The organism is Saliterribacillus persicus (assembly GCF_003337485.1).
Classification (GTDB): domain Bacteria; phylum Bacillota; class Bacilli; order Bacillales; family Amphibacillaceae; genus Saliterribacillus; species Saliterribacillus persicus.
Genome location: NZ_QPJJ01000004.1, coordinates 230,470 through 284,604, shown reverse-complemented (window position 1 = coordinate 284,604; position 54,135 = coordinate 230,470). Strand labels below are relative to the sequence as shown.

The window sequence follows — 54,135 nt, the reverse complement described above, 5'->3', positions numbered from 1 at the left end:
ATCCCTCAGAGACGATGAGGTAGATAGGTTCGAGGTGGAAGCGTGGTGACACGTGTAGCTGACGAATACTAATCGATCGAGGACTTAACTAAACACAAAATGTTTGATTGTCATACACCTTATCTAGTTTTGAAGGTATATTCCTTCAATATACATAGTCTGGTAGCAATAGCGAAGAGGTCACACCTGTTCCCATGCCGAACACAGTAGTTAAGCTCTTCAGCGCCCATGGTAGTTGGGGCTTGCGCCCCTGCGAGAGTAGGACGTTGCCAGGCAATATTTTTTCAACTAAAAAATAGACAAGCTCAATTAATAATTATTCCACAGTAGCTCAGTGGTAGAGCAATCGGCTGTTAACCGATCGGTCGTAGGTTCGAATCCTACCTGTGGAGCCATTTATTTGCTTCCATAGCTCAGTGGTAGAGCACTTCCATGGTAAGGAAGGGGTCGCCGGTTCAAGTCCGGCTGGAAGCTCTGTCTAGATTAATACTTTTGAAAATGGCCCGTTGGTCAAGTGGTTAAGACACCGCCCTTTCACGGCGGTATCACGGGTTCGAATCCCGTACGGGTCACCATTTGGAGGATTAGCTCAGCTGGGAGAGCACCTGCCTTACAAGCAGGGGGTCGCAGGTTCGAGCCCTGCATCCTCCACCATTTTCGCCGGTCTAGCTCAATTGGTAGAGCAACTGACTTGTAATCAGTAGGTTGGGGGTTCAAGTCCTCTGGCCGGCACCAGTTTTTGTTTTATATATATTTGGAGGGATAGCGAAGTTGGCCAAACGCGGCGGACTGTAAATCCGCTCCCATCGGGTTCGTAGGTTCGAGTCCTACTCCCTCCACCATGTATAATTTTTAACGAAGTGTATAGATTATAGAAGTACACTTATTTTTATTGGGCTATAGCCAAGCGGTAAGGCAACGGTTTTTGGTACCGTCATGCGCTGGTTCGAATCCAGCTAGCCCAGCCAATAAGTTGAGCCATTAGCTCAGTTGGTAGAGCATCTGACTTTTAATCAGAGGGTCGGAGGTTCGAATCCTCCATGGCTCATTTTTTAATTTATACATATTTTGGGGCCTTAGCTCAGCTGGGAGAGCGCCTGCTTTGCACGCAGGAGGTCAGCGGTTCGATCCCGCTAGGCTCCACCAATCGTATATAATAAAAACACCATTGAATAGGAAGCCTATTCAATTTTTTTGTGCACAAATAGTTTTATACTAGTGGGAAAATCATATAAAGAAGGGCTCAGCTACTGCTTTTATTAATATACGTTTGTGAATATTCATTAAGATATTCATCTAATTCAGCAGATAACCGAATCATCTCAGGTGAAGTTAGTGGTAACGAAAAGGACAATTGAACCATCTTTTCTCTATGCATTTCAATTTTTTCTAAAATATTCAAATCCATCATCCAAATCACCTCCTAAACTGCTATAATGATTAATGAATTATACCCATTTTAGTAAAGTATTAAACAAGTTTTTAAATAAATAATTAAAAAAATGAAACCTCATGTTGTCCTCATTCGTATTAGGAGTGACCGCATATGTAGCGGAGGTATTAGATGATGATGGAGACAAAAATAAAAGAATATATTAAATTAGTCAAAAAAGGCGATCAAGCTGCTTTTGAAGAAATTGTCCTTTTTTATCAAAGTAAAGTGTTTGCTATCTGTTTTCGGATGATTGGCAATAGACATGAAGCTGAAGATATTGCTCAGGAAGCATTTATTCGTGCTTATGTAAATATTCACTCCTTCGATAATAAGCGAAAATTTTCTACTTGGCTTTATCGAATTGCGACGAACCTAACCATCGATCGCATTCGGAAAAAGAAGCCCGATTTTTATTTGGATGCGCAGGTGCAAGGAACTGAAGGACTTGATTTATATGCGCAAATCCCAGCAGACCAAGCTTTACCGGAAGAAGAAGTAGAAAGTATTGAAATTCAGTCGTATATACAGCAAGAGATTATGAACCTGCCTGCAAAGTATCGTAGTGTAATTGCGCTTCGATTTGTAGACGAACTTTCCCTAATAGAGATAAGTGAGATTTTGGAAATTCCGGTTGGGACTGTTAAAACTAGAATTCATAGAGGGAGAGAAGCTTTACGTAAAAGGCTTCGTCATGTTTAAGGGGTGTGATGATAATGAAATGTGATAAGCAGATAACAGATTTAATGCATGAGTACCTTGATGGTCATATTACAAAAAAAGATGAGCAAACGTTAAGGTCACATCTTCAAACGTGTCCCGCATGTCAGGAACATTTTCATGAACTAAAACGCGCTATTTCTTTGGTTAAGGCAAATAGTGATTTACGGCCATCTTCTTCTTTCACATCGCAAGTAATGAATAACCTACCAAAAGAAAGAAAGCGAATTGGTGTACAAAGGTGGCTACGAATGCATCCACTTCTCACGGCAGCTGCTATTTTCTTTGTGATGATGTTCGGAGGAGTATATTCTGCTTGGGATCAAGACCATCAATTAAGCTATCCAAAAGGCAAAAATTTGGTTGTGGAAGATGACACTGTTATTGTACCTGAAGGGGTACGAGTAGACGGTGATTTGGTGGTTAAGAATGGGAACCTGAAGATTGATGGTGAAGTAGAAGGAAATGTTGTGATCATTAACGGGGATCATTTAATGGCCTCAACTGGGAATATTTCTGGAGAAATAAAGCAAGTGAATGAAATATTTGAATGGCTCTGGTACCATATAAAAGATATAAGTCGCAGTATATTTGATATGACGTCAAAATAAATCAGAAGGCTCTTCTAATAATAGAAGAGTCTTTTTTCTATTAATTGACTTAACCCTGCGCGGGAAACGACAGTAAATCCAAAAGTTCGATTTATTAGCCTAAGATTAAAAATCAATGTTAACATTTTGTTAAATATACATTTTCTTACTAGTGTAATCATAGGAGTGATTTAACAAATGGATAACCATAAAATTTTGCAAGTAATTAGAACACTTATTTTGATGATTTCTCTTTATTTTTTACTCATACAAAGAGACATTTCTTTTTTTATCTGAGGAATAATCTTTTTTATAATTTTTGAAATAGTTGTAGGGAAAAAAGCAAGAAATAGAAATTAGAGACAAGCAACTAAGCGAGATAGAAATAGAACCTTAAAGTTGTTTAAAAAGTTAAAACGACGGTGGAATTAAATTCTGTTAGGGAAAAAAGGTGTATTTTTTTATATTTAAAGAAATGCTGATGATGTAGGTAAACTAATTTCACCTCTACAAATGGGTGAAGTGAATACGTAATGATGCTAAATCCTAATACTTTTAAAAAATCGAAATAATAATAAGCAAATAACGAATACTAAAAGCTACCAGATCAGCCATAATTCTAATGGTAGTTTTTTTAAGTTTGAAAAAAGGGTATAGCTAAAACAAGCAAAAAGGAGGAAAAAAATGAGCAATAGAACCCAGGCAATATGGAAAGAAGATGTAAAGATAGACACATTCCCAGAGCTAACAGAGGATATAGAAACTGACATAGCAGTTATTGGTGCTGGCATTACCGGTATTACTACAGCTTATCTATTAGTGAAACAAGGCTATCGAGTTGCGCTATTAGAAGGAAAGAAAGTCATAGAAGGAACTACTGGTTATACTACAGCTAAAATCACTTCACAGCATGGATTAATTTACGCGCAGCTTATAGAAACTGTAGGTGAAAAGAAGGCGAAGGAATATTACCAGGCCAATCAAGAAGGACTAGCACTAATCGAACAAATAATTCAGGACGAGAATATATCTTGTGCCTTTAAAAAACAAGCAGCTTATGTATTTAGTGATACCAAAAAGGGTACGCAAAAAATTGAAGAAGAAGCGAAAGCCTATGAAAAACTTGCAATAAATGGAGGGTTAACCAAAGATATTGATTTACCCTTTTCAGTAAATACTGCGATCAAAATGGAAGGTCAAGCACAATTTAACCCTGTAAAATATTTAACCTCCTTGCTTAGCTATTTAAAAAGTAAGGGAACACCTATTTTTGAGAATTCCAGGGCAGTTGATATAAAAAAGGGAGACGTGTCGAAAGTTATTACGGAAAAAGGGCACACACTCTCAGCAAATTACGTAGTCTTAGCAACTCATTTTCCATTTAAGGATTTTGAAGGATTGTATTTTTCAAAGTTACATGCAGAGCGGTCGTATGTAGTTGCTGTGGAAGCGCCAGGAACTATATCAGATGGCATGTACATTAACGCAGAGGATCCAAAGCGATCCATTAGACATTATACGTTGGAAAATGGTGAGTCATTTCTCCTAATTGGAGGTGAAGGACATGAAAGTGGGAAAAAAGAAAAGACAGACGAAGCATATCAGAAACTTGAGGAATATGCCAAGACACATTTTAATAGCACGAACGTAAAATTTAAATGGTCGTCTCAAGATTTAATAACGTTAGATAGTATCCCGTACATTGGACCAATTACAAAAAAAAATAAAGAAATCTTTGTTGCGACGGGCTACCGAAAATGGGGAATGACAAATGGTACGATTGCAGCAAAATTAATCACAGATCAAATCATAGGTAACGAAAATTCATTCGAAGAGCTCTATTCTCCCTCACGTGAAATCGGGAAGACCCAGCTGAAAAGTTTTGCGAAAGAAAACTCAGAGGTTGCAAAGGAATTTGTAAAAGGAAAGCTCGAACAACCAAAGAAAGAAATAGATAGCTTAGTTGCAAATGAGGGTGCAGTGGTTCGAATGGAAGGGAAGAGAGCGGGAGTTTATAAAGATGATAAGGAAGTTGTTCATGTTGTTGATACAACCTGTACCCATATGGGATGTGAATTAAATTGGAATAATGCAGAACACACCTGGGATTGCCCGTGTCATGGATCACGTTTTGATTATGATGGGGAAGTAATCGAAGGGCCAGCGACTAAAGCATTGTCGAAAATAAATCCAGATAGTTAAGAGAGGGTATGGATACTCTCTCTTTTTACTAGGAAAAAAGACCTTCCATTCCTGCTTCCTTAAAATCTATGCTATAATATTAGAAATGACTACATAACTTATAGAAATAAGATTTTAATGAATAAAAGGTTGTGTTAAGATGTTCGAATGGGACTGGAATTTTCTAAGCATACTCAGAATAACCGTGGACATTGGGGTTGTCTGGTATGTATTATATAAATTATTAATGCTAATAAGAGGAACAAAAGCGATTCAACTATTAAAAGGGATTTTTGTAGTAATTGCGATATATTTACTGAGTGTGATTCTTGATTTAATGACTGTACGAATGTTGATTTGGCAAGTTATTATGTGGGGTCCACTTGGAATTATTATTTTGTTCCAACCTGAATTAAGAAGAGCGCTAGAACAATTAGGTAGAGGGAGTTTTTTCTCGAGAAATTCAACCTCTGAAGAAGATTCCTTAAATCAAGCAATTGAAGCAATTGTGAAATCTTGTAACTACATGGCTAAACGACGGATTGGTGCTTTAATTACAATAGAACGAGAATCTGCGTTAGGGGATTATGTGGCTACAGGGATTCCGGTGAATGGAAAGCTGACGAATGAATTACTTACCAATATTTTTATTCCAAATACACCCTTACACGATGGAGCAGTAATTATAAGTAGAGATGAAATCGTTGCTGCTGCATGTTATTTGCCATTATCAGAAAGTCCTTTTATTTCTAAAGAATTAGGGACAAGGCACCGTGCAGCAATGGGGATATCAGAAGCGACGGATTCTTTAACGATAACAGTATCAGAAGAAACGGGACAGATTTCTTGTGCAAAAAATGGTGAATTGCATCGTAATTTAACAATTGATAAACTTTCAGAAATGCTTGAAATAGAGTTAATTAGCAAGTTTAGAACCCCGACGAATAAAGCATGGAATTGGAGGGGGAAAAAGAAATGAATAAATGGCTAGAAAAACTATGGGTTATTCGTGTAGTATCATTGCTTCTTGCCGTGCTTATTTTTGTGATCATTGCTTTTGATGAAAAGGTAAATGAATCCTCTGATGATGGCTTTGATTCACCATTTGGTACATCAAATGAAACGCAAACGTTAGAGGATGTTCCTGTAAGTGTTCAAATGGACCAAGATAAATATGTGGTGAGTGGTGTGCCAGAAACCGTTACTGTTTCCTTACAAGGTTCAGTTAGTATGGTAACTTCCACTGCGCTTCAAAGAAATTTTGATATTTATGCCGATTTAGAAGGAAAAGAACCTGGTACATATGTTATTCCATTAGAACATTCAGGTATCTCCAATCGGATAAATGTCTATATTGAGCCTGTTGAAGTAGAAGTGACGATAGAAGAACGGTCAAGTAAAGATTTTCCAATTACAATAGACTTTACCAATCGAGAGCAAATCACACCAGGATATGAGCTTGGGGACGTAACTGCTGACCCTGAAATGGTTACGATAACGAGTTCGAAGAGTATTGTAGACCGTATTTCTATTGTAAAAGCATTTGTTGACGTGACTAATGTGAGTGAATCATTTACAGTAGATAACGTTCCAATAAAAGTGTATGATAATCAAGGGAATGAATTAAGTGTGCGTTTGGATCCACCAACTATCGATGTATCGGTAGACGTTAAGAATCCAAGCAAAACAGTCCCAATTGAGATTCAAACAGAAGGAGAACTCCCTGAAGGTTCACGAATTAATGAAATGAGCTTGGAAACAGAGCAAGTTGAGATATTCGCACCTGAAGAGTTTCTAGGATCTTTAGAACAAATCTTGACGCAACCAATCGATTTGAGTACACTTTCAGAGGATGGCACAATCGAGATTGACTTGGAAATTCCAACTGAAGTACGAACGTCAAATATTTCTCAGGTTACTGTCAATATAGACTTAGATCAAGAAATTGAGCGTGAAGTCGAAAATGTGGATATTCAAATGGATAATGTACAAGCTTCCCAGGAAATTACTTTTCTGGAACCAGCAGAGGGTACTATGAATATGACATTAAGAGGCTATGAATCTGAATTAGATGAGCTAGATTTGGAAACAATAGAATTACTAGTAGAAGTTGGAGAACGTGAAGCTGGAGAATATGAGTTGCCTGTGGAGGTTACTGCACCAGAAGGTATAGAAGTGGAGTTAGAATATCCAGAAGTAAATATACAAGTAGAAGAATAGGGTTGCATGAATATATAGATAGAAAAGCTTCATGTATGAAAAAAGGAGAGATTGTTGCATGGGTAAATACTTTGGCACAGACGGTGTCCGAGGAATAGCGAATAAAGATTTAACACCAGAGTTTGCTTTTAAATTAGGTCGTTTTGGTGGCTATGTGCTAACAAAAGAAGCAGAGCGTCCAAAAATATTAGTAGGTAGAGATACACGGATATCTGGTAACATGTTAGAAGGTGCGCTTGCAGCAGGATTACTCTCAATTGGTGCAGAAGTAATGCGCTTAGGCGTTATCTCTACACCAGGCGTTGCTTATTTATCAAAAGCAATGAGTGCTCAAGCAGGGGTTATGATTTCTGCCTCTCATAATCCAGTAGAAGATAATGGCATTAAATTTTTTGGTTCAGATGGTTTTAAACTATCGGATGCACAAGAAGCAGAAATAGAAGCATTAATTGACTCAGAGGAAGACGACCTACCGCGTCCAATTGGAGAAAACATCGGACAAATTACAGATTATTTTGAAGGTGGACAAAAGTATCTGCAATTCCTAAAACAATCTGTTGATAATGAATTTGATGGTATTCACGTGGCGTTAGATAGTGCGCATGGTTCTACTTCTGCACTGGCATCTCATTTGTTTGCGGACTTAGAAGCGGATATTTCAACGATTGGATCTTCACCAAACGGATTGAATATAAATGATGGTGTGGGTTCCACACACCCTGAGAAATTACAAGCCCTTGTCGTTGAAAAAGAAGCGGATCTTGGCTTAGCGTTTGACGGAGATGGAGACCGACTTATTGCTGTAGATGAAAATGGAAATATAGTGGATGGTGATCAAATTATGTTCATCATCGCTAAATATCTAAATGAGAAAGGAATGCTTCGCAAGTCTGAGGTTGTTTCTACCGTAATGAGTAATATCGGCTTTTACAAAGCATTAGAAGCTCATGGAATGAAAAGTAATAAAACAGCTGTCGGAGACCGTTACGTTATGGAAGAGATGCGTAGGGGTGGGTATAACCTTGGTGGTGAACAATCAGGTCACATCATTTTTCTAGACTATAATACTACTGGTGATGGCATGCTTTCAGCGCTACAACTGGTTAACGTTATGAAAGAAACTGGCCGACCATTATCCGAATTAGCAAGTGAAATGGAAAAGTTCCCACAAGTCTTGAAAAATGTTCGTGTAACCAACAAAAATGAAGCAATGGTTAACCCAGTGATTCAAGAGTCCATTGATAAAGTGGAAAAAGAAATGGGTACAGAAGGTCGTGTGTTAGTTCGACCATCCGGAACAGAGCCACTGGTTCGTGTAATGGTAGAAGCACCAACGTTAGAGGAATGTAATAAATATGTAGATGAAGTTGTCCAAGTAATTGAAAATGTACTGGGACTTGAATAAAATTTTTGAGGAGTAGCATTGATTTTTGATGCTGCTTCTATTTTTTTGTGATTTTTGTTTAATATAAAGATAAATGGGTAAAACAAACATGAAAGCTTTTTAAAACTTTAAAGGAGGCATTTTTTAAATGGCACACCAAAAGTATCAAAAAGCAATAGAGGCACTTCATGAATGTATGGAGGCGTGTAATCATTGTTATGATGCATGTTTACAAGAAGATGACGTAAAAATGATGGCACCTTGTATTAGGTTAGATAGAGAATGTGCAGATATTTGTGCATACTTAGAACAGGCATTGGTTCGAAATACACCATTTGCGAAAGAATTAGCAGGGGTTTGTGCTACGATTTGTGAAGCATGCGGAGAAGAATGCCGCAAGCATGATCATGACCATTGTCAAAAATGTGCGGATGCATGCTTTAATTGTGCAGAAGTATGTAAATCAATTGCCTAAGAATAGAAAATAACTTAAAAATTCAAATGAAAAGCGTAAGGGTTGTGAATTCTCCATTCCCTTTTACGCTTTTTATTTTTCTACAACTATTGAAAGAATAAACATCTTTCTTATTTTTTATAAAAAAACGGCGAAAAAGGAACAAATTAAAACGAATATGTATATCATGTAAGGAAAATTTTTATTTTAGGATTGCTTGCCTGCGGATTCTAAAGTAAAATAAGGGAAGTTATTATTTTTTGATAACTTACTCAAAAATGGAAAGGAGCTTAGCAAGAGAATTTAAAGTAACAAAAAGCGCCTGGGCTATTGAACCGACAAAACAATAGCTGACGAGGAGGAGGAGTATCGAGTTTGATCGGCGGATACCTCCCAGCTGAAACATCTCAGCTGTAGAGCCTTTACTCAAAACAAAGAGGCGACTCTTTGCACAAGATTAAAGGTAAGATGTAAAAATGATAAACGAGAAAGGGGCAAATAAACGCCCCATAGAAAAATAGCTATCGGAGTTTGTTTGCCCCTTACATTCTAAGGAGGAAACAACACAATGTGTGGAATAGTAGGATATATCGGACAAAAGGATTCAACGGAAGTATTATTAAAAGGTTTAGAAAAATTAGAGTATCGCGGTTATGATTCAGCAGGAATCGCAACGTTAAATACAGATGGCATGCATGTATATAAAGTAAAAGGACGTATCGCTGCACTTCGTGATAAGGTAGACCCAGCTGTTACTGGGGAGATTGGGATTGGACATACGCGCTGGGCAACTCATGGTGAACCTAGTGTGGAAAATGCGCACCCACATCAAAGTAACAATGCTCGCTTTACCTTAGTTCATAATGGTGTCATCGAAAACTTTTATGAGGTTCGTGATCAGTATTTAAACGGTGTTGCACTAAAAAGTGAAACGGACACTGAAATTATTGTGCAATTAATCGAAGTATTCTTTGAAGAAACTCAAGACGTTTTAGAAGCTTTCCGTAAAGCTATGCTTGCGTTAAAAGGTTCTTATGCGATTGCTTTAATTGACCAGGAAAACCCTGATGTTATTTATGTTTCAAAAAATAAAAGCCCACTTCTAGTAGGTTTAGGTGACGGCTTTAACCTAGTAGCAAGTGACGCAATGGCGACGTTAAGAGAAACAGATCGCTATCTTGAAATTGAGGATAAAGAAATTGTCCTTGTACGAAAAACACATGTAGAAATTCAAAAATTCGATGGAGAAGAAGTTGTTCGTGCTCCGTTTGTGGCTGAGATTGATGCTGCAGATACGGAAAAAGGAACATACCCACACTTCATGTTAAAAGAGATTGATGAACAACCATTCGTTATTCGTAAAATTATTCAAGAATATCAAGACGAAAATGATGCAATTAAGTTAGATGCAGATATTCGTAAGGCAATGAAGAAAGTAGATCGTATCTATATTATAGCTGCAGGAACCAGTTACCATGCCGGCTTAGTTGGGAAACAGTTCCTTGAAAAGCTAGCAAATATTCCTGTAGAAGTGCATATTGCAAGTGAGTTCTCTTATAATATGCCATTACTTTCTGAAAAACCATTATTTATTTTCATTTCTCAAAGCGGAGAGACTGCAGATAGCAGATCTGTGTTAGTGAAAATTAAAGAGCTTGGGCACACTGCCTTAACAGTAACCAACGTACCAGGTTCAACCCTTTCTCGTGAAGCGGATCATACGTTACACCTTCATGCAGGTCCTGAAATTGCTGTAGCATCTACAAAAGCTTATACTGCACAAATTGCAGTGCTTGCTATCCTAGCAGTAGATACAGCGAAAGCAAAAGGGATCGCATTAGACTTTGATCCATTACAAGAACTCGGTATCGTTGCAAGTGCGATGGAGTCCTTAACGGATCAAAAAGAAGAATTTGAAGCGATCGCAAAAGATATGTTTGCAACCACACCTAATGCATTCTATATCGGCCGTGGCATGGACTATTTCGTCGTGCAGGAAGCATCTTTGAAATTAAAAGAGATCTCTTATATCCAAGCTGAGGGATTTGCTGGTGGAGAGCTAAAACACGGAACAATTGCACTTATTGAAGATGGTACACCAGTCATTGCGATTTCCACCCAAGAGAATGTAAACTATTCTATTCGTGGAAACGTACAAGAAGTAGAAGCTCGTGGTGCAAAAGCATGTGTTATAAGCCTAAAAGGATTAGATCAAGATACAGATTCCTTTGTATTACCACATGTTCACGAACTATTAACACCACTAGTAAGTGTTATTCCAATGCAATTACTAGCATATTATGCAGCGCTACACCGCGATTGTGATGTAGATAAGCCACGTAATCTTGCTAAAAGTGTTACTGTGGAGTAGAGAAGATTTAGATGGAAAACGACTTGAAACCCTAATGGATTTTAGTAGAAAAACCATTGATATAACAACATTTATAATAGAAGGCTGGAAGATTAAAGAGTTTCTTTTTTCTTTCAGTCTTTTTTTCTGTTAGGGAAAACCATAATAACCGCTGGAGATATTTTTCGACAAATGTGGAAGAGCAAAATCGGGTGTTTTAGGGAAAAACATTAATTTAAGGGACAACAATGTGCACTAAAGATAATGTGATAAGTATATTAGTCTAGTAAATCTTTTTAAATACGTAAAATTTTTCCAAAAAGTTTCGCTATAATATATCATTTTCCGCAGAAAAGAGATATAATGTGGTTAATTGTGGGTTTGGAATAATAATCTGGAAAATAACGCTACAATACTATAAAGCTCTCTCTAGTTTAGATTACATAACATTATATTAGTTGTGTTTTAAATTCATATAAAGACTTTAATAACAAAGATTAACAAGGGGGAATAGTGAATGGCGAATAAAAAAGTAATCATGTCCGTTACTCTAGGTGCTGCAATCGCATCAGCTGTCGTTGGGGCTGAGGAAACTAATGCTGCGTCTCATAAAGTTCAAAGTGGGGACTCATTATGGAACATAGCTCAGAAATATAACACAAGTGTTCAGTCGCTAATTGATGTGAATAAACTTCGTTCAGATATTATTTTTCCTAATCAGGTTTTAAAAACAACAGCTACTTCTTCAAATAGTAATAGTAGCGGTAGTAATACAAATAAAAGCAATAATAACAAAAATGAAACGACTAGTAGTGTAAGTAAATATAAAGTAAAGAGTGGCGACACATTAAGTGGTATTGCTTCAAAACATAACATTTCTCTGAATAATTTGATGAAGTGGAATAACTTAAATACTACGTTGATCTATCCAGGAAATGTTTTGGTTGTTCAGAAACAAAATTCTAATAATAGTTCCAGTAGTAGTAACAGCTCATCTCCATCAAATTCATCTGATAAGAAAAAGAGCACTTCTTCTTCAACAATATATACAGTGAAGTCCGGAGACACACTTTCCCAAATTGGTGCTAATTACGGTGTAACGGTATCAAATCTAAAGAAATGGAATACGTTAAGCTCCGATAGAATTTATATCGGTCAAAAAATAAACATTGGAGCATCCAAAAAAACAACTTCTTCCAGTAATGAGACTCTTGAAAAAGAAAAACCGACTGGTGTGGACTATAATGTATCTAAACTAATCGAAAAAGCAACTAGTTTGGAAGGGGCCAGCTATGCATGGGGTGGCTCAACACCAAGTGGATTTGATTGCAGTGGATACATATATCATGTGTATAAGCAAGCAGACAAAGAAATGGTACGTCATTCCAGTCAAGGTTATTATGACCGCTCTTATTATGTGAACAATCCTAAAGTTGGGGATCTAGTATTTTTTGAAGGTACCTATAAGTCTGGAATTTCCCATATGGGAATATATCTGGGAGATAATCAATTTATTCATGCTGGCTCTAAAGGGGTCGAGATAGTCAGTTTAAATAATTCTTATTGGAAGAAACATTTTTCTAGTTATAAAAGATTCTATTAATAAATAGCAAAAGTCCTCTTTGGTTTCGAAGAGGGCTTTTACGCATTTAAAATGGATTTCTATTTATTTTCAATGTCATTTGTTGAGGAAGATGTCAGCCCTAATTAATTCTTTCCTTAAGTATTTATATTTTTCCCTAAAATGGGAGAAAGAAAAGTGATAGAGAAAAGATATTTCAGAAAAACAAATTGAAATTCAAACAAATTTAAACAGAGACACATTGAAATGTTGGAAATAGAAGGCTGGAAGAGAAAAGAGTTTCTTTTTTCTTTCAGTCTTTTTTTGTTAGGGAAAAACACAATAACCGCTGGAGATATTTTTAAAAAATGTGAAAGATCATAATCGGTTATTTTTAGGAAACAATATTAATTAAGAGGTAGAAAAAGGAAATCTATATCCCTCTCATTATGTGACATTTTTCACATCATATAGTGACACTTGTAACTTATCTAATTTTGTCATGTCTTTTATAATTACGATAGATTAAATATGAGTGAAAAGAGGAATGAATATGCGTACTCTGCTTTTTCAAGGATACATGTGGGGTTATATTTTAACTAAAGCAAATAAATCATTTACTATCAATAAGTTAAATAAGGCGGGTAAGAACAAAGAAAAAATAGAATTAATGAATAAGATTATTCAGAAATGCACAAACAATTTAATTAAAATTTCAGGTGCTGATCTTAAAATAACTGGCACAGAAAATATCCCTTTAAATGAACCTGTATTATATGTTGGCAACCATCAAGGAAATATGGATATTCCAATTTTATATTCAACAGCCCCTCAAACAATGGCTTTTGTTGCTAAAAAAGAAATGGAGAAAATTCCACTATTGGGTTATTGGATGAAAGAACGGGGATGCGTTTTTATAAACAGGGAAAACGTTCGTAGTTCTTTAAAGGCTATTAATCAGGCAATAGAGAGTTTAAAATCAGGTAATTCTTTAGCAATTTTCCCGGAAGGCACTAGAAGTAAGGGTCCTGAAATCGGAAATTTTAAATCGGGTAGTTTACGAATTGCGATTAAAGCAGGGGTTAAAGTTATTCCAGTCACCTTTAAAGATTCCTACAAATTGATAAATAAAAATGGCCGGAATACACCAGCAAAAGTTTCTGTCCATTACTCCGATCCCATCGATTCAAGAAGCTTTAAAGATACAAACAAATTAGCCTCAGCAGTTCTAGCACAAATTAAAAAACATTTGTAAGAGGAGGGACGGTTCTTTTGCTCCGCACGGTGTGGGTTAAAAGAACCCTCCCCTTTCATCCTCAAAAAAGTCCATTTTAATATTAATACTCTGTTAACTCAATAAATGTCTCATTATCATAAATGGAGGATAATAATGGATCATTATATGCTGTATCCTTTAATGTCTCATCTAATTCTATCGATCTAGCTAATCCTTCCAATCCGTGATCAATATCTCCTTGTTGCACAAGTGCCACACCTTTTCCATAATACCCTATGGCTTCATTTGGAAATTGCTCTAGAACAGTGTTATAGATTTCTTCAGCTTCTTTAAAATTACCTAAGCGGGTGAGCATCAAGCCTTTGTAATCTAAAGCATTTAATGATTGTTCTGAATCAAGCTCAATAATTTTATTTAAATAAGGAATCGTATCACTATATTGCTCTAATGCATCATGGATGTAGACAACATACCATAATCCGTCGATATCTTCGGGATATGCTTTTATGTATTGTTCTAAATAAGGGAGCCCTTTTTCATCTTCGTATAAGTAGTAATGCGAAACCCCTTTTCCATATAGCGCATACGGTGTGCTTTCATCAATCGCTAAAGCTTTATTATAATACTCTAATGCATTTTCATATCTTTCAAGTGACAAATGGGCATTTCCCATGTTGATAAATTGCTCTGGTTCTTTATCACTAATATCGATCGCTTTTTGTGCAGCAACAATCGCTTGTTCGTATTCACCTAGTGCATTTAATGATAAAGCCTTGTTATTGTAAGCACTATCCATTTGGCTCTCTAGTTCAATTGCTTTGTCTAGGGAAAGTAAAGCTTCTTCATATTGTTCCATAAAATTAAGAACATGCCCTTTCTCATTATGCAGTATTGGATCTTCGGGGTATTTTTCCAATTGTTGATTCACATCTTCTAAAACTAATTTATACTGTTCTTCTTCATACCATTTATCATATTTTTCCCTCGAAAAATCAGGATCTGTATTACTTAAAAGGTTACATCCTGAAAGAATAATAAATGAAAACACAAATAAAGCCCAAACTTTTTTATTCATTATGTCACTTCCCCTTTGTTATTGAAAAAACCTACCTTATATTACCATATCTAAAGAGGTAATGCATCGCATTTTTCAAAATCAACAGCTATAAATTTTGTTAAAAGGCGGACTTTTAGAGTAAGTGTGCTTTTTGGTTCGGACCGTTACAAGTCTCGTCGATAAAAACGACCACAGCCCTATAGAATATAGAGCTGAAGCCGCTTCGTTTAAGTTTATATTTCTCCAATTTCTACATAAGAGTGGGCAGTTCAACAGCCGCTGGTTTACTGTCCACCAAAAATTGATTTTCTAGTTCCAAACCAATATGCAATAAAGGTGAAAAGAAAACCTAGTATACCAGCTAGAAAAATAAAGGTATATTGACTGAAAGAAAAGCTACTTGCAAAGTTGTGCAGAACAGGATTAAACCATTCAAAAATAACGGAGAACACCCATATATCAGCTATTTCTCGTGCTAATGGCATCAGCATATTTACGCCCGCAAAACCACCGCCAATAATATACGTTCCAATACCGATTAAAATAACCAATGGTTGCAATACACGATACTGTTTAAAATATGCTCCTAATAAAAGGCCGATTCCTGCGCAACCAATTAATATAGGAATAATGGACAGATATACAAGCACTATATTATAAAGGTGAAATTCAAAATGTAAGAACAATATCGACAAGGTTAATGGAATCAATGAAAGGATCAAACTCACAAGAACCGATGTTATGATAATACCAAACCCTGCCATTATTGAACCAGTTGGTGTCAATATAATTTCTTTTGCGGTTCGATTTTCATATTCAAAAGCATGCAAATTAGCTGCAATGATCATGGAACCTAAAAATAGAGTTAACAAAACACTACTGCCTCCATAAAATGCTGCACGCCAAACATCATTAGGTTGAGCTGTTACTTGCTGGGATGTTACCTGTAATTCACCCTGTTGCTCCATATAATTGTTTAAGGTATGTTCAACTCTTAAACGAACGTTCTTCATAGCATCACTGTTTATATTATAGGTTTTCATTTCTATACTTTTACTTTCTACAAAATCATCAGGTATTTTAATGAAAAGGTGTAATCTTCCTTCAGAAACTTTCTTTTCAGCTTCCTCAGGGTTCATTTCAATCAAATCAAAATAAGGAGTGATATTGGATGCACTACTTTTAAATGCTTCCATAAGTTCTTGTGATTCTACACTATTTGAGTCATCAACGATTGCGACTGGCCAATCGTCGCCTCCACCACCAAATATAACCACCATTAAAAATAGTAATACAAGCGGAACAATAATGGGTTGGATTAACATTTGTTTTTGTCTCATTAAAATTTTCATATTGCGGTTGTGAATAGCTATTATTGCTTGCCACTTTTTCATATATATTCCTCCCTAACTTATTGTCCCTGTGTAAAGGAAAGTTGTTTGTTCAATTTAATTAATGCAAGGCTTAAAAGAAGTGCTATCCACAATGCCATATAGAAGAACGCTTCCCAATTTATTGCTATTTGCTCGAAGCCTTCAACGGTAAAGCGGATGGTATCAATTATTTCTGAACTTGGCCACCAACTACCTAATCGCCACACCCACTCTGTCATTCCACCATAAGCAAAACCTCTAATGTAAGATTCTAGACTACTTACTAAAAATTCACTCATTGCTATTACGACACTGATAGGTACGATAGGCAATGTCTTTTTAAACAAGACACCAAGTAATACACCAGCAGCACTTCCGTACAAAAAGAAAAGGAATAAGTAAAACCAAACTAAAGTACTTATTTGGCCAATAGGATAGCCTAGAAGTATATAAAGCAACGGAAGAATTAATACGGTACTTAAAGCAGTAACTAGGAATGCTGTCATCCATTTTCCAATAATCAAAGGTAAAAATCCTTTAGGAGTTAATACGATTGATTTAGCCGTTCGCTCTTCCCATTCTCTCGCCATTAATGTCCCTGTGCTTATCATGGAGGTTAGTAATACTGAGAAAATAAGCAAACCTGTGCTGACATAGCTTTTCATTGGAGTATCCTTACTAAAAGTCATCTCTTCATCAATGGTAATAAACGAGTTTTCATCTAAGTTCTTATGAAACTCATAAAGAGCATGGTCAATTCGTAATTGAAAGTTCTTCGTCCCATCTGAATTAATATTAAATACATTTAACTTTAACGCTGTTTGTTTTCCTGAACTAAGGTTTTCTTCAAACGATTCAGGAATTTCTAATAAGGCATCCACTTGTCCGCTGTTGTATTTTTCATAAGCTAATTCAGAATCTAATGTAATGATTTCTAAATAAGAGCCCTCTACTGATTTTATTTCTTGTAAAATATCAACAAAGCGGTCCGTGTAAGGTCCTTCTGAATGATTTGCAATTACAATAGGATTAGTGGATGAAGTATGAATCACTAACGCATAAAAAATAATAAATATTAAAGGAACTAATAGACTGATAATAGAAAACATTGGTTTCCGAATAACTAACAGTAGATCCTTACGTACGATTGCTAAAATAGCACTAAACATATGTGTTCACTCCTTTCTTTAATCTCTTAATGCCTTACCTGTAAAATGAAGGAAAACATCTTGCAGGTTTGGCTCACTGTATTCAATGTGATTCATATATTCCTCATACTTACTTAATTGCTCTAAAAGCTGGAATTGAACATTTAAAGCATTTGTATTCACATTAAGTTGGTTACGGGTGCATGTTACCTCGTAATCTTCAGCTATCTCGTCATAGACCTGTTTGGCATATTTTGTTTCATTAAAGTGAATGATCATCTGTTTTTGACCAATATGTCTCTTTAATTCATTTGGAGAGCCTGAGGCCACGGGCTTCCCTTTATCGATAATTAATACTTGCTCACCCAGTTCTTCCGCTTCTTCCATGTAATTGGTTGTTAAAATAACGGTTTTTCCAACGGATGCAAGTGTACGGATCTGTTCCCAAATGGCGTTTCTCGATTGCACATCAACGCCCAATGTTGGTTCATCTAGTAATAGTATTTCTGGTTCTGTTAATAATGCTCGTGCTAATGCCAATCTCCTTTGCATCCCTCCAGAAAAAGTTCCTACTCTATCATTTTGTCTATTTTCTAGTTGGACAATGCCTAATACGTTATCTATCCTTTTAGAAATAAATTTTCGATTAACACCGTAGTATCGTGCATGAAATAACAAGTTCTCTCTAGCAGTCAAATCATTATATAAAGCAGTTTCCTGTGGTACTAAGGAAATCTTTTGAAGGACGGTTTTTCTTGATTTACTAGGGTTCATTCCTAAGACTGTTATGTCTCCGCTGGTTGGCTCTAACAATCCATTAATAAGGTTTATTGTCGTTGTTTTTCCTGATCCATTAGGTCCTAACAGACAAAAAATTTGTCCGCTCTTTATTTTCATATCTAATGCTTCTAGTGCTTTAAATTCTTTTTTATTATTTTTATTAAAGATTAAGTCTGCCTTATTGATTTCAACGACAAACTCTTCTTGCGTTGGTTTGCTAATCATAATAAACACTCCTTTTTATAAAACTGTACAGTTTGGTTTGATTATAGATAAATGATAAACCCTTCTATATAAAGGGTTTGAAAGAAAATAGATTTCTTATTGGATTGATTTAATAAAATAGTGAATGATGGATGCTATCTTTTCACGACTAGGCACAGTCACTTGGTCTTTTGGTACCAATAACCCATCTAAAAGAATATAGGTTAGCAATGGACCGATTAACATTCGCGCAATCACATCCGTATCAGCTTCTTTGATGTTGATCACATCTTTTTTATTTGCATACGATAGAATGCCTCTGATTGTGCCTATAACCTGCGTAGGTACGGCCTCCTTAAATAATTCGCCAAGCTGTGGGAAATAAGATATTTCTGATAATATTATCCTTGCCATGCCCAAGTATTCAGGCTGCACTAAATTTTGGCTAATCTTTTCAGCAACCATTTCTAATAATCTTGTTAAGTCGTCAATATTGTTTATTTCGATTTTTTTTGTTAGCTGAAATTTACTTTCCATATCAATCTGGCCAATTAAATTTTGGAATACATCATAAAGTAGGTCTTCTTTACTTTCATAATAAACATAAACCGTTTGTTTTGATACCCCAGCCTCCTTTGTTATGGCATCCATACTAGTATTAGAAAATCCCTTTTCCAAAAACAATCGCTTTGCAGCTAATTGGATTTGTTCTTTTTTCTTTAATGCTCTAGAAGATAGCTTCTTCATATAATTTATAACCCCTTAAAACAAACTGTACTGTCTAGTTTGATTTTAGTATGAAATTATTTATATGTCAATATCTATTCTGATTATTAAAAGAGCTTTATGCGAAAAAATGTTTTTGAAGCTTTAAATAAAGAAAGATTGGTTCATTAGAGTTAAGTTTCTTCACCATCTCTAAGTATTTGATAATGGAGAATTTTAGTATAACTTTCTCAATCATGTGCGATATGGGAGCAATCCAAGTAGAAAATGATTAATCTTTTTCAGAATGAAATTTTTTAATTTATCGTAGTATATAGAGGTCTCAAGTATTTTAAAGCTACACTCACTTGTTATGTGAAAATAAAGTTTTTCTTAATGAATTGATACTTTTAATAAATAGCAGAAAGAAGGATGATTGAGAGAAAATCTCTAAGAAAACCGTATAAAATCCTAAGAGGGTTTTAATGCAAAACTATTGATATATTAAAATTTCAGACAGAAGCCCAAAGAGTCCTTATGTATATTGAAATTCTATATGAGTTCAACCATCAAAAATTTATAATTGTGATAAAAAGGAATAAAGCAGATTAAAAAAGTGTTAATAAATAACCCTATAGTTTTACTCAAAAATATGTAAATAACAAGCTTAGTAATATAATAAAAAATTTACAAAATTTTTATTGACTATCATTATAAGAAAGAGTATTGTTTATTTTATCAATTTCATAAAACCTTTTAAGCTTAATCATATAAATGAGCGGGGGAACCACTTTCGATAAACATTATTTATCTTGGGGTGAATCTTAACCAGTTAGGTTAAGAAGGGATACTCTTAGTTCCTAATCCGACAGCTAACCTCGTCAGCATCATAAGAGAGAAGGGTTGATGTTAACATTGACCATTCTTTTTGGGATGGTTTTTTTTGTGCTAAATTTTAATGGAAGAAGGATAGATATGAAGAAACACTATGCAATTTTTGGTTTGGGGCAATTTGGTGGAAGTTTAGTAGAATCCTTTTCAGATATGAATGTGGAAGTTCTCGCCGTAGATATTGATCCTACGAAAGTTAGTGAGTATAGTAAGCTTGCAACACATGCTGTTCAAGCTAATGGCATTGACGAAAATTCATTAAAAGAAATAGGAGTAAAAAATGTTGATCATGCGTTTGTTTCATTTGGTGAAAATATAGAAGCTAGTATATTGACCTCTTTACTTTTAAAAGAAATTGGCGTGCCTAAAGTTTGGGCTAAAGCTCAAAATTCTTATCATCATAAAGTCCTTACTAAGATAGGTGTAGATCGAGTCATGCATCCAGAGAGAGAAATGGCAAAACGTATCGCACAACATGTCACCAATGACAATATGGTTGATTTTATTGAGCTCTCGAAAAACCATAGTATTGTAGAAATTCTGGCTTTTGACAAACTTCATAATAAAACTTTAACAGACCTAGATATTCGCGATAAGTATGGCTGTAATATAATTGCTATTCAAAGAAATGAGGAAACCATTGTCTCACCCCCAGCTCACCAAATTATTAATAAGAACGATGTCCTAATTATCATTGGTCGAAATAAGGATATCGAACGTTTTGAAAAGCGTGGAGGAGACTGATGAAAAAACAATATGTCAATCTAAACCCTTCTCAATTACTTATTTTAATCTTTACTCTTTGCATTATTTCAGGAACCATTTTATTAAGACTTCCTATAGCCACAACAAACTCTATCACTTGGGTAGATTCTTTTTTTACAGCTACTTCGGCTATGACTGTAACAGGGTTAATAGTTGTAGACACACCGGTAGCATTTACTGTATTTGGAGAAGTGGTTATTGCGATATTGATCCAACTTGGTGGTTTGGGAATTATGTCTTTTGCAGTAATGATTTATATTATGTTGGGTAGAAGAATAGGAATCAAAGAAAGGCTAGTAATCAAACAGGCCTTAAATCAAACTTCAATTGGTGGGATAATTAAGTTAGTAAGAAATTTATTCTTCTTTTCACTTACAGTAGAATTAATTGCAATGTTATTTTTATCGATAAAATGGATACCTGATCTAGGTTGGATAAAAGGCTTATATTACAGCTTCTTTCATGCTATTTCCGCATTTAATAATGCAGGTTTTTCTTTGTGGTCAGATAGTCTAATGGGGTACGTAGGAGATCCTATAACCAACATTATTATTTCAGGACTTTTTATTATAGGAGGAATTGGTTTTACTGTTCTTTCAGATTTATGGCATAAGAAAAAATTCAGGAAATTATCTCTTCATTCAAAATTAATGATTGTAGCAACATTTGCAATAAATATTACAGCTATGTTTATAATTTTTGTTTTAGAATACAATAATTATAACACGTTAGGAAGTCTGTCAACCTTGTCCGATAAGTTGTGGGCTTCCTATTTTCAAGCTGTGACTCCGAGAACAGCAGGTTTTAACACATTAGATATTGGTAGTTTAGAAGAGCCTACCCTCTTTTTTATGCTTATATTAATGTTTATTGGTGCTGGCAGTGGATCCACAGGCGGTGGTATAAAGCTAACTACATTTATCATTATTGTATTAGCGGTTCTTACTTTTTTAAAAGGTAAAAGAGAAATAACAATTGCAGAGAGAACCATTAGTCAAACATATATATTACGTTCATTAGCTATCGCATCTATGGGAATGTTCTTTATTTTTACCGCTATCTTCATATTAAGCATTACTGAAAAAGCGCCTTTTTTAAATGTTTTGTTTGAGGTAATCTCTGCATTTGGAACCGTTGGGCTTTCTATGGGTTTAACAGCAGAACTGTCTATAATAGGTAAAATAATCATTACTCTCATCATGTTTATTGGGAAATTAGGACCTTTAACATTAGCCTTTTCATTGGCAAGTTCTAAAGATAAGAAAATTAAATACCCACAGGAAGAAATATTAACTGGCTAAACAATATAGAATGCCTTTTTTCCAATACTAACCACTTGCTTTTAAGTTTTAGACCGCTCGTGATAAATTCTAAGTCTGTTAGTATTCTGTCTATTTCAATACAGATCAATTATGATATTTGTGTAATTAAAGCAAAAGAACATACGTCTCTTCTACTGCTATTAAAAAACATTTGTAGACTAAAAAACCACTTTAATATAATCCTTTTAGATAGTAGGGAAGAAGGGAAAAGAATAATTTCTCCTTCTTCCCTTTTTGTTTCGCTTGAATTCACACTTCTACATATTACTATAATCTTAATCCTCTCTTTCTTTTTTTGAGGGATTTTTCAAGTTTAAATAGAATGTTTTGGGGAAAAATACTAATTGCGCATCCTATTTTTTAAAAAAGGGTGAAGAATAATTTTTCCAAAGATGAAGGAGATTTAGTGAAAATAAAAGATTAATTTTATATCTCCGTAGATAAGCAATTTTCATAACTTTTTAAACCATCATTTTCATAAATAGGCTCCAAATGATAAAATGCATGCATTATTTTCAACCCTTTTGAAGATAATATATATGAATTAAAATTATTATATGCTTATTGTAGAATCCATTTCGTTTAAGAATAGATTGCTTTTCTTGACAAAAAATTATTACTTTAGCATAATAACACATGTATATAATTATAATTATTATTTTCTGCGAATGTTTTTCAATGAAAATAATAATAGTAAAATATAATTTAGGAGGAATAAAATTATGTCAGTAATCGGTACAAAAGTGAAACCTTTCACAGCACAGGCTTATAATAATGGAGATTTTATAGAGGTGACAGAAGAAAATTTTCAAGGTCAATGGACAGTTCTTTGTTTTTATCCAGCAGACTTTACATTCGTTTGCCCAACAGAGCTTGAGGATCTTGAAAATGAATATGCTAATTTAAAAGAACTAGGAGCTGAAGTATATTCTTGCTCAACAGATACTCACTTCACTCACAAAGCTTGGCACGAATCGTCAGAAGCAATTGGAAAAGTAACGTATACAATGATTGGTGATCCTTCTTTAACTCTACCTACTAACTTTGAAGTGTTACGTGAGGAAGAAGGGCTAGCTGATCGCGGAACATTTATTATTGATCCAAATGGCGTTATCCAAGTTGCGGAAGTTCATGCAGAGGGTATCGGTCGTGACGCAAGTGGACTTATCGACAAGATTAAAGCAGCGCAATACGTGTATAACAACCCTGGAGAAGTTTGTCCAGCTAAATGGAAAGAAGGAAGCGAAACACTTAAGCCAAATATTGATCTTGTAGGTAAAATCTAAGGAGTGGAAACGGGAATGCTTGAAAAAGATATAAAAGCACAGCTAAACCAATACTTAGAACTATTAGAAAATGATATTGTTCTAAAGGTTAGTGCAGGGTCTGACAAGGTGTCAGAAGACATTTTAGACCTTGTTAATGAAATTGCCTCTATGTCATCAAAAATTTCAGTTGAGGAAACTAAATTAGAACGTACTCCTAGCTTTAGTGTAAATCGAGTTGGAGAAGATACAGGAATAGTTTTTGCTGGTATTCCTTTAGGTCATGAATTCACATCACTAGTATTAGCACTTTTACAAGTAAGCGGAAGAGCTCCAAAGGTTGATCAAAGTGTTATAGATCAAGCGAAGAATATCAGTGGGGAATATCACTTTGAGACGTTTGTCAGCTTAAGCTGTCATAACTGTCCTGATGTAGTGCAAGCACTGAACATCTTAAGTGTGTTAAACCCTAATATTACACATGTGATGATTGATGGTGCTGTAAATAAAGAAGAGGCAGAAAATAGAAATGTCCGAGCTGTTCCAGCTGTTTACCTAAATGGTGAGTTTTGGAATGGTGGACGTATTTCTATCCAAGAAATCCTTGCTAAATTGGGTGAGGGTCCAAGTGCTGAAGATTTCACAGATAAAGACCCTTATGATGTTCTTGTCGTTGGTGGTGGACCAGCTGGTGCAAGTGCAGCCATTTATGCAGCGCGTAAAGGTATCCGCACAGGAATTGTGGCGGAACGTTTTGGTGGTCAGGTTCTTGATACATTGAGCATTGAAAACTTTGTTAGTGTAAAAGCTACAGAAGGACCTAAACTTGCACAGGCTCTTGAAGAGCATGTAAAAGATTATAAGATTGACGTAATGGACTTACAGCGTGCGAAGCGTTTAGAAAAGAAAGATATGTTTGAACTTGAACTAGAAAATGGTGCTGTTCTAAAGAGTAAAACAGTCATTATTTCTACTGGTGCTCGTTGGCGAAATGTTAATGTTCCTGGTGAACAAGAACTTAAAAACAAAGGTGTAGCATATTGTCCTCACTGTGATGGACCATTATATGAAGGTAAAAATGTTGCAGTTATTGGAGGCGGTAACTCCGGTATCGAGGCTGCAATTGATCTTGCAGGAATCACCAAGCATGTTACCGTTCTTGAGTTTTTACCAGAACTTAAAGCTGACCAAGTCCTTCAAAATCGTCTAAATAGCTTACCAAATGTAACGGTTCTTAAAAATGTTGCCACAAAAGAAATAACGGGAACAGATGGTGTTACAGGGGTTATTTATACGGATCGTGAAACAGGCGAAGAACATAATGTTGAATTAGAAGGAGTATTTGTCCAAATCGGACTTGTGCCAAATACCGAATGGTTAGATGGGACACTTGATCGCAATCGAATGGGCGAAATCATCGTGGATAAGAGTGGTGCTACCTCTGTCCCTGGTTTATTTGCTGCAGGAGACTGTATTGATAGTGCCTATAACCAAATTATTATCTCAATGGGATCCGGAGCGACAGCTGCTCTTGGTGCATTCGATTATCTAATTCGCAACTAAAAACATTTTGTTACTCATATAATAACAAATAAAGTCGCTACTTTATCAGAGGATAAGGTAGCGGCTTTTTTATGTGCGCGATAAACCATAAGGTATAATAGAGTTTGACAATAACAATTATTAATCCATTTAAGGTAACAGAAATAAAAAACAATCACTTATTTTGTTAATTTTCGCAACAATAATTGGAGTTATATCTATCTTGTATTTTTTTATCGTGCCTGCAATACTTAATATAACCGTAATAATTTATTTGTGTTTCAAACTCCAATCTAAATAAAGGGATGGAAGTATTAAAGTAATTCTTTTTTCACTTAGGATAAATACTTTTTTTATCCAGATTAACTTGATCCATAGTGATAGCTTGTAAGGAGAATTATAGTGTGGTTTTGATCACTCGGAAAATTTCAGCTTAATAATTATAATTATTGGAGGAGGTTTCATATGAGCGATTTATCAAAGTTTTTAGAAGGTATTGATAACCTTTCACATCGAGAAAGAGTAGAAGAAGTATTTGATTGGATACATAATAAATATCCGAAGTTAGAAATAGAAATAAAATGGAATCAACCAATGTTTACGGATCATGGTACGTTTATTATTGGCTTTAGTGTGTCTAAAAAGCATTTAGCTGTTGCCCCTGAAAGTGTGACCATTACGCATGTAGAAGATGAGATTGTGAAAGCTGGATATGATTATACAAAGGAAATAATTAGAATGCCTTGGAAGAGTCCTATTGATTACGCATTACTTGAAAAAATGATTGAATTTAATATTAAGGATAAAGCTAATTGCTCTACGTTTTGGCGAAAATAATTACGACACCAACAGAAATTGTCGCGAAATTAACAACAACGATAATTAAAGCACCAATCAATTAAAAATATCGATAGAAAGTAGGTTGGTATAAATGAGTAAAGATTCTATCATACAAATGTGGGAGGATTTTCAAAAGATTAATCATCATTCTTCTAAAAGTTACGATGCATGGGCGTTTGGTGATTCGAAGGAAATGGCAGATGAACTTGCGGAATTAGTGCTTGCGGGGATAAAAACTGCAACGGCAGCCAATTATTCTTCCTATCAAGAAGATGACCCATTGCCGTATGTTGGTCTTCACAATATTATCCTTGATGGTGATGGAAAAGCAGTAGCAATTGTAGAGACGACCTCTGTTGAAATTATACCTTTTAATGAAGTTAGTGAAGAACATGCTTATTTAGAGGGGGAGGGGGACCGATCATTAAAATATTGGCGTGACGTCCACGAAGATTTTTTCAAAAGAGAACTAAAAGAGGTTAATAAGGAGTTCCATAATAATATACCAGTTGTGTGTGAAAGGTTTAAGTTAGTATATAAATAATAAGCAGGGACGTCCTCCGTTAATCTTTTATAGCTTAAACAGATATTGAAAACGGGTCCTCGTAAATAAAAGGCAAGGAGTGATTTGTCAGCTATGTTTTTATCACAACCTACCATAGAATTAAAAGAGCAATACTTTGATTTTTATGAAGAGTGGGTAAAATCCGGGGAGGAAATGGTCCCGTTCGTAATAAAAAAGAATCCAGAGAACTTTCATTCTATGATGAACTACTTATCAAATTGTGAAAAAGGCATAGAACCACAAGTGGATTGGGTGCCAGAAAACTCGACATACTGGTTAGTGGATAATAATGAAGTGATTGGTGTAATAAATCTTCGTCATCGCTTATCACATAAACTTTTTAATCAGGGTGGGCATATTGGATATGGCATTCGACCTTCAAAAAGAAGAAAAGGGTATGCTACTACAATGCTTTTATTAGCCTTTGAAAAAGCAAGAGAACTGGGGTTGAAAAAAGTTCTTCTTGTGTGTAATTCGTCTAATAACCCATCCATAAAAGTTATATTAAATAATGGTGGTATAAGGGATACGGATTTTATTGACGAAGAAAACAATCTCCTTAAAAGGTTCTGGATTAAACTTTAATGCACGATCATTTTCAATCGTCTTTTTCATTCTTTTTTATGCCTCTGAGTGATTCTTGTTCCAAAAGTTTACAATTGCTATTCGGAAACGAATGAATTAAGAATTTATTCTTCATAATAGCTATCTTTTTGCCTTTTGGAACCATTAAAAATATACATTACTAATTCAGCGGCAATTATAAATATAACAGCAGATGCCAAAGCATTTAATAACTGTATACCGTCACCAAATATCAGATCAGTGAACAAGAAAGCAAAGAAAAGAAAGACAAACACAATAATTCGCCTATTTAGCATGAAATAACTCCTTTTATGAGGCTTCGTTCCAAAAGACATGGAGCACCTTTTAATACACTCCAAAAACCCAATGCTATAGAAGTATTATTTATATTTAGTTCATCGGCAAAATTTAATTGTTCACTGATGTTTCTTTCAACAAAATTGTATTTATTCATTTTAGCTTTATGGTTCCCCTTTTCGTATGATTTTTGAATAAATACCATATCAATCTCCTTTCTCCCTATTTTTCACCTCTACACCATCTTTTTTTCCAATATAGATAACATCAACAATATTAGTAAACAAACCATTTTCAATAACACCTGGGATATTATTTATATACTTTTCAAGATTAATTGTGTCTACTTTATCAATGATATTACTTACGTTAATATCTAATATAAAATTCCCGCTATCTGTAATGAAGGGATCGTTCCCCATTTTTCTAAGATTTGGTTGAAAACCTTCTCTCACCATCCTTTCGAAAACATATTTATATCCAAATGGAAGGACCTCTACAGGTAAGGGATACGCTCCTATTGTATCTACATACTTTGTTGAGTCGACTATAATAGCTACCTTTCGGGAGCTACTTGCTACAATCTTTTCAAACAATAATGCTCCACCACCACCCTTAATTGCTCTAAAATCACCATCAATTTCATCTGCTCCGTCAATTGTAAGGTCAATATCTTGAACATCATTCAGTGCTACCAATTTTATTCCTAGTTGTTTAGCAAATTCCGTAGTATTACTAGAGGTGGACACGCATGTTACATCTAATTTTTCATCTTTCATTTTTTCCCCTAGTTTATTAATAGTATGGTACACGGTTGATCCAGTACCTAAACCTATAACCATTTTATTGTGAATTAAATCGACCGCTGCTTCTCCAGCTTCTTTCTTTTCATAATAAGTTTGCTCCAATGTGCTCACTCCTGTCATTAATTCCAAAAACAACATCTATACCCTTATTTTATTGAATGGCCCTTAACAGAAATTACTTACTGTCTAGATGCATTAATAACCTAGTACTAACACACTAAATACATACAATATTACTGTTATAACTATTTTTGATGAGTTGAACCATGCAATAACTACATCAAACTAACTTCTTTTAAAAATGATACATATAATTATATCAAAAAAACCATAAAATACCATTAATGACGGATGTTTTATGGCAATGAGAAAAATATATAATCTTTTAATTATATTGCTCAAACTTTTTCGTGAAAATATAGTAGAAGGAAAATTTAATTTAAAGAAACTATCTTAGCAATGTTAGCGCATGAAATTTTTGTGATGAAGCGGAAGTGAACTTGATAAAACCTTGTTTACTTATGTAAAATAATAAAAACTTCTTAATGGTTATACACAGTGCGGAAATGTTCGATAAAAATAAAATGGAAAAACATATAAAAAGTTTGCATGTAATGATACAATATTAAAAATAATTAAATGCTAGGATGAGAAGAGTAGATTTAAAGCTTCTTCACAGAGAGCTCCGTGAGATGAGAAGGAGTAGGAAGTTTTTTATTGAACCAAGCCTCTAAGCATTACATAGGATCCTATTGCGGTGATGATGTAACGGGAGCGCCCGTTAAGAGCAGAAGGTATGAAATAATAGATACGATACCTAATAAGGTTAATAGGGTAACTTATTAATAAAATGGAGTGGCACCACGATCAAAAAGATCTCGTCTCCAAGACAATTGTCTTGGAGGTGAGGTCTTTTTATTTGTTAATAATGATAGGGAGTGATGAAACGTGAAGTTAAAAGTCTTAAAGGAAAAATGGAAGTACCCTGTTATCTTACTGTTGGGAATTGGTGTATCTAATATTGGAGCATGGGTTTATTTGTTAGCTTTAAATTTAATCGTATTTGAATCAACTGGTTCCGCACTAGCAGTTGCTGCATTATATATTCTAATCCCACTAGCTGCAATATTCACGAACTTTTGGGCAGGGAGTATTACTGACAGATTCAATAAAAGAACACTGATGTTTATAATTGATATTTCTCGTGCCATCTGTATCTTTTCTGTACCGTGGTTAATGAAAGATTCCATTTGGATCATGTATATAACAGTCTTTTTCATAAATGTAGCGGGAGCTATGTATACGCCTGCTTTAATGGCTTATGTTACAAAGTTAATCCCCTATGATCAAAGAAAAAGATTTAATTCTTTAAGAAGTTTAATTGATTCCGGAGCTTTTCTTATAGGACCGGCAATCGCAGGATTATTTTTTATCATGGGTTCACCAGAGTATGCGATTATGTTTAATAGTGTTGCTATGTTTTTATCTGGAGTCATTACACTTATCATGCCAAATGTAGAGAAGCATGAAGTCATTAATAAAATGGGGGAAAAGTTAACCATAAGGCTTTTAAAGAAAGACTTTCAAACCGTGATTTCTTTTAGTCGTGATCATTCATATATTATTATCATTTATTTCTTATTTAACTTAGTTATTGTGATGACTGCCGCTGTAGATTCTTTGGAGGCTGCTTTTGCGAAGGAAGTACTGAATTTATCTGATAGTAATTATGGTTTTTTGGTGAGTATCGCCGGAGCAGGGATAGTTATAGGGGCGTGTATTAATGCCATTTTTGTAAAAAAGATATCAGTCTCTATACTAATGGGTCTAGGATCGGTATTAGTATCTTTTGGCTATATTATTTATACCTTTTCACAAACCTTTATGATGGCTGCTGTGGGCTTTTTCAGTTTAGCTTTATTTCTCGCAATTGCAAATACCGCTTTTTTCACATTTTATCAGAATAATATACCTGTTGAAATTATGGGGAGAGTGAGTAGTCTTTACGGCATCCTCGAAGCCATTTTAATTATTATTACAACAGTATTAATCGGTATATTTGCCCAATTTGCTTCTATTCAGCTTGCGATTATAATGGGAGCGTTGATTATGCTTCTGATATCCTTTATATTACTTTTATCCTGTATGAAACCATCACAAAATAATGCGTACCAATCATGAAGATTAAAAATATAAACAACAAAATCTACTAAAATAATCTAGAAATTAAAAAAGCGTGTAGAGAAAAATACACTTCATTTCTCTACAAGCTAATCCAAAGGAACTTGCTATTATTTTAGTGATTTTACCATAATATAATTCGTTTCTTCTTCATCCCCGATGAAAAAGGAATATTCGCCTTTAACTTCAAAGCCCATGCTTTTATGAAAGGCAACAGCATTCGTATTCTTTTGCCAAACACCTAGCCATAATTCACTCTTGTCTTTTTCTTTGGCAATTTCAAATCCCTTTTTAAGCAATGTTTTACCTAAACCTCTATCATGAAATTTTTCTTTCACATAAATACGTTCAATTTCTAATGCGTTCTCACCAACTTCGAAGGTTTGTGCTTCTCCTTCGTTTACTTTTAAGTAGCCTGCGAGAACTTCATTTGTATACAAAAATAGAAAAGTAGAGGATTCATTAGATAGCTCTTTCTTCAGTTGAGTAGAATTGAAGGCGTTCTCTAAATAGTCGTTCATATTCTCTGGGGTATTTAGATGACTATAGGTTTCATTATAGGTTTCTGTTGCTATTGTTTGTAAAAGAGGTAAATCGTCGAGCGTACATTTTCTAATCTGTATATCCACATACTCACTCCTTATTAAAGATTTAGGTCCTTTAAGTATATTAGATAAAATAAGTTTAAGTCAATGAAAACGAATACAGAAGATTAAATAATTTAATACAGAAAATGTATTTTAAATTCTATTAATTAGTAAAAAGCCTTGGTAATAAAAGAAATTTAATTATTTTAAAAGGATATAAGGGATATATCGCATACTAGTAAACATTGTATTATTTTTATACTTAGATTACGATTAAGTACATAAACAAATGATGATAGAAATAGTCTCATAAAATATAATCGGGTTATTCACGGGGGTGAAGTTTTTTGCTTAAAACGGATTTAGGAAGATTTAGAGTTATGGGTCTTTTAGAAGGAGCTTCATTAATTATACTACTCTTTTTGGCAATGCCTTTGAAGTATATGGGAGGCATACATGAAGCAGTAACAATAGTAGGTTCGATCCATGGAGGACTATTTATTACGTATGTATTAATAACGCTTTATACAACGTATCGAATTAGGTGGTCCTTTAAATGGCTTTTTGGCGCTATTGCAGTTGCTTTTATTCCATTTGGAAACTTAGTATTAGATAGACAGTTACAGAAGGCATTTAATTAAGATAACCTTAAGAAAAAGAAAATGCACAAATAAACGTTATACCACTCATTTTAAGAAGCCTCTTTAGAGTAATGATCTATGGAGGTTTTTTGTTTGTAAACAAAACCTTTTGAAATACCAAGGCATGGCATTCCAGTTCCCTTGAAAGTTATGAATATGCTATCATTATTTCTATGCTTATTATTCAAAAGGTAGGGAAATAAATGATGAAAAACAGAAAACTACTATATAGTGTCTTGATTTCCTGTTTTATTATAGTGGCAGGTTTCTCGATATATTTTTATTATCAAACCCAGAAATTAACGAACCAGGTATCAGAAGCTACCACTGTAGATGAAGAGCTTCCGAGCTATCATTTTACCTTAATTGGAGAGGAAATGGATCATGATTACTGGCGACTTGTTGGTGAAGGGGCGAAAAAAACGGAACAGAATTACGATGTATGGGTTGAGTATGTGGGACCAAGAAGGTCGAACCCTGAAGAACAATTAAAGTTATTCGACATCGCTATAAAGTCGAAGGTGGATGGGATTATTGTTCAAGCATTAAATGATGACTTTTTACCAATGATAGACAAAGCAATGGAAAAAGGGATCCCTGTTATTACAATTGATACGGACGCTCCAGACAGTATGCGTTCAACTTATATTGGAACTGATAACTATGTAGCTGGACAGTTAGCGGGTCGCGCCTTAGTTGAAGATACAGGAGGAGAAGCTACTGTTGGTATTGTTACGGGTAGCTTTAGTAATTCTCATCATCAGCTTCGGGTAGAGGGCTTTAAAGATATTGTAGAAAAAGAAGCGGGAATTGAGATTGTTGCAATTGAAGAATCTAATATTACACGGGTAATAGCAGAAGAAAAAGCATATCAAATGTTAACAGAATATCCTGATATAACGGCTTTATACGGCACAAGTTCTTTAGATGGAATTGGCATGACTGCTGCAGCCGATTCTTTAGGGATGGATGATGTCTATATGATGACATTTGATACTCTTCCAGAAAATATTAAATTATTAGAGCAAGAAAAACTAGATGTTTTGATTGAGCAAAAGCCTTTTGAAATGGGGCATCGTAGCATTGAATTGATGCTAGAGATCATGAAGGGAAATCAGGTAGAAGATGTCTATCATACGGACGCCAAGGTAGTAAAAAAAGAAGATCTAGATGAACCCGGTATAGAAGAAGGTAACCGCTATGATTAAAATTCGTACAAAATTACTTATTTATTTTGTTGCGGTACTTCTTTTGGTAGTTCTTTTGTTTTTTGTAAGGGAAGAGAGTGCTAGACAAGTAATGGAGTTACATGATGAAAGCTCTTCGCAATATTTTCTATTAAATGAAATCACAAAGGTGACAGATCAAACTTTTCAATCCTTACAGATATATGTGCATGAACCAAGCGATGATAACCTAGTATTTTATTCAGAGGATAAACAGAAATTGATCGACCTCCAAGCTGAGTATGAGAAGATGGAAGTCATAGGGGTAGAGGAGAAAAATTTCCTATCTATGCTGTCTAGTTTTCTAGAATTAACAGATAAAACAGCTGCCTGGGTGGGCGAAGAAGAGATCGAACAGTATTCCTATTATTTAAATGAAGCAGATAATACTGCTAATTATATTCATGAGATGACACTTGAATTAATTAACCAAGAATTAACGGACTATCAAAATGTGCTTGCTTTAGAGGATCAAAAAATGGAAAGTACAAAAAATATGGGAACAGCCATATTTTTAGCGATCATTATAGGTAGTGTCACCTTTGCGATTTGGTTTTCCAATGGACTCACGAGAACCATTGATCGTTTAACAGGTGCAGCTAAAGAAATATCTGCTGGCAATTATACAGGAGATGATGTCGTTGTATCTGGAAAAGATGAGTTGAAAATATTAACGGAAACCTTCAATCAGATGAAACGAAATATTCTTCAATCGGTTAATGAAATGGAAGAAAAAGCTCGCTTATCACATTTGTTAAAGGAAATGGAACTCAAAAGCTTACAAAATCAAATAAATCCACATTTTCTGTTTAATACTTTAAATACGATCTCAAAAATGTCGTATATAGAAGGTGCGGAAAAAACGACTGATTTGATTTCGTCTGTTTCCGCATTATTACGCTACAATATTGGCGTTTTAGATCGAGAAACTGTTTTAAAAGATGAAGTGGAGATTGTTCGAGAATATTTCTTTATTCAAAAAACGCGGTTTGGAGATAGAGTAGCTTTTCATCAAAATATTGATGAAGCGTGCCTAGATACACCTATTCCCTGTCTCACGCTACAACCAATAATGGAAAATGCATTCATGCACGGCATTGAAGAAATTGCTCAAGGTGCCGAAATCACCCTTCATATTTACCAGCAACATGACATGATAAATATTGATATTTGGGATAATGGGGTTGGCATGGATAAAGAAACGATAAATCACTTATTAGGTGCCAAAACAAAAGTGGAAGAGTCAGCACAGGAGAACAAGAGAGTGGGTCATTCTACAGGTATTGGTATGCGGAATGTGATGGATAGATTAGAATTGTTCGATCAAAATAGTCAGTTTCAGGTTCAATCAGAGCTTGGAAAAGGAACAAAAGTGAGTATTCAATTACCCAAAAAATAAGGAAGAAAAGGAGTGCCATTGCTATGAAGATAATGCTCGTGGACGATGAGGCTTTAGAGCGGACAGGGATTCGTATGATTTTAAGTCGAAATCGAAGTGATGTGGAGATTGTAGCAGAAGCTCAAAATGGTAAAGAAGCTGTAGATTTTGCTTTAAAAGCAAAGCCAGATATTATTTTTATGGATATAAAAATGCCAGAGTTTGATGGCTTAACTGCTATTGAAGAAATTTTAGCTGTCCTTCCAGATGTTAAATGTATTATGGTATCTGCCTTTGATACCTTTCAATATGCAAAAAAAGCGATGCGTTTTGGTGTAAAGGAATACTTGCTAAAGCCCAGTAAAGTATCTGAAATATTAGAAGCATATGATCGAATGGCCAATGAGGTGGAGTCTGAAAAATTAAAAGTGCAAGAAACACGAGAAAGAGTGCATCGATTAGAAAGAGCGAGTTCATTAGTGGAAAAGGAGTTCATTGTTTCGCTACTGATGGACCATGTTCATGAATTTAGTACAGATGAATGGAAGAATTGGATAGACCTTGAAACAGGAACAGGTTTTGCAGCTGTATTTTTCTTTAAATCTTTTGAGGCGAACCCTACACGAGAAGCTAAAAGTAAATGGTACAAGATATTGAAAAATGCTTTAGAGGCTCTGGGCTCGGATTATTCTAGCATTGTAGGGCCGCTAACTGCATTTCAAGTTCCTGTATTTATTACATGTACTGCTGATGGTATGGATATAAAGAATAGAGATGCCTTTGCCCGTAGAATTGTTCAAAAGATACAACAAGACCTACATCAATGTCAGGTGTTTGTGGGAATTGGTACAGGTGTATCCAATTTAGATCAATTCTCAAGGTCTTATGAAGAAGCAGTATATGCCTTAGAATTCGTTCAACATAATCCGGGGGCAAGCTATTTGTCTTATAATCCTCGATTAGAAGGCAAAAGAAATGATCTTAGTGCCTTTGAGAAAGAAAAGAAATTACTCGAATCAATTCAAAAAGGTGAGGAACAAACAAGCTTACAAGTATTTGAATCCTATTTTCAAGAGGTTCAAAAAACTGCGAATTATCATGTGCAAGTGATAAAAAAGGAAATGGAAAATCTATTTATCGTATTAGCTAGAGCGATGAAAGAATTAGGATATAGCCAAGACGTTCAAATGAATTTTGATCACTTTGAAACATCGATACAGATAAAAGAAGCAGCTAAATCACATTTAGTAATGATTATTAAACAAGTAGATGAATGGCGCTCTAAAGGGGTGCGAGGCATGCTTTTACATGCCAAGGAGTATATAGAGATTCATTATAGTGATGCTGTCACACTGGAGGAAGTCGCAGATGAGGTAGGATTGAGTTCCTATTATTTAAGCAAGCTTTTTAAAGAGCATTTCCAAGAGACTTTTATTGACTATCTTACGCGTGTTCGAATGGAGAAAGCAAAATCACTCCTTTTAGAAGGGCATATGCCGTTAAAAGAAATAGCTTTAAATATAGGCTACAGAGATCCCAATTACTTTAGTCGAGTGTTTAAGAGAGAAATAGGCAGCAGTCCAAGTGAATACAGAAATAGATATCTAAAACAACGATCTTAACAGATCGTTGTTTTAGTTTTCCTTAAACGTATAAACTGCTATTTCTTGTACGTGTACATTCTCCAAATCGTTTCCAAGGGGCCCATTCCATAATGATTTAACCAAATCTGACTACCTAATATTTGCAGCAAAAATATCAAAAGCGCAATTCCAAATCCTTCAATTACATTAATTCGACCAAAAAGACCTCCACCAAAACTATAAAAAATAAAGATACAAATGATCGTTTGCATCACATAGTTAGTGAGTGCCATGCGGCCAACTGGCTGTAAAAAGAAAAACCGTTTACGCCACTCCTCTTTTTGAAGTAAAAGGATTAAACTAGACATATAAAATATCGCTAAAATGGGCCCGCTACCTACATGGCTTATATATTGTATAAAATAGAATGGGGAAGCTACACTTTCTATTTTCGTATCTGAAAAAACTGCTAAAAAAGCAAATGGAATGCCGATCCAAGCACTGTATCTTTGTACTTTCTTAAGCTCTTCTTTATAGTTACTTGCATGTGTGATGTATCCTTTTTTCCATGTATACATACCTAATAAGAACATGGAGAATATAACCGGGATCATAAGAATATAACCTTGATAGATGTATTTGATATCTACAAATCGTTGTTGAAATATTTCTATTGCTGTTCCGTCTGCGTAGGAATGCATCGCATTATGGTATATATTTTCCATCTGATGAGTAAAGGTAGAAGAAATATTATCTCCGAACATAATTATCGAAGTAAGCATTAGTATAGGCAGGATAGGTAAAGAGATAATCCATTTTAGTTGTGTTTTTGGTTTCGTCTCAACAAACAAAAGCAATAGAAATCCTAATAATGCATATATCGTCAATATGTCACCATACCAGAAGAAAAAAAGATGAATCAATCCAATGATAAGTAAGAAGACTAATCTTCTTTTAAATAGAGTCCTCGAACGGATGCCGCGTTTTTCTAATCTAGATAAAAATAAAGCAAAACTAATGCCAAATAATAATGAAAATAAACTGACAAATTTAAATTCAAAAAAGAAAATCACCATCCATTTCATCCACTGTTCCATAAAGCTAATTTTTGCGTTCATATTAAACATATCAGCATATAGGGCTGGGGTAGAAAAGTAATTTATGTTAACGACTAAAATGCCAAACAAGGCGATTCCTCTTATTACATCAAGTTCCATTAGCCGGTTTTCTTTATTAGTGGGAACGATTTTTTTATCCATTTCGGCCTCCTCTTTGCATAAGGTGTGATACTAAGCTTTATTACGAATTCCATAAAAATACTTAAGTTAGTGACAATAATTGTCCATGCACTAAGATGATCTGTTTGCACATAAATTCTAGCTGTTTTCATATTTTGCCCCTATTCCTGTTTTCCTGCTAATTACTTCCGACATGACGATTGCTTTCCACCCCATTCCTATCGTGATGTGAATGGCAGAGATCCAGTATGGTTTCATTGCAGGTATATATATGAGTCGTAGCCTTCTAAATATGTTAAGTTAAAATACTTGCGCAACTTCAAGAAATTCTTTAAAAACAGCACGAATGGCTTGATAAGATTAAAAAAATTGGAAATAGAGCCAAAAACACAACCGATATTTGAGCACCCCCATTCCTGCTAAACCAAAGAATTTCTAGTAATATCCAAGAAATTGGTGGAATGGTCTGTATGAGTTGTACAAGTAACATGGTCACGGAAGCGAGCTTTGTGATTTTGCCACTTGCGCAACAGGGAACAATTCCTCCAATTGTTGCGAGACTTTACCCAAGTGATAGTTTCAAAAATGTATAAAGTACCGATTGCCAACAAACCGCTTCTATAATCATAGAATAGAGAGCTAAGCAAGTTTCCCAAGGTAAAAGTATGCTCCATAAGAAGCTTTGAGAGCGAAGGGTGTGATTAAAAGCCATCAATTTTGAAGTACTTATGACATAGTTTTTAATTCTTGATGACTTGTAAATGGACGTTATTCTCATCCTGTGAGATAGAAAATGCTTCTTCAATGTGCTGGATTTTTTAGTCGAACTTGGTATCTACTAAGGCAAGAGCAACACTAGTTGTCATGTTTGCTGTTACAGAAGTTTCTTCTTCACTTTTGAAAGTGAGAGAAGCATGCCCATTTTTGTGAAATGCCTCAACTCGAACAATGCAATGCTTGGACCCAAATTGACATTTTTTCAGATGGATCTAATGCCGTAAGTTTGGTATCGGGGATTATAGCCAATATATTTAAAAGCTCCTCTCCACCAACAGCTCCTATTAGTAATACGTTACGCTCATGATGGGGTAATTTTCCTTTCAATAATTTTGCTGTGAGTTGGTACGTCGTTTGATAACCAGGTACTTTACGATGAATGGTTTTTGGATACCGGAGAACTTTCTTGCTTTGCCATCCGTCATTTAATGAAAACATTTTAAAAAACTCATTTTATGGTATAATCAATAATCATTCTCAATTATAATAGTAATAAGGGACTGAAACTATCCCAGAGATAAGGGGGGTATATATGAATGAGGCTAATGCAATAAGGAAAAGAATTCGTCAGAAGTTGTACACTATTTGTTCTTTTGATGCTTCCTGCATTCGGACAGTTGATCCTAATAATTTATTGACCACTGGGGCTTTAACAGATGAAGTAATTGAAAAAATACATCCACAATTATTCGTGAATGAATATTTAGATCAGGATATTCATTCTCAATATGAACTAGCTAGTTCATCGATTCCAATAAAGGTATTAAGTCATTCAACGAATAGCGAAAAAAGCAAAAGACTACAAGAAATCCTCTTTCCAGCAGGTTTCAAGAGTGAAATGAGAATGGCATTTGTAACAGGTGGACAATGTTATGGTTTTGCTAGTTTATATAGAAGAGATCTAGCTTTTAATAGTAATGATGTGAACAAAATTAGGAAACAAGTAAAAGAAATTGCTAGTATTATTAGAAAACATGTCCTCCGTGTAACGAATAAGGCCAAACCTTTTACAATTCAACCCATGTTAATTATGTCCAGTTCTTTTACGATTCTTTACCAAAATCAACAAGCAAAAAGTTGGCTTCATCAGCTTTCTAAACAAGAGGACCTATTGATAGATCAAATACCTCGATCGATTCGAGCTATTTTCTTCCAGGTGCTTAAGAACCGAAAGAATCATAGCAATACAATTATGATTGATAGTGAAGGAGAATTATATGCGCTAGAGGCAGCATTATTAACGGATCATGAAGACGAAATGGTAATAGTCATAAAAAAAGGTCCGATTACAAATGGAGATTGGTTTTCTTATTTAATTAAATGTTATCAATGGACAGCTAAGGAATCTGAAATTATTCGCTACATAATTAAAGGCGATACGACCAATGAAATTGCAGATCAATTATCGATTTCACCTTATACCGTGCAAGATCACTTGAAATCAATTTTCCTTAAAACCAATATAAATAGTAGAAGTAAGTTAACTAATCTAATTAATGGGTGGTAAGGGGATTAACCACTCGTTCTCCTGTATCACTTAAACATTTTCCATTATTTATTTGAAAATAACCAATAGAAGCAGATGTACATTCCGTTTTGTCAATATCTTGACTCGGTTCTTCAATTGTTTTTATCGTATGGACATTTAATTCTTTTCTTGTGGAACTCTCAATAACTTAGTTTAGTAATTCTTTTCTAAAAGTTGGTTTTTACTGCTTTATCAAAGATGAGAAAAAAGGTCTTGCGGTATCCGTAAGCGGCTCTTGGCCATCAGTAGCTAGATAGCCTTCAGAAGCTAATTCTTCTTATTGACTTCTAAATCTTTTGTTAAGACATATTCTTCCTTCAGTTTGCAAATTAGCTGGGTCCTCCAAGTAATCTCTCCCTTAGTACTGCTTTTTGTGCTTGAGTCGTGAATGTATATCTACACATTTATCATTTAATAATGCGACATCATATCCAGTAACATTTGTAATCATTAATTCAATTAATCCACCCAAATTAATCATTTGGATGAAGAGTTATGAACTATCCCTCCTTGAAATTGTATAACTGTGTTTGTTGTGCAAAAAAATCTAGCTATTAACAAAAAAGTGAAGATGATTGGCATTTTAGAAGTAAATATCCATGGTAAATTTGACAGAACGAACGGTTAAACACGCTTTATCCAATAATGAAAGCGAATTAATAATGACTCGTTTATGTGTAAACAGAGCATTCTCACTTCATCATGATGGATAAAGAATAGGAACTTAAAAAAATCAAATTAATGGGGGATAATAATGGAAAAGAAACACTCAGCATGGTATGTTATCTTAATTGCCGGAGCGGCAGGAATGGCAGGTTTATTATATGGGTTTGATACAGCAGTTATATCAGGAGCAATTGGATACCTACAAGAGATTTATGATTTGAGTCCAGCTATGGAAGGGTGGGTTATCTCCTGTGTAATGATAGGTGGTGTTACAGGGGTAGCTCTTTCTGGCTTTTTAAGTGATCGTTTTGGTCGAAAAAAATTATTAATGGTTTCTGCAGTGTTTTTCATCATCTCTGCATTGGGATCAGCCTTTGCGATTAATGTTACAACACTAGTACTGGCAAGAATTCTTGGAGGACTAGGTATTGGTTTTGCTTCAGCCTTATCGGTGACCTATATTAGTGAATGTGCACCTCCAGCAATTCGGGGAAGGTTAGGCTCGATGTATCAGTTATTTACTATTTTAGGTATTAGTGCCACCTTTTATATAAATTATTTTGTCGCAAATAGCGGTACCTATGAATGGGGTCTTGAATTTGGTTGGAGATGGATGCTTGGTTATGGAACGATTCCAGGTATTATTTTCTTAGTGTTGTTATTCTTCATTCCGGAAAGTCCGAGATATTTATTTCAAAAAGGACAAGATCAAGCAGCCTATCAAATTTTAAAGCGTATTAATGGAGAAGCTATTGCAAAAAAAGAAGAGAAAGAAATTAAAGCATCAATCAAAGTGGAAGAAAATACGTCTGTGAAACAACTATTAAAGCCTGGTTTAAGAATGGCAATGGGTGTAGGTGTTTTCCTAGCATTATTCAACCAAGTAATTGGTATGAATGCCGTGACTTATTATGGTCCAGACATCTTCAGAAGTGTAGGCTTTGAAAATAATACCGAATTTTTAGCGACAAGTATTATTGGTAGTGTACAAGTAGTATTTACGATCGTTGCTATTTTATTAATAGATAAACTTGGTCGGAAGAAATTAATGGCGATTGGTTCAAGCTTAATGGCTGTATTTATGCTATTAATTGGAAGTGTATTTTATTTCGAACCAGCAAATGCAGGTATTCTGTTAATTATTATGATTGCTGGATTTACAGCATCCTTCTGCGTATCCATGGGTCCAATTCCGTGGATTATGATTCCAGAAATTTTCCCAAATCACCTTCGTGCAAAAGCGGTTGGAATTGCTACGATCTTCTTATGGGGAGCGAATTGGGCAATTGGTCAATTTACACCAGTATTGATTAATAATATGGGTAGTGCATTCACTTTTTGGATGTTTGCTGTTATTAATGTGATCTGCTTTATTTTCGTTATGACAATCGTTCCAGAAACCAAAAATAAATCATTGGAAGAAATTTCTCAGTTATGGAAAACGGATATACAAAAAGCCGAAGAAAAAAGAGTACAAGAAGAATTAGCTTAACTTATTGTTTGGAATTGTTTATAATAACAAAGGATATAAGAATAAAAAAACTGATCAAGATTATTTTCTTGGTCAGTTTTTTGTTGAAGTGATCCAAATCTGCGATTTTAACGTTTATTATATTAAAGAAGCACAAATTTAAGGAGGGGCTGTGTAGAGGCATAATTTATCAAATTGCTGTCTATACAAAAAACATATGAAAAAATACTTATTAATTCCTTTATTCCTGATGCTAGTTATCCTCTTTCCAACGCTCGTCTCTGCACATACCTCGCTTCTAGAAGCTAACCCTGCGCCGAACAGTGAATTAGTCAAGGCACCAGAAACAGTTACACTAACTTTTAGTGGAACCTTGGATTCAAGCTTGTATGAGATAAAGCTATATCAGGACGAAGGTAAGGAAGTAGTTTTTGACGAAGCTACAAAGATTGAAGATAATCAGCAAACCATATACAGAGAACTAACCGACCTCGACAGCGGAGATTATTCGCTAAGTTATAAAGTAATAGGAGCTGATGGACATGTTATCGAGGACACTTATTCTTTTTCTTTACGCGTAGATGAGCAAGCAGCATTGAAAGAAGAGGATAGTGAAGCATCCGAGATAGTTAATGAAAGTGTGCCAGAAAAGGAAAATAAAGATAATAAAAATGAAGCTATCTCAAAAGAGAAAGAGAGGGAAGAGAAGCTTAATAATGAGTCAGAATTAGATGAAGCCACCGAGAATCACATCGATGTCCCTGCCTATTTGATTCGAGCGCTCTATTATTTTAGTTTACTGACCATATCAGGCTTGGTATTCTGGTCATTTTTTACGAATATTAGTAAGTCATCTACTGAAAAGGTTTATAGAAAATCGTCTATGTACTTAAAGGTGATGCTACTAATAAGTGTTGTGATTTCTGGATATCTACAGTCTAATAGTTTATTAACAGATATGACGAGTATAACCACGTTATTAGTTGAAACCACAATAGGTAGAGCGTGGATGAGTTTAATTGGTTTATCCATTCTTAGTTTTTTCATTCTGCATCGTTCAACATTTATCGATGCCATCTGGATTGTACTTTTGCTTTTTACAGAAGCCATTTCAGGTCATGCAAATGCAATGAAACCAGTTATTTTAAATATATCTTTAGATATTATTCATCTCGGAGCGGCAGCAATATGGATATCGGGTATAGTCATTCTACTTTTATTTTGGAAATCAAATGAGGTATTCATCAAAAGTTTTATTCCTATCTTTTCAACTTATGCCTTGATTAGTATGATCACATTAGCTATTTCGGGGAGTGTTATGACGGTTTTCTTTCTACCAGACATCACCTTACTTTGGAGTAGCTTATGGGGACAAGTATTACTATTAAAAATAGTGGTATTCATTATAATTGCTCTTATTGGCTATTTTATGCGAAAAGCATATAAGAAAACAAATCAAAAAGCGCAACAACATCTTTTGAAAGGGGATATTCTTTTAATCCTTGTTATTTTGTTGGTTGTTAGTGTACTAACTCATGTAAGTCCATTACCTTAAGCCAGATATATCACGATAAACGTAGTATCTAATTAAAGTCATCTTCATGGATAATGTTTAATATTTCTCGAAACAGGAATATTGATAACACAATCCATTTAAGGTGGTGAAGCTTGTGAGTAAAGATAATCAAAATCACGAAGATTTAAAGAAGAAGCAAGTAGTTGATAACGAACGTAAGAGTACGTTTGATGAAGACCGGACAGAGCTTCATAAATTTAAAGAAGAACAACTTGTCGATGATATTCCATTAGAAGATTTAAAGATAGAAGAGAAAAATTTGAAAGATAAAAAGAATAGTCAAAGTACTTCTCAATCAGAAAAGAAGTACAAGCATCCAAAGCATAAAAATAAATAGTTTCTTTGTTCTAGTAAAAGCATGAGAGCATAAACTGTATCGTAATTATTAGGTTTAAGGGCTAATAATTGTGATGCAGTTTTTTTATGGAGATTTATTAAACAAGTATGTTAATTAAACATTAATCGATCATGCGTAAGCTTTTACTTAGCTTTAATGTAGCAAAAGAGAGAAGACAAATCGTCATTAAATTTTATGCAAACGTTTGTCTAAAATAAACCAAGCTAGATTGGCGCTTGCATAATCAATTTATTAACCATTGATAAATAAGCAATGGTAACGCTTTTATTTTTCTAATTAGGACTTGTTCAATTAGAATATATGTGGTAACATTTAATCAATTCATGCAAACGATTTCTCTTATGTGTGAATGAGATAAGGTTATAGTCTTGTAATTTATAGGGATTATTGAAATTGTCTGTACTTTGTTATGGCAGTATATTTTTTTAATTCAAAGCGCAAACGATTTCGCAAAATACAATTAGTGGAGGAATGTAAATGTTACATGGAAAAATGAAATCAAAACTCTTTTTAGTCTTTGCTCTGTTAGCAGTGATGTTGATGGTTGCTTGTGGAGATTCAGATGATACAGAAGAAACAAGTGGAACAGAAAACGCAGGAGGCTCACAAGAAGAAGTAGCAGTAGATATTTTTCAGTTTAAGGTAGAGTTTAAGGAACAATTCGAGGAAATTATTGCAATGTATGAAGAGGAAAATCCCGATGTTAACATGAGCGTGCAAACCGTTGGTGGAGGAAATGACTACGCCGCTTCCTTGAAATCACAAATGGCATCTGGTAATGAGCCAGTTATTTTCAATATTGGTGGACCTACCGATGTTGAAGAATATGAAGAATACTTAGCAGATGTATCAGATACAGAAGCGGCTTCTTTAGCTTTAGATGGAACATTAAATGGAATTGAAGAAGATGGAAAAGTATGGGGCCTACCATTCGCACAAGAAGGATATGGATTAATTTATAACAAAGAAATTTTAGAGCAAGCAGGCATTAACCCTGAAGAATTAACAACCTTCGAAGATTTAGAAGAAGCGTTAGCTACTATTGATAGTCAAAAGGAAGAATTAGGACTAGATGCAGCAATGGCTTTACCAGCAAAAGAGTTATGGGTAATGGGAAATCATTTAGCTAACCATTACATTGCACCAGAATTTAATAGTGACATTATGACCGCATATGAAGCACCAAGTATCGATTTTGAATATGGGGACCAAATGAAGAGAATGCTAGATTTACAAAATCAATATTCTGTCCAACCAGTTTTGAGTTTGGATTATTCCATGCAAGTAGAGCAACTCTTTTCACTTGGAAAAGTAGCAATGATTCAACAAGGAAATTGGATCTATCCAACAGTAGAACAAATGGATGCGGAATTTGCTCAAGATAATATTGGCATGATTCCTATGCCGTTTGAAGGAGAGAAAAGTGATTCTTTACCAGTAGGTGTTCCACAGTACTGGGTAGTAAATAAAAACAGTTCTGAAGAACAACAGCAAGCAGCTAAAGATTTCTTAGACTGGATGTATACATCAGATGCGGGTAAAGAATTTGTATTAAATGAATTTAAATTTATTCCTGCATATGAAGGATACGATGCTGATAAAATCGCTGATCCATTATCTCAAGCAGTATACAATTATGCATCTGAAGGAAAAACAATTGGATGGACATTTATGGCTAATCCGGTTGGATGGAATGAAGATGTGATGGGTGCCAATATGCAACGCTATTTAGTAGATGACATAGAATGGCAAGAAGTTCTAGATACTGCAGAATCAGAATGGGAAAAATCACGACAATAAATTAAACGTTGCAGCCAACAAAAATTCTTATTTTGTTTTGTTGGCTGCATTTAATTCAACAGGAAAACAACAGAAGATGGAGGTGCTTTTAAATGAATAACAGGAATCTATCATTTTGGCTATTTTTAGCGCCTGCTTTACTTGCGCTTACCTTAGTCGTCTTTTTTCCGTTTATTTACGGTTTTATATATTCCTTTACAGATTGGAATGGTCTAACCGCATCTAAATTTATTGGCTTAGCAAATTATGTAGAAGTATTTCAGGATGCTGAGTTTCTTGATGCTATTGTGTTCACTGTATTATTTGCTGTAGTGTCTATTATCCTAGTGAATATACTTGGTCTTAGTCTCGCATTAATGGTGACGCAAAAAATTAAATCTAACAATCTATTAAGAACTGTCTTTTTTATGCCTAATTTAATCGGTGGATTGATTCTAGGATTCATTTGGCAGTTTATCTTTGTAAGTGCATTTTCAGCTATTGGTGATGCCTTAGGCATTGAGGCTTTACAGGGCTGGTTGTCTACCACGGAGACAGGCTTCTGGGGATTAGTTATTTTAAATGTATGGCAATACGCTGGCTATATTATGATTATTTACATCGCTTATTTACAAAGTGTTCCACAAGAATTGTTAGAGGCTGCAGAAATTGATGGAGCAAGTGCTTTTCAACGTTTTTGGAAGGTGAAGTTTCCATTAGTTGCGCCAGCTTTTACTATTAGTTTATTTTTAACACTTTCGAATGCGTTTAAACTGTACGATCAAAACTTAGCGCTTACGAATGGAGGACCATTTGGTTCTACACAGATGCTTGCAATGGAAATTTATAATACAGCATTTAGTGATTATGAAATGGCCTATGCTCAATCGAAAGCTGTTATCTTTTTTATTTTAGTAGCGGCGGTTGCTTTAACGCAAGTCTATTATAATAAGAAGCGGGAGGTTGACCTATAATGCAGAATAAAAAACGTAATAAATTACTCATCGAGATTTCTGGTCTTATTCTTGCTATCTTATGGTTAACACCATTCTATCTTATGGTTGTAAATGCCTTTAAAACAAAAAAGGGAATCTTTTCTGATATTTTGGGTCTGCCAGAAGAAGGAACATTTGAGAACTTCAAGCAAGCCTTTATTGATCTGGATTTTATTCGCTCCTTTTTCTACTCTCTCTTTATTTCTGTAGGGAGTTTAGCGCTTATCATTATTTTTTCCTCAATGGCTGGCTATGCTTTAGCGAGGAATAAAAGTAAATTAAGCTCAGGTATTTTTATGGTGTTTGTTGCTGCGATGTTGATCCCATTTCAATCGGTAATGATTCCACTTATTTCATTATTCGGTCAAGTAGAGATGTTAAATCCAGCAGGGTTAATTTTTATGTATCTAGGTTTTGGTTCTAGTCTTTCTATTTTCTTGTACCACGGTGCAATGGCTAGCATACCAGTTTCCTTAGATGAAGCTGCCACCATCGATGGTGCAAATAAATGGCAGATATTTTGGAGAATTGTGTTTCCGATGCTAAAGCCAATTTCTGTCACGGTAATGATTTTAAATGTTATCTGGATCTGGAATGATTATTTACTACCATCACTTGTTCTGAGTCAAGAAACAGCGACAATCCCGCTTAAAATGTTCTTTTTCTTTGGACAATATACCAAGCAATGGCACTTAGCGTTAGCGGGACTAACGATTGCGATTGTTCCTGTTATCATCGTTTACTTCTTTGCACAAAAACATATTATTAAAGGTGTAACAGATGGAGCAGTGAAATAAAAATAACTTTAAAATAAGTAAAGATATATGGGATCAAGTTCTGTGAATTATTTGCAGAACTTGGTTCTTTTTTATGGATAGGATAAATATATCAGTAGGGAAGTATAGGTGAAAATAGTTTACAATCTATGGGGTTCGGGAATTGGAAGTTAACGTCAATTTATGATTATATTGATGAAACAAAGATAGAAGGAGATGCAAGATGTTAATAAAAAATAGTCCCTATTTACTTACTAAGGATGATTTTGAACAGTCCGAAGTATTGCCAAACTGGCTTATAGATGAATATAAAACGTTTAGTGAAATTGTTACAGATCCGACTTTTCCTTGTTTTTTTGGAAGAACTGGTCAACGGAGGGGAGAACTTCGCTACTCCTATATAACACAGGATAATTGGGCGCATTTACCTGATGCAGTGGAAAGTTTTTTAAGTTTATTTACAGAAGAAAATAAAATAAGACATGGCCTTTTCATTTTTGTGGAACCAGAAAGCACAGAGAAATCAATTGAGTATTATCGTTCCTACTTTTGGGAGATCTTGCAATATCTCCATGAGCATGATCGATTTGATTGGCCGGAACAAGCGCCGAAGGACCCGGAACATCATTTATGGGATTTTCATTTTGCTGGTGAACCTATCTTTGCATTCGGAAATGCCCCTGCATATAAGCAGAGGAAAACAAGAGATTTAGGAAATAGCTTGATCTTAGGTTTCCAACCACGTGCTATTTTCCAAGGTTTAGAAGGAACGGAAAAGGGCGGTATTATGTCCCGGGAAAAGGTAAGGGCTAGGGTTGAGAAGTGGGATGGCTTACCTAAGCATCCAGATATCAGTCATTTTGGGGATCCGGATCATAATGAATGGAAACAATCCTTTATCGGAGATGACATCAAACCTATCGAGGGTAAATGCCCTTTCCATCATAAAAACATGTCTTAGAAGTTGTAACCTAATTAAAAATATTAAATAGAGAGAGGAAAAGTTCATTACTTTTTCTCTCTCTATTTTTTTCTAAACATTTTTTGAATTTAAGTTTGTATATAGGAGAACATAGCTAAATTAGGAAGTAATTATCACTTAATACATAAATTTGGGAACTTTTTATCTATTTCTTACGTATACATCATGAGAGACCATTTAAGAAGGGAGTGAGCTTATATTGGAATAGTTGATATTTATTGGTGGTTACTGTGGGGGAGTCTTGGGTTTGCAATTATTTCTTTACTTCTTGGAAATGTGTTAGATGGATTATTAGACAGTATATTTGATGGTATCGGGGAATTATTGAATCCGTTATTATTATTTGGAACGTTGTCGGTCGTAGGTGGTGCTGGTGTCATACTAACAAAATACACATCTTTAAATACAATTTATGTATTGTTAATTAGTGTATTATTTGGTATTGGCGCATATGTTTTGATTTATTTTTTTCTAGTTATTCCGATGTCTAATGCAGAATCTTCTACTTCTATTTCAGTAAATGATCTAGAAGGAAAGGTTGGAGAGGTAATTACCACCATTCCTGCTAATGGGATGGGAGAAGTTTTTATTAGTTCCACAAATGGAAGTCGCAATGAGACAGCTCTTAGCTTTGATCAAAAGGAAATTAAACAAGGAACAAGAGTTGTAGTGGTAGAGGTTAAAGATCAGCTTCTGTATGTTTCTGAATTAATCGACTTATAATTTTGGAGGAGGGTACACATGGATATTTTAATTGTGGTTGGTGTGATTGTAGCTGTTATTCTAGCATTTGCTATTTTATTTGCAGCTCGCTATAAAACGGTTGGTGCAGATGACGCTATGATCGTAACGGGTAGTTTTTTAGGAAGTAAAAATGTACATAAGGTAGATGATGGCTCCGGGATAAAAATTGTGCGAGGTGGCGGGGCATTTATACTACCTATTTTTCAACAAAAAGAGAACATTAGCTTAAGATCTCACAGCTTAGATATTTCTACACCGAATGTTTATACCGAAAATGGTGTGCCTGTCATGGCTGATGGTACGGCTATCATTAAGGTGCAAAGTACTACAGAAGGAATTGCTACTGCAGGTGAACAATTTTTAGGGAAGGATAACTCTGAGCTGCGAAAAGAAGCACAAGAGGTTTTAGAAGGCCATTTAAGAGCCATATTAGGCACGATGACTGTAGAAGAAATATATAAAAATCGTGAACGATTTGCACAAGAAGTCCAAACACAAGCTGCAGTTGATTTGAAGAAAATGGGGCTTCAAATTGTATCGTTTACCATAAAAGATGTCCAGGATGAAAATGGCTATTTAGAAGCATTAGGTAAACCGCGGATTGCAGAAGTAAAAAGAGATGCCCAAATTGCTGAAGCTAATGCGATGCGTGATTCCAGAATTAAAAAGGCAGAAGCAGAACGTGAAGGAAAGGGCGCTGAGTTATTAAGTGAAACGCAAATTGCAGAGTCAACCAAGGAGAAAGAATTAAAAGTTGCCACATATAAGCGTGAGCAAGATACAGCTAAAGCGGAAGCCGACATGGCCTATAAGCTCCAAGGGGCAAAATCTGAGCAACAGGTAAAAGAAGAAGAAATGCAAATTCAACTGGTAGAAAAGAATAAGCAAATTGAAATTGATGAAAAGGAAGTTCTGCGTAAACAAAAGCAATATGAAGCGGAAATTTCTAAAAAAGCAGAAGCAGAGCGTTATGCAACAGAACAAAAAGCAGAAGGGGATAAAGTAACGCGTGTCAAACAAGCTGAGGCAGAGGCGGCTCAGATTCGCTTAGATGGTGAGGCAGAAGCAGATGCCATTCGTCAAAAAGGTCTAGCTGAAGCGGCAGCAAAAGAAAAAATTGCGGAAGCAATGGAGAAATACGGAGAAGCGGCTATCCTTGAGATGATCATTAAGATGTTACCAGAGTTTGCTGGTAAAATTGCAGATCCAGTTCGTGCGATTGATAAAGTAACTGTTGTGGATACAGGAAATGGCGATGGTGACGGAGCAACGCGCATGAGTAGTTATGTAACAAAATTAATGAGTCAGTTACCTGAAACACTGCAGGACGTCTCAGGTGTCGATTTAAAAGGGATGCTAGATAAAGTAGCTTCAAAGAATGAAGCGAAGATTAAGGAAGGGTTAGCATCTGCTACTGAAAATACGGAGCTTACAGAAAATCAACAAAACTAACACTACATCTTAAATGATTAGCGCACCATAGCAATCTAAATGAAAGCCTTTATGGGTTCTAAGAATCGCATAACGTTTGCTAGTCGGACGTTATGCGATTTCTTTTTTATACTTCAGGAGGCGTTTTTAGTGTTGAATCTTTTGCTGGGTGTTGGTGTAGTATTCTTTGTCCTTATCTCATTTCTAATATTTGTTAGTTTAAAGCGAGAGAAATAAGACGCTAGTGTATGGAAAAAATTAAATTTGATAAATGATGAGAAGAGGTGATCCTTTGTTCTATATTGATTCAGAATTGCTGTGGAAAGCGGGCTTCGTTCTTGTCAGTTTCGGAATATTGTTATATATGTATAATAATGTTATGCGGCACTGGCTAAAAGTAGAGAAAAAGAAATTATTTTCTTATAATCACATAAATAAACAACATAAGATCATCGATTGGGCGATTCGTATTACTTTTATGTTTTTATTACTGCTATCGTACACGTATAAGGTAAGTGTAGATTTTAGAAATGTTAAGTGGTATCTAGAAATTTGGTTTGTTATGATCGTGTTTGTTGTAGTACTGGAAGGAGCTCGTGCTTATATGGAATGGAAATTTGCTGAGAATAGAAGAGATTATATTTTCACGATAAGTCAATTAATATTTATCATACTCTTTTTCTCTTCTATGATTTTGACTGATTTTTTTTGGATGATGCCTAGATGATATATCACAGCCGAAAACATAGAAAACCATTGATTTTTTTGTTTTTATTGATGCTGTTTCAATTCATTATGATAAGCTTCAACATGAAAGAACTGTGGATCATGCAGATATGTATAACTATCTTTATCTTGGTAGCGATTTTAATAAAATTTGAACTTGTTTTAAAAAAGGATTCCTTGACATATCGTTTACTCTTATTTAAATTACCTATATATCAACAAGTAATAAAATCCGATAACATCAAACAGATGAAATTCAAGCGGGTTAATTGGGCTGCAAAGGGTACCTCAATAAAGGTGAAAAATAAATTAAATGTGAGAATTTATGGTTTCAGACCTGAGAGCGTCTACAATGACCTAATTGAATTTGCGAAGGTGCATTCTATACCAATTTCAAAGAGCGAAGATTATAAAATATTAGAAAAAATGAAAAGCAGAAAATAATAATGGCATTACTTCCGTCCTTCTATATTAGTTAGAAGGATTTTTTGATAAAAGAGCGAATATACAAAAGTAAATAATATACATGAGTGATAAATAAATGTTTGGGAGGGATTTTAATGAGTGAAAGCAATGTGCAAAAGCATGTGATCGAAAACAACAAACTAATTGTTGAACGGACTTTCAATGCGCCAAAACAACTTTTGTTTCAAGTTTTCTCAGAATCAAATCATTTGGAAAATTGGTGGGGACCGAAAGGATGGAAGACCAAAAATCACCACTTTGATTTTGCCTCAACCGGTGTATGGCACTATGGCATGGAGTGTATTGATCAAGAACAAAGTGACTGGTATGGGGAAATCTCTTGGGGTAAGGCGGTTTATCAAGAGATAGTAAGGAATGAAAGGATTGTCTATCATGATTATTTTTCCGATCAAAATGGTGATATAAATCAAGCGTTGCCTGGGATGGAAATAGCGGCTTACTTTTATGATCTTGGCAGTCAATCGAAAATTGTAATGGAAAATACGTTTCAATCAAAAGAAGAGCTAAAGAAATTGATAGAGATGGGTGTTTTAGAAGGTGTAAGTTCACAGTTTGAAAAATTAGATGAGTATCTTGAGGAAATAAATCAAAAATAGTATTAAAAACGGAAAAAGCATGCTCCATACTGGACCATGCTTTTCTCCGTTCCCAATACTAAGGGATGCACGCGGAAAATTTATTACATTTCCTATTCAATTTCTAAAAAACCAAACTGTTTCTTCTCTGACGAATAATAAACCCGTCTCTTGCAGTTTGAATCGGCTAACTGCGATACAAAATCTTTCTTCTGCATTCATTTCATGCAATGACTAGCTAAAGCAGTTAGTTTCACTTGCACTTTCACAAAATCACTTACAAATTACAAAATACTTTCGTGAACGGAACTTCCACTTTCATTGTTCCTGACGAGTTTTTATCGTCAGCCAAGCTAATTTTCCGCCAAGGCTGTGCATTTCATCGATTGATTATCTTTCCTATCAACCGTGTTTCACCTTGTAATAGTATTATACCACGCTTTCCGATTTTTAAACCATATATTTAAAAATTTTTTTATTAAAGATTCCCACCTAACTTTTTTGCTTAGAATGCGCTATACTATAAGGTAGAGTCTGTAAAAGAAAGGATCAATTCATGGACGAAAATCAGAATATCACGAGAATTTCAAATAACGGTAAGGAATATATTTTAGTGGGTACAGCACATGTATCTAAGCATAGTGCAGAACAAGTAAAAGAAGTTATCGAAAAGGAACAACCAAACGCGGTTTGTATTGAACTGGATGAACAAAGGTTTCAAGCAATTAAAGATGATAATCGTTGGAAGAATATGGACATATTCCAAGTGATCAAAGAAAAGAAAGCCACTCTTTTGCTGATGAATTTAGCCATTTCTTCTTTTCAAAAACGTATTGCTAAGCAATTTGGTATTAAAGCTGGAGAGGAAATGATTCAAGGTATTAAATCGGCAGAGGAAATCGGAGCAGATCTCGTATTAGCTGACCGAAACATTCAAATAACGTTTGCGCGCATTTGGGGTGGAGTAGGCTTTAAGGGTAAATTAATGCTTTTGACACAAGTTATCGGAGGCGTTTTTTCTAAAGAAACCATTTCAGAGGAAGATTTAGAAAAAATGAAATCACAGGATTCTATTCATAGTATGCTAAGTGAATTTACGGAAACTTTTCCAAGACTTAAAAAACCTCTTATTGATGAACGAGATCAGTATTTAGCTCAAAAAATAAAAGAAGCTAAAGGAGAAAAGATTGTAGCTGTATTAGGGGCAGCGCATGTTCCAGGTATAATGGAAGAGATTCACAAGGAACATGACTTGAAGGCGTTATCTACCGTGCCGCCTAAGTCAAAATGGCCTAAAATAATTGGATGGTCCATTCCGTTTGTTATTATCGCATTAATGACGTATACCTTTATGGCCAATCCTGTAGCTGGATGGCAACAGGTAACAAGCTGGTTGTTATGGAATGGTGGTTTTTCAGCACTTGGAGTTATTTTAGCGTTAGGTCATCCGTTAGCTGTTTTAACTGCTCTAATTGCTGCGCCGATCACATCTTTAAATCCATTGATGGCTGCTGGATGGTTTGCTGGTTTTGTTCAAGCATACGTTAAGAAGCCACAAGTATCCGATTTTGAAACATTGTCTGAAGATGTATTTACAGTAAAGGGCTTTTGGAAAAACAAAGTCACACGAGTGTTGCTTATTATTGTGTTTGCTAATTTAGGAAGCTCATTAGGTACAATCATTGCCGGAACAGATGTAATTCGTTTGTTTATTGATAATTTATAAAAATTTGGATTCAATCTTATCGTTGTTAAATAAGACCTTTTCTATTTGGAAAAGGTCTTATTTTTGTACTATAAATATAAAATTTTTTGGGCTGCATTTTAAGGAAAAGTAATTGTTTCTCTAAAGGAGAAGGAAATGTGAATTTTTCTAATCTCGGACAAAAGTAGGAATTACTATTTTAAACTAGAACGTATGTTCTTGTTGTGATATAATAAAATTACCCTCTAAAGAAAGGGGGTGGTAGGTATGGAAGTGGTACTTGCGTTAGTAGCCGTTGGCATAAGCATTTTAGTTGCGGTTATTAATTTAGTAACCGCACTTTTGCATTTCAAGCGGCACAACAAAAAAGACCGTCGCTCTGCCAAGCGACGATCTACGTAATACCCATGGAACGTGAGGGGAGTTTCCTCTCGCGTTCTCTCCATATTCTA

49 protein-coding genes, 9 tRNA genes, 2 rRNA genes and 1 riboswitch are annotated in these 54,135 nt (G+C 34.9%); of the genes, 48 read left to right on the top strand and 12 right to left on the bottom strand.

Going from position 1 to position 54,135, the window contains the following annotated elements; genetic code table 11:
* From DFR57_RS06780 to DFR57_RS06730, 11 genes are all read left to right on the top strand, one after another.
* Positions 1-92: ribosomal RNA gene (locus tag DFR57_RS06780) — 23S ribosomal RNA — on the top strand; the annotation flags it as partial.
* Between the two features lie 66 nt (positions 93-158).
* Positions 159-275, top strand: a 5S ribosomal RNA gene (rrf, locus tag DFR57_RS06775).
* A 45-nt stretch (positions 276-320) separates the two neighbouring features.
* A tRNA-Asn gene (locus DFR57_RS06770) sits at positions 321-395 on the top strand.
* A gap of 7 nt (positions 396-402) precedes the next feature.
* Positions 403-474 (top strand) — tRNA-Thr (locus DFR57_RS06765).
* Positions 475-500: 26 nt separating this feature from the next.
* Positions 501-575 (top strand) — tRNA-Glu (locus tag DFR57_RS06760).
* Positions 576-578: 3 nt separating this feature from the next.
* Positions 579-654, top strand: a tRNA-Val gene (locus DFR57_RS06755).
* Positions 655-659: 5 nt separating this feature from the next.
* Positions 660-735: transfer RNA gene (locus DFR57_RS06750), tRNA-Thr, on the top strand.
* 21 nt (positions 736-756) lie between these two features.
* Positions 757-842 (top strand) — tRNA-Tyr (locus DFR57_RS06745).
* 51 nt (positions 843-893) lie between these two features.
* Positions 894-968 (top strand) — tRNA-Gln (locus tag DFR57_RS06740).
* A 7-nt stretch (positions 969-975) separates the two neighbouring features.
* Positions 976-1,048 (top strand) — tRNA-Lys (locus DFR57_RS06735).
* A 22-nt stretch (positions 1,049-1,070) separates the two neighbouring features.
* Positions 1,071-1,146 (top strand) — tRNA-Ala (locus DFR57_RS06730).
* 97 nt (positions 1,147-1,243) lie between these two features.
* Here DFR57_RS06730 and DFR57_RS06725 read toward each other — a convergent pair.
* On the bottom strand, positions 1,244-1,411 hold the full coding sequence (locus DFR57_RS06725) for an aspartyl-phosphate phosphatase Spo0E family protein (RefSeq protein ID WP_114352369.1): 168 nt from the start codon (positions 1,409-1,411) through the stop codon (positions 1,244-1,246).
* Positions 1,412-1,570: 159 nt separating this feature from the next.
* Here DFR57_RS06725 and sigW point away from each other — a divergent pair, with 159 nt between their 5' ends.
* From sigW to DFR57_RS06675, 10 genes are all read left to right on the top strand, one after another.
* The gene (gene sigW / locus DFR57_RS06720) at positions 1,571-2,134 is read left to right on the top strand and encodes an RNA polymerase sigma factor SigW (protein ID WP_114352387.1); all 564 of its coding nucleotides are present in this window, start codon (positions 1,571-1,573) and stop codon (positions 2,132-2,134) included.
* Positions 2,135-2,148: 14 nt separating this feature from the next.
* Complete coding sequence (locus tag DFR57_RS06715; RefSeq protein ID WP_114352368.1) at positions 2,149-2,763, top strand: anti-sigma factor family protein; 615 nt, start codon at positions 2,149-2,151, stop codon at positions 2,761-2,763.
* Positions 2,764-3,426: 663 nt separating this feature from the next.
* Positions 3,427-4,944 carry an FAD-dependent oxidoreductase gene (locus DFR57_RS06710; protein WP_114352367.1) on the top strand — a complete coding sequence of 506 codons (1,518 nt, stop codon included), beginning with the start codon at positions 3,427-3,429 and terminating at the stop codon, positions 4,942-4,944.
* 139 nt (positions 4,945-5,083) lie between these two features.
* Positions 5,084-5,902, top strand: coding sequence for a diadenylate cyclase CdaA (cdaA, locus tag DFR57_RS06705; protein WP_114352366.1), 819 nt, complete (start codon positions 5,084-5,086; stop codon positions 5,900-5,902).
* Positions 5,899-7,143, top strand: coding sequence for a CdaR family protein (locus DFR57_RS06700; RefSeq protein ID WP_114352365.1), 1,245 nt, complete (start codon positions 5,899-5,901; stop codon positions 7,141-7,143). Before cdaA ends, DFR57_RS06700 begins: the two co-directional genes overlap by 4 nt.
* 58 nt (positions 7,144-7,201) lie before the next feature.
* Positions 7,202-8,548 (top strand): phosphoglucosamine mutase, encoded by a 1,347-nt coding sequence (gene glmM, locus DFR57_RS06695; RefSeq protein ID WP_114352364.1) that lies wholly within the window; start codon positions 7,202-7,204, stop codon positions 8,546-8,548.
* A gap of 127 nt (positions 8,549-8,675) precedes the next feature.
* Positions 8,676-9,002 carry a four-helix bundle copper-binding protein gene (locus DFR57_RS06690; protein WP_114352363.1) on the top strand — a complete coding sequence of 109 codons (327 nt, stop codon included), beginning with the start codon at positions 8,676-8,678 and terminating at the stop codon, positions 9,000-9,002.
* Between the two features lie 547 nt (positions 9,003-9,549).
* On the top strand, positions 9,550-11,352 hold the full coding sequence (gene glmS / locus DFR57_RS06685) for a glutamine--fructose-6-phosphate transaminase (isomerizing) (protein ID WP_114352362.1): 1,803 nt from the start codon (positions 9,550-9,552) through the stop codon (positions 11,350-11,352).
* A gap of 496 nt (positions 11,353-11,848) precedes the next feature.
* Positions 11,849-12,934, top strand: a complete 1,086-nt coding sequence (locus DFR57_RS06680; protein WP_114352361.1) for a C40 family peptidase — start codon at positions 11,849-11,851, stop codon at positions 12,932-12,934.
* 505 nt (positions 12,935-13,439) lie between these two features.
* Positions 13,440-14,147, top strand: coding sequence for a lysophospholipid acyltransferase family protein (locus tag DFR57_RS06675; protein WP_114352360.1), 708 nt, complete (start codon positions 13,440-13,442; stop codon positions 14,145-14,147).
* 82 nt (positions 14,148-14,229) lie between these two features.
* Here the strand turns inward: DFR57_RS06675 and DFR57_RS06670 are convergent, their stop codons facing one another.
* The 5 genes from DFR57_RS06670 to DFR57_RS06650 form a co-directional block, all read right to left on the bottom strand.
* Positions 14,230-15,204, bottom strand: a complete 975-nt coding sequence (locus DFR57_RS06670; protein WP_114352359.1) for a tetratricopeptide repeat protein — start codon at positions 15,202-15,204, stop codon at positions 14,230-14,232.
* A 266-nt stretch (positions 15,205-15,470) separates the two neighbouring features.
* Entirely contained in the window at positions 15,471-16,580 is a 1,110-nt protein-coding gene (locus tag DFR57_RS06665; protein WP_114352358.1) for an ABC transporter permease, read from the bottom strand.
* A 17-nt stretch (positions 16,581-16,597) separates the two neighbouring features.
* Positions 16,598-17,728 (bottom strand): ABC transporter permease, encoded by a 1,131-nt coding sequence (locus DFR57_RS06660; protein ID WP_114352357.1) that lies wholly within the window; start codon positions 17,726-17,728, stop codon positions 16,598-16,600.
* An 18-nt stretch (positions 17,729-17,746) separates the two neighbouring features.
* Entirely contained in the window at positions 17,747-18,712 is a 966-nt protein-coding gene (locus DFR57_RS06655; RefSeq protein WP_114352356.1) for an ABC transporter ATP-binding protein, read from the bottom strand.
* A 96-nt stretch (positions 18,713-18,808) separates the two neighbouring features.
* The gene (locus tag DFR57_RS06650) at positions 18,809-19,438 is read right to left on the bottom strand and encodes a TetR/AcrR family transcriptional regulator (protein ID WP_114352355.1); all 630 of its coding nucleotides are present in this window, start codon (positions 19,436-19,438) and stop codon (positions 18,809-18,811) included.
* 707 nt (positions 19,439-20,145) lie between these two features.
* A riboswitch (cyclic di-AMP (ydaO/yuaA leader) is annotated at positions 20,146-20,299 on the top strand.
* A 72-nt stretch (positions 20,300-20,371) separates the two neighbouring features.
* On the opposite strand from DFR57_RS06650, the gene DFR57_RS06645 reads away from it, so the two are divergent.
* The 7 genes from DFR57_RS06645 (at position 20,372) to DFR57_RS06615 (ending at position 27,171) form a co-directional block, all read left to right on the top strand.
* Complete coding sequence (locus DFR57_RS06645; protein ID WP_114352386.1) at positions 20,372-21,031, top strand: potassium channel family protein; 660 nt, start codon at positions 20,372-20,374, stop codon at positions 21,029-21,031.
* Positions 21,031-22,353 carry a TrkH family potassium uptake protein gene (locus tag DFR57_RS06640; RefSeq protein ID WP_114352354.1) on the top strand — a complete coding sequence of 441 codons (1,323 nt, stop codon included), beginning with the start codon at positions 21,031-21,033 and terminating at the stop codon, positions 22,351-22,353. Before DFR57_RS06645 ends, DFR57_RS06640 begins: the two co-directional genes overlap by 1 nt.
* Positions 22,354-23,096: 743 nt before the next feature.
* On the top strand, positions 23,097-23,660 hold the full coding sequence (gene ahpC / locus DFR57_RS06635; protein ID WP_114352353.1) for an alkyl hydroperoxide reductase subunit C: 564 nt from the start codon (positions 23,097-23,099) through the stop codon (positions 23,658-23,660).
* Between the two features lie 15 nt (positions 23,661-23,675).
* A complete protein-coding gene (ahpF, locus tag DFR57_RS06630; protein WP_114352352.1) occupies positions 23,676-25,202 on the top strand; it encodes an alkyl hydroperoxide reductase subunit F in 1,527 nt (508 codons plus the stop codon).
* 444 nt (positions 25,203-25,646) lie between these two features.
* Positions 25,647-26,018: an iron chaperone gene (locus DFR57_RS06625; RefSeq protein ID WP_114352351.1), complete on the top strand. Its 372-nt coding sequence runs from the start codon at positions 25,647-25,649 to the stop codon at positions 26,016-26,018.
* 94 nt (positions 26,019-26,112) lie between these two features.
* Complete coding sequence (locus DFR57_RS06620; protein WP_114352350.1) at positions 26,113-26,565, top strand: ASCH domain-containing protein; 453 nt, start codon at positions 26,113-26,115, stop codon at positions 26,563-26,565.
* Between the two features lie 93 nt (positions 26,566-26,658).
* Positions 26,659-27,171 carry a GNAT family N-acetyltransferase gene (locus tag DFR57_RS06615; protein ID WP_114352349.1) on the top strand — a complete coding sequence of 171 codons (513 nt, stop codon included), beginning with the start codon at positions 26,659-26,661 and terminating at the stop codon, positions 27,169-27,171.
* A 104-nt stretch (positions 27,172-27,275) separates the two neighbouring features.
* Here the strand turns inward: DFR57_RS06615 and DFR57_RS06610 are convergent, their stop codons facing one another.
* Genes DFR57_RS06610 through rpiA form a run of 3 tightly spaced genes read right to left on the bottom strand, consistent with a single transcriptional unit; the run spans position 27,276 to position 28,376 of the window.
* A complete protein-coding gene (locus DFR57_RS06610; RefSeq protein ID WP_114352348.1) occupies positions 27,276-27,467 on the bottom strand; it encodes a hypothetical protein in 192 nt (63 codons plus the stop codon).
* Positions 27,461-27,673 (bottom strand): hypothetical protein, encoded by a 213-nt coding sequence (locus DFR57_RS06605; protein ID WP_114352347.1) that lies wholly within the window; start codon positions 27,671-27,673, stop codon positions 27,461-27,463. The genes DFR57_RS06610 and DFR57_RS06605 overlap by 7 nt, the downstream gene beginning before the upstream one ends.
* A 1-nt stretch (position 27,674) precedes the next feature.
* Positions 27,675-28,376 carry a ribose-5-phosphate isomerase RpiA gene (gene rpiA / locus DFR57_RS06600; protein WP_245937409.1) on the bottom strand — a complete coding sequence of 234 codons (702 nt, stop codon included), beginning with the start codon at positions 28,374-28,376 and terminating at the stop codon, positions 27,675-27,677.
* A gap of 846 nt (positions 28,377-29,222) precedes the next feature.
* Here rpiA and DFR57_RS06595 point away from each other — a divergent pair.
* Positions 29,223-30,455 (top strand): MFS transporter, encoded by a 1,233-nt coding sequence (locus DFR57_RS06595; protein WP_114352346.1) that lies wholly within the window; start codon positions 29,223-29,225, stop codon positions 30,453-30,455.
* A gap of 110 nt (positions 30,456-30,565) precedes the next feature.
* On the opposite strand, the gene DFR57_RS06590 is transcribed toward DFR57_RS06595, so the two are convergent.
* Positions 30,566-31,084 carry a GNAT family N-acetyltransferase gene (locus DFR57_RS06590; protein ID WP_114352345.1) on the bottom strand — a complete coding sequence of 173 codons (519 nt, stop codon included), beginning with the start codon at positions 31,082-31,084 and terminating at the stop codon, positions 30,566-30,568.
* A 305-nt stretch (positions 31,085-31,389) separates the two neighbouring features.
* On the opposite strand from DFR57_RS06590, the gene DFR57_RS06585 reads away from it, so the two are divergent.
* The 4 genes from DFR57_RS06585 to DFR57_RS06570 all read left to right on the top strand — a co-directional run bounded on the left by DFR57_RS06585 (position 31,390) and on the right by DFR57_RS06570 (position 35,909).
* Complete coding sequence (locus tag DFR57_RS06585; RefSeq protein ID WP_114352344.1) at positions 31,390-31,683, top strand: DUF3817 domain-containing protein; 294 nt, start codon at positions 31,390-31,392, stop codon at positions 31,681-31,683.
* Between the two features lie 203 nt (positions 31,684-31,886).
* The gene (locus DFR57_RS06580) at positions 31,887-32,891 is read left to right on the top strand and encodes a sugar-binding protein (RefSeq protein WP_245937408.1); all 1,005 of its coding nucleotides are present in this window, start codon (positions 31,887-31,889) and stop codon (positions 32,889-32,891) included.
* Positions 32,884-34,308 (top strand): sensor histidine kinase, encoded by a 1,425-nt coding sequence (locus DFR57_RS06575; protein ID WP_114352343.1) that lies wholly within the window; start codon positions 32,884-32,886, stop codon positions 34,306-34,308. Before DFR57_RS06580 ends, DFR57_RS06575 begins: the two co-directional genes overlap by 8 nt.
* A 23-nt stretch (positions 34,309-34,331) precedes the next feature.
* Complete coding sequence (locus DFR57_RS06570; RefSeq protein WP_114352342.1) at positions 34,332-35,909, top strand: helix-turn-helix domain-containing protein; 1,578 nt, start codon at positions 34,332-34,334, stop codon at positions 35,907-35,909.
* A 38-nt stretch (positions 35,910-35,947) separates the two neighbouring features.
* On the opposite strand, the gene DFR57_RS06565 is transcribed toward DFR57_RS06570, so the two are convergent.
* Positions 35,948-37,129 (bottom strand): DUF418 domain-containing protein, encoded by a 1,182-nt coding sequence (locus DFR57_RS06565; protein WP_114352341.1) that lies wholly within the window; start codon positions 37,127-37,129, stop codon positions 35,948-35,950.
* A gap of 449 nt (positions 37,130-37,578) precedes the next feature.
* Here DFR57_RS06565 and DFR57_RS18565 point away from each other — a divergent pair, with 449 nt between their 5' ends.
* Positions 37,579-37,701 carry a hypothetical protein gene (locus tag DFR57_RS18565; RefSeq protein WP_281270475.1) on the top strand — a complete coding sequence of 41 codons (123 nt, stop codon included), beginning with the start codon at positions 37,579-37,581 and terminating at the stop codon, positions 37,699-37,701.
* A 343-nt stretch (positions 37,702-38,044) separates the two neighbouring features.
* Here the strand turns inward: DFR57_RS18565 and DFR57_RS06560 are convergent, their stop codons facing one another.
* Positions 38,045-38,323, bottom strand: coding sequence for a hypothetical protein (locus DFR57_RS06560; protein WP_114352340.1), 279 nt, complete (start codon positions 38,321-38,323; stop codon positions 38,045-38,047).
* Positions 38,324-38,417: 94 nt separating this feature from the next.
* On the opposite strand from DFR57_RS06560, the gene DFR57_RS06555 reads away from it, so the two are divergent.
* The 14 genes from DFR57_RS06555 to DFR57_RS18560 all read left to right on the top strand — a co-directional run bounded on the left by DFR57_RS06555 (position 38,418) and on the right by DFR57_RS18560 (position 54,085).
* Complete coding sequence (locus tag DFR57_RS06555) at positions 38,418-39,392, top strand: helix-turn-helix transcriptional regulator (protein ID WP_114352339.1); 975 nt, start codon at positions 38,418-38,420, stop codon at positions 39,390-39,392.
* A 775-nt stretch (positions 39,393-40,167) separates the two neighbouring features.
* Positions 40,168-41,571, top strand: coding sequence for a sugar porter family MFS transporter (locus DFR57_RS06550; RefSeq protein WP_114352338.1), 1,404 nt, complete (start codon positions 40,168-40,170; stop codon positions 41,569-41,571).
* Positions 41,572-41,767: 196 nt separating this feature from the next.
* Entirely contained in the window at positions 41,768-43,105 is a 1,338-nt protein-coding gene (locus DFR57_RS06545) for a copper resistance CopC/CopD family protein (protein WP_114352337.1), read from the top strand.
* A gap of 115 nt (positions 43,106-43,220) precedes the next feature.
* Positions 43,221-43,463: a hypothetical protein gene (locus DFR57_RS06540; RefSeq protein WP_114352336.1), complete on the top strand. Its 243-nt coding sequence runs from the start codon at positions 43,221-43,223 to the stop codon at positions 43,461-43,463.
* Between the two features lie 498 nt (positions 43,464-43,961).
* Positions 43,962-45,284, top strand: a complete 1,323-nt coding sequence (locus DFR57_RS06535) for an ABC transporter substrate-binding protein (protein ID WP_114352335.1) — start codon at positions 43,962-43,964, stop codon at positions 45,282-45,284.
* 92 nt (positions 45,285-45,376) lie between these two features.
* The gene (locus DFR57_RS06530) at positions 45,377-46,237 is read left to right on the top strand and encodes a carbohydrate ABC transporter permease (RefSeq protein ID WP_114352334.1); all 861 of its coding nucleotides are present in this window, start codon (positions 45,377-45,379) and stop codon (positions 46,235-46,237) included.
* Complete coding sequence (locus DFR57_RS06525) at positions 46,237-47,055, top strand: carbohydrate ABC transporter permease (protein WP_114352333.1); 819 nt, start codon at positions 46,237-46,239, stop codon at positions 47,053-47,055. Before DFR57_RS06530 ends, DFR57_RS06525 begins: the two co-directional genes overlap by 1 nt.
* 202 nt (positions 47,056-47,257) lie before the next feature.
* On the top strand, positions 47,258-47,995 hold the full coding sequence (locus DFR57_RS06520; RefSeq protein WP_114352332.1) for a YqcI/YcgG family protein: 738 nt from the start codon (positions 47,258-47,260) through the stop codon (positions 47,993-47,995).
* Positions 47,996-48,214: 219 nt separating this feature from the next.
* Positions 48,215-48,739, top strand: a complete 525-nt coding sequence (locus DFR57_RS06515) for an NfeD family protein (protein ID WP_114352331.1) — start codon at positions 48,215-48,217, stop codon at positions 48,737-48,739.
* Between the two features lie 18 nt (positions 48,740-48,757).
* Positions 48,758-50,212, top strand: coding sequence for a flotillin lipid rafts scaffold protein FloT (locus tag DFR57_RS06510; RefSeq protein WP_114352330.1), 1,455 nt, complete (start codon positions 48,758-48,760; stop codon positions 50,210-50,212).
* 271 nt (positions 50,213-50,483) lie between these two features.
* Complete coding sequence (locus tag DFR57_RS06505; RefSeq protein ID WP_170132925.1) at positions 50,484-50,918, top strand: DUF4181 domain-containing protein; 435 nt, start codon at positions 50,484-50,486, stop codon at positions 50,916-50,918.
* Between the two features lie 559 nt (positions 50,919-51,477).
* Entirely contained in the window at positions 51,478-51,999 is a 522-nt protein-coding gene (locus DFR57_RS06495) for an SRPBCC family protein (RefSeq protein ID WP_114352327.1), read from the top strand.
* A 535-nt stretch (positions 52,000-52,534) separates the two neighbouring features.
* The gene (locus tag DFR57_RS06490) at positions 52,535-53,704 is read left to right on the top strand and encodes a TraB/GumN family protein (RefSeq protein WP_114352326.1); all 1,170 of its coding nucleotides are present in this window, start codon (positions 52,535-52,537) and stop codon (positions 53,702-53,704) included.
* A 246-nt stretch (positions 53,705-53,950) separates the two neighbouring features.
* Positions 53,951-54,085: a hypothetical protein gene (locus tag DFR57_RS18560; RefSeq protein ID WP_281270474.1), complete on the top strand. Its 135-nt coding sequence runs from the start codon at positions 53,951-53,953 to the stop codon at positions 54,083-54,085.
* Positions 54,086-54,135 lie beyond the last annotated feature (50 nt).

Coding starts and splice junctions, on each gene's coding strand:
- DFR57_RS06550 (WP_114352338.1), top strand. CDS start 40,168: ATGGAAAAGAAACACTCAGCATGGTATGTTATCTTAATTGCCGGAGCG.
- DFR57_RS06725 (WP_114352369.1), bottom strand. CDS start 1,411: ATGATGGATTTGAATATTTTAGAAAAAATTGAAATGCATAGAGAAAAG.
- DFR57_RS06640 (WP_114352354.1), top strand. CDS start 21,031: ATGAAAAAACAATATGTCAATCTAAACCCTTCTCAATTACTTATTTTA.
- DFR57_RS18565 (WP_281270475.1), top strand. CDS start 37,579: ATGAGTTGTACAAGTAACATGGTCACGGAAGCGAGCTTTGTGATTTTG.
- DFR57_RS06670 (WP_114352359.1), bottom strand. CDS start 15,204: ATGAATAAAAAAGTTTGGGCTTTATTTGTGTTTTCATTTATTATTCTT.
- DFR57_RS06620 (WP_114352350.1), top strand. CDS start 26,113: ATGAGTAAAGATTCTATCATACAAATGTGGGAGGATTTTCAAAAGATT.
- glmS (WP_114352362.1), top strand. CDS start 9,550: ATGTGTGGAATAGTAGGATATATCGGACAAAAGGATTCAACGGAAGTA.
- DFR57_RS06675 (WP_114352360.1), top strand. CDS start 13,440: ATGAATATGCGTACTCTGCTTTTTCAAGGATACATGTGGGGTTATATT.
- DFR57_RS06495 (WP_114352327.1), top strand. CDS start 51,478: ATGAGTGAAAGCAATGTGCAAAAGCATGTGATCGAAAACAACAAACTA.
- sigW (WP_114352387.1), top strand. CDS start 1,571: ATGGAGACAAAAATAAAAGAATATATTAAATTAGTCAAAAAAGGCGAT.
- DFR57_RS18560 (WP_281270474.1), top strand. CDS start 53,951: ATGGAAGTGGTACTTGCGTTAGTAGCCGTTGGCATAAGCATTTTAGTT.
- DFR57_RS06570 (WP_114352342.1), top strand. CDS start 34,332: ATGAAGATAATGCTCGTGGACGATGAGGCTTTAGAGCGGACAGGGATT.
- DFR57_RS06490 (WP_114352326.1), top strand. CDS start 52,535: ATGGACGAAAATCAGAATATCACGAGAATTTCAAATAACGGTAAGGAA.
- ahpF (WP_114352352.1), top strand. CDS start 23,676: ATGCTTGAAAAAGATATAAAAGCACAGCTAAACCAATACTTAGAACTA.
- DFR57_RS06650 (WP_114352355.1), bottom strand. CDS start 19,438: ATGAAGAAGCTATCTTCTAGAGCATTAAAGAAAAAAGAACAAATCCAA.
- DFR57_RS06615 (WP_114352349.1), top strand. CDS start 26,659: ATGTTTTTATCACAACCTACCATAGAATTAAAAGAGCAATACTTTGAT.
- DFR57_RS06645 (WP_114352386.1), top strand. CDS start 20,372: ATGAAGAAACACTATGCAATTTTTGGTTTGGGGCAATTTGGTGGAAGT.
- glmM (WP_114352364.1), top strand. CDS start 7,202: ATGGGTAAATACTTTGGCACAGACGGTGTCCGAGGAATAGCGAATAAA.
- DFR57_RS06530 (WP_114352334.1), top strand. CDS start 45,377: ATGAATAACAGGAATCTATCATTTTGGCTATTTTTAGCGCCTGCTTTA.
- DFR57_RS06710 (WP_114352367.1), top strand. CDS start 3,427: ATGAGCAATAGAACCCAGGCAATATGGAAAGAAGATGTAAAGATAGAC.
- DFR57_RS06690 (WP_114352363.1), top strand. CDS start 8,676: ATGGCACACCAAAAGTATCAAAAAGCAATAGAGGCACTTCATGAATGT.
- DFR57_RS06560 (WP_114352340.1), bottom strand. CDS start 38,323: ATGTTTTCATTAAATGACGGATGGCAAAGCAAGAAAGTTCTCCGGTAT.
- DFR57_RS06680 (WP_114352361.1), top strand. CDS start 11,849: ATGGCGAATAAAAAAGTAATCATGTCCGTTACTCTAGGTGCTGCAATC.
- DFR57_RS06575 (WP_114352343.1), top strand. CDS start 32,884: ATGATTAAAATTCGTACAAAATTACTTATTTATTTTGTTGCGGTACTT.
- DFR57_RS06665 (WP_114352358.1), bottom strand. CDS start 16,580: ATGAAAAAGTGGCAAGCAATAATAGCTATTCACAACCGCAATATGAAA.
- DFR57_RS06655 (WP_114352356.1), bottom strand. CDS start 18,712: ATGATTAGCAAACCAACGCAAGAAGAGTTTGTCGTTGAAATCAATAAG.
- DFR57_RS06660 (WP_114352357.1), bottom strand. CDS start 17,728: ATGTTTAGTGCTATTTTAGCAATCGTACGTAAGGATCTACTGTTAGTT.
- DFR57_RS06545 (WP_114352337.1), top strand. CDS start 41,768: ATGAAAAAATACTTATTAATTCCTTTATTCCTGATGCTAGTTATCCTC.
- ahpC (WP_114352353.1), top strand. CDS start 23,097: ATGTCAGTAATCGGTACAAAAGTGAAACCTTTCACAGCACAGGCTTAT.
- DFR57_RS06605 (WP_114352347.1), bottom strand. CDS start 27,673: ATGGTATTTATTCAAAAATCATACGAAAAGGGGAACCATAAAGCTAAA.
- DFR57_RS06565 (WP_114352341.1), bottom strand. CDS start 37,129: ATGGATAAAAAAATCGTTCCCACTAATAAAGAAAACCGGCTAATGGAA.
- DFR57_RS06580 (WP_245937408.1), top strand. CDS start 31,887: ATGATGAAAAACAGAAAACTACTATATAGTGTCTTGATTTCCTGTTTT.
- DFR57_RS06555 (WP_114352339.1), top strand. CDS start 38,418: ATGAATGAGGCTAATGCAATAAGGAAAAGAATTCGTCAGAAGTTGTAC.
- DFR57_RS06610 (WP_114352348.1), bottom strand. CDS start 27,467: ATGCTAAATAGGCGAATTATTGTGTTTGTCTTTCTTTTCTTTGCTTTC.
- DFR57_RS06525 (WP_114352333.1), top strand. CDS start 46,237: ATGCAGAATAAAAAACGTAATAAATTACTCATCGAGATTTCTGGTCTT.
- DFR57_RS06625 (WP_114352351.1), top strand. CDS start 25,647: ATGAGCGATTTATCAAAGTTTTTAGAAGGTATTGATAACCTTTCACAT.
- cdaA (WP_114352366.1), top strand. CDS start 5,084: ATGTTCGAATGGGACTGGAATTTTCTAAGCATACTCAGAATAACCGTG.
- DFR57_RS06715 (WP_114352368.1), top strand. CDS start 2,149: ATGAAATGTGATAAGCAGATAACAGATTTAATGCATGAGTACCTTGAT.
- DFR57_RS06535 (WP_114352335.1), top strand. CDS start 43,962: ATGTTACATGGAAAAATGAAATCAAAACTCTTTTTAGTCTTTGCTCTG.
- DFR57_RS06520 (WP_114352332.1), top strand. CDS start 47,258: ATGTTAATAAAAAATAGTCCCTATTTACTTACTAAGGATGATTTTGAA.
- DFR57_RS06510 (WP_114352330.1), top strand. CDS start 48,758: ATGGATATTTTAATTGTGGTTGGTGTGATTGTAGCTGTTATTCTAGCA.
- DFR57_RS06700 (WP_114352365.1), top strand. CDS start 5,899: ATGAATAAATGGCTAGAAAAACTATGGGTTATTCGTGTAGTATCATTG.